The sequence below is a fragment of the uncultured Porphyromonas sp. genome (assembly GCF_938046015.1).
Lineage (GTDB): Bacteria > Bacteroidota > Bacteroidia > Bacteroidales > Porphyromonadaceae > Porphyromonas.
Window position 1 is genome coordinate 1 of record NZ_CALIXW010000035.1, and the last position, 57,671, is coordinate 57,671.

A 57,671-nucleotide genomic window follows, 5' to 3' on the forward strand; every position below is an offset into this window, starting at 1 on the left:
CGTAAGGAAGGAGGTCGCGGTCCACGTCCCGAGGGGGCGAAGGCCGAGGGGCAGCAGCCCCGCGAAGGTCAGCGTCCCAAGGGCGGCCACGGCAAGGGCCAGAAGCGCCGCAAGCCCCGGGAGGCTCAGTGTGGCGCCAGTGGAGGCGGTAGCGCCAGCTAGCCTCCAGCCCTCCTATCCCCTAGCAATGACACACACTACCCTATAGAGGCTGCTGCAGCGCAGAGCCTGCTCTGGCACGCTGCAGCAGCCTCGCTATACACTACCTATCTATCCCTATGACAGCAGAACTACTAGAGGAGCTCGCCCTAGGAGCTAAGCGCGGACAGCTGAAGCTCCATGTCATTAACTACCTACTGCGCCACCGCACAGCTACCATGTCGGACATCGCCAAGGAGCTCTCGGTGAGTGCACCTACCGCCTCGCGCATCCTGCAGGAGCTGATCGATGCGGGCTGCGTGCAGGAGGAGGGCAAGCTGGAGATCGAGGCCGGCCGCTTCCCCATGCTCTTCGGGCTCAAGCCCGAGGGTGGCTACTTCATCGGTGTGGACGTCAAGCGCTCCTACATCAACATCGGCCTGATCAATCTACAGAGCGAGCTCCTCGAGGTCGAGTATGATCTGCCCTTCGTGCTGGAGAATACTCCCGAGGCGGTGGAGGAGATCTGCCGCATCATCGACGAGTTCATCACCCGCACGGGACGCCAGCGCTCCGAGATCCTCAACATCAATATCAACATCCCTGGGCGCATCAACCCCGCTACGGGGCATAGCTACACGCTCTTCAACTTCTACTCCGACCAGGCCCTCGCCGAGGTGCTGGGTAAGCGCCTCGGCACGCGCGTCTCGATCGACAACGACACGCGTGGCATGGCCTTCGGGGAGTTCACCCAGGGCTGTGGTAAGGGTGCCGACGTGCATAATGCCCTCTACGTCAACGTCAGCTGGGGGCTCGGTCTCGGGATGATCATCGACCACGAGATCTACCTAGGGAAGTCGGGCTTCTCGGGTGAGCTAGGGCACATCTCGGTCTATGACAATCAGATCCTCTGCCACTGCGGGAAGAAGGGCTGCCTCGAGACCGAGGTCAGCGGGCAGGCCATGTGCCGCAAGCTCGAGGCACGCATCCGCGCTGGCGAGAGCTCGAGTCTCTCCGCAGTGCTAGCCGAGGGGCGCAGCATCACGCTCTCGGATCTCCTGCAGGCCTGCGCCCAGGAGGATATGCTCTGCCTGCAGGTGCTCAGCGAGATCGGGCTACAGCTAGGCAAGCAGATCGCCAATCTCATCAACGTCTTCAACCCCGAGCTGGTCATCGTCGGCGGCAGCCTCGCCGACGCAGGCGGCTACTTCACCCAGCAGATCGAGGCCTCGGTACGCACCTATTCGCTGAGCCTCGTCACGCGCGACACGCGCATCGCCACCGCTACGCTGGGCGACCGCGCTGGGCTCGTCGGGGCCTGTATGCTGGCACGTACGCGACGCTTCGCCGAGTAGCCCAGCATCCACCATACATTATATATAGGTATACGTGCGCATAGACATCATCACCGTCATCCCCGAGCTGCTGGAGAGCCCGCTGAGGCACTCCATCCTCGGGCGTGCCCAGGCCAAGGGGCTCGCTGAGCTCCATGTACACAATCTCCGCGACTACTCGACCAATAGATGGCGTCGGGTGGATGACTATCCCTTCGGGGGCGAGGCGGGTATGATCCTGCAGGTCGAGCCCATAGATAGGGCGATCAGCGAGCTCACCAGCCAGCGTGCCTACGACGAGATCATCTACACCTCACCCGATGGAGAGACCTTCGATCAGGGTATAGCCAACGAGCTGAGCCTCAAGGGGAACATCATCATCCTCTGCGGGCACTACAAGGGCATAGACCACCGCATCCGTGAGCACCTCATCACGCGTGAGATCTCGGTCGGCGACTACGTGCTGACGGGCGGCGAGCTACCCGCGGCGATCATCGCCGACGCCGTGGTACGCCTGCTGCCTGGGGTCATCGGTGACGCCGAGAGCGCCCTCTCAGATACCTTCCAGGACGACCTCCTGGCGCCACCCATCTACACTCGCCCCGCCGAGTACAAGGGCTGGACGGTGCCCGAGGTGCTGCTGAGCGGCCATGCCGCCCGCATCGAGAGCTGGAAGATGGAGCAGGCGCTTGAGCGTACGCGCCGCCTGCGGCCCGACCTCCTAGACAAGGGGGACAGCCGCCGATAGCGAGTATTTCCTTACATTTGCCAGTACAAACAAATATCCACACTCATACAGCAATCATGGCTTTGAAGTTCATCACAGCAGACGAAGCAGCTGCCCTCGTGCAGCACAATGACAATGTGGGCTTTAGCGGCTTTACCCCTGCAGGGTGCCCTAAGGTCATCCCCGGCGCTATCGCTAAGCGTGCCGAAGTAGAGCACGCCGCTGGTCGTCTCTTCAAGATTGGTATGTTCACCGGCGCCAGCACGGGCGACCGCCTCGATGGCGCACTCGCACGTGCCGAGGCTGTCAAGTTCCGCACGCCCTACCAGTCCAATAAGGACATGCGTACCGGCATCAACGCCGGGACGAACCCTTACTTCGATATGCACCTCTCGATGGTCGCTCAGGAGCTGCGCTACGGCTTCCTCGGTAAGGTAGACGTCGCCATTGTCGAGGCTGCAGACGTCACGGAGGACGGCGAGATCGTCCCCACCTCGGGCGTCGGCATCCTGCCTACCATCTGCCGCCTAGCGGACAAGATCATCGTCGAGCTCAATGATAAGCACCCCAAGGAAATCCGCGGTATCCACGACATCGCCGAGCCGCTGGATCCTCCCCACCGCAAGGATATGCCCGTCTACCATCCCAGCGATCGTGTCGGTCAGCCCTTCGTCAAGGTAGACCCCGCCAAGATCGTCGGTGTCGTACGCACCAGTGAGCCCAATGATGAGGGCGGCTTCGCTCCTCTGGACGAGGTCACGCAGGCCATCGGGAACAACGTGGCTAAGTTCCTCATCGCTGAGATGGAGGCCGGCCGCCTGCCCAAGGAGTTCCTCCCCCTGCAGAGTGGGGTGGGTAATGTCGCCAACGCCGTCCTCGGTGCCCTCGGGGACAACGAGCAGATCCCTGCCTTCGAGGTCTACACGGAGGTCATCCAGGACGCTGTCATCGCGCTGATGAAGAAGGGCCGCGTCAAGTTCGCCAGCGGCTGCTCGCTCTCCGTCTCGCGCTCGGTGATCCAGGAGATCTACGGCAACCTCGACTTCTTCAAGGACAAGCTGCTGTTGCGCCCCCAGGAGTACTCCAATAACCCTGAGATCGTACGCCGCCTCGGGATCATCACCATCAACACGGCACTGGAGGCCGACATCTTCGGCAACGTCAACTCCACGCACGTCAATGGTACGCGCATGATGAACGGCCTCGGAGGCTCGGGTGACTTCGCCCGTAACGGCTACCTCTCCATCTTCACCACGCCCTCGACGGCTAAGGATGGTAAGATCTCGGCCTTCGTCCCCATGGTCTCGCACCTTGACCACAGCGAGCACTCCGTTAAGGTCATCATCACCGAGTACGGGGTGGCTGATCTGCGCGGCAAGGATCCTCGCCAGCGTGCCGAGGAGATCATCAACAACTGCGTACACCCCGACTACCGCGATCTGCTGCGTCAGTACCTCGAGCTCGGCGTCAAGGGCCACACACCTCAGGCGCTGGACTGCTGCTTCGCCTTCCACCAGGAGGCTGCAGCCTCGGGCGATATGCGTAATGTAGACTGGTCGAAGTACCACCAGGCTAAGTAGCCCGCAGCTCGCGCTAGCGGCACGGCGCCTTGCCCTGCTGCTCCCCAAATGCACCGCGCTCCACTCCCTCGCTTGAGGGGGCGGAGCGCGGATGCTTTATATAGAGCGGCTTGGATGGGAGGGGGCGAGCGATAGCGGGCATTCCCGTATCTTTGTATCCCGCAGCGGCGAGATGGCCGCAGCCCTCCTTCCCCTTACTCACGTGATAATGGACAATCAGCCCTTCGTACACCTACATGTGCACTCCCAGTTCTCGCTCCTCGATGGTCAGGCCTCTGTCAAGGGGCTGGTAGATAAGGCTATCAAGGATGGCATGAGTGGCATCGCCCTGACCGACCACGGGGCGATGTTCGGCATCAAGGAGTTCTACGACTACGTCAGCAAGAAGAACGCCCCGCTGCTCGGGGAGCGCAAGGACCTCGCCAAGCAGATCTCCGCCCTCGAGGCCCAGGAGGCACGTACCGCTGAGGAGGAGGCACGGCTCGAGGAGCTACGTACGCAGCTGGCTGCGGCGGAGGCTCGGCCGCTCTTCAAGCCCATCCTCGGCTGCGAGGTCTACTGCGCTCGCCGCTCCCGCTTCAAGAAGGAGGCCAACGTCCCCAACCCCTACCGCCCTACCCAGTCCATAGATAACAGCGGCTGGCACCTCGTGCTGCTGGCCAAGAACCTCACGGGCTACAAGAACCTCATCAAGATGGTTTCCCGCGCCTGGATTGATGGCTACTACTACCGCCCCCGCATCGACAAGGAGCTACTGGAGGAGTACCATGAGGGCATCATCGTATCCTCGGCTTGCCTCGGCGGAGAGATCCCGCAACACATCCTCAATGGGAACATCGAGGAGGCCGAGCGCAGCATCAAGTGGTTTCAGGGGATCTTCGGGGAGGACTTCTACCTCGAGCTGCAGCGTCACAAGACGACCAACCCGCTGGGCAACCAAGAGACCTACGAGCTGCAGCAGCGCGTCAATGCGGTGCTGCTAGAGCTAGGACAGAAGCACGGGGTGAAGGTCATCGCGACCAACGATATACACTTCCTCGACGAGGAGGATGCCGAGGCGCACGACCGCCTCATCTGCCTCAGCACGGGCAAGGACCTCAATGACCCCAAGCGCATGCGCTACAGCAAGCAGGAGTGGATGAAGACGCGGAGCGAGATGTACGAGCTCTTCGCCGACGTCCCCCAGGTGCTGGCGGCGACCCAGGAGATCTGTGACAAGGTCGAGCTCTATAGCATCGACCACGGCCCCTTGATGCCCGACTTCCCCATCCCCGAGGGCTATGAAGACGATGACGACTATCTGCGCCACCTGACCTACGAGGGCGCTCGGCGCAAGTACGGTGAGGAGGGACTGACGGAGGAGGTGCGGGAGCGCATCGACTTCGAGCTGGCGACGATCAAGGGCATGGGCTTCCCTGGCTACTTCCTCATCGTGCAGGACTTCATCGCCGCGGCGCGTGATATGGGGGTCTTCGTAGGCCCAGGGCGCGGCTCGGCCGCGGGCTCGGCTGTGGCCTACTGCCTAGGCATCACGGACATTGACCCGATACGCTACGACCTGCTCTTCGAGCGCTTCCTCAACCCCGACCGTATCTCCATGCCCGATATCGATGTGGACTTCGACGACGATGGTCGCGCCGATGTCCTACGCTGGGTCACGGATAAGTACGGCTACGAGCGCGTGGCGCACATCGTTACCTATGGCACGATGGCCGCCAAGAGCGCCATCAAGGACGTGGCCCGTGTGCAGAAGCTCCCCCTGAGCGAGAGCGATCGCCTCACCAAGCTCATCCCCGACAAGATCCCCGACAAGAAGGGCGTCAGCATCGCCGACTCCATCGAGTACGTCGAGGAGCTCAAGAAGGCTTCGCTTAGCCCCGACCCCCTGCTGCACGATACGCTGAAGTACGCCCAGATGCTGGAGGGCAACATCCGCAGCACGGGTGTCCACGCCTGCGGAATTATCATCGGCAAGATGGACATTAGTGACGTCGTGCCCCTCAGCACGGCCGAGGACAAGGCTACGGGTGAGAGCATGCTTGTGACGCAGTACGAGGGCTCGGTCATCGAGTCCACGGGGCTGATCAAGATGGACTTCCTCGGGCTGAAGACGCTCTCGGTCATCAAGGAGGCGCTGCTCAATATCAAGAAGAGCCGTGGCCTAGAGATCGACATCGACCGCATCCCCATTGACGACGCCAAGACCTACCAGCTCTACGCCGAGGGCAAGACGGTGGGGACCTTCCAGTTCGAGTCCGCCGGCATGCAGAAGTACCTGCGCGAGCTGGAGCCCTCGACCTTCGAGGACCTCATCGCGATGAATGCCCTCTACCGCCCGGGGCCTATGGACTATATCCCTGACTTCATCGACCGCAAGCACGGACGTAAGGAGATCACCTACGACCTGCCCTGCATGGAGCGCTACCTCAAGGATACCTACGGCATCACCGTCTATCAGGAGCAGGTGATGCTCCTCTCGCGTGAGATCGCCGACTTCACCCGAGGGCAGAGCGACGAGCTCCGTAAGGCGATGGGGAAGAAGCTCGCGGACAAGATGGCCGCGCTCAAGGTGAAGTTCCTCGAGGGTGGAACCAAGAACGGCCACGACAAGGCGACGCTCGAGAAGATATGGGCCGACTGGGCCAAGTTCGCCTCCTACGCCTTCAACAAGAGCCATGCCACCTGCTACAGCTGGGTCGCCTACCAGACGGCCTACCTCAAGGCGAACTATCCCGCCGAGTACATGGCCGGGGCGCTGAGCCGCAATCTCAGCAACATCACCGAGATCATCAAGCTGATGGACGAGTGTCGCGCCATGGGCATCAAGGTGCTGAGCCCCGATGTCAATGAGTCAGACTTCAAGTTCGCCGTCAACCAGGAGGGCAACATCCGCTTCGGGCTCAACGCCATCAAGGGCGTGGGTAGCTCGGCTGTCGAGGCTATCATCCGCGAGCGTGAGGAGCACGGGCCCTTCCGCGACGTCTATGACTTCTTCGAGCGCGTGCCTATCTCGGTGATCAATAAGAAGACGCTCGAGAGCCTCATCTTCGCGGGCGGCTTCGACAGCTTCGGCTACCAGCGCGAGCTCTACACGGCGCCGCTGGAGAGCAACTTCAGGGACGACAACTTCCTCTCCGCCCTCGTGCGCTATGCCCAGACGCTGCAGTCCGAGCAGAGCCGCAATGAGTCCTCACTCTTCGGCGAAGATGAGGAGGCCATGCAGCTGCCGCGTCCCACGCCGCCCGAGCACTATGTCGAGTTAAGCGATCTGGAGCGTCTCAACCGCGAGCGTGAGCTCGTCGGGCTCTACCTCTCGGGCAATCCGCTCGACCCCTACCGCGTGCTGCTGGAGTGCTACTGCCCCGTCAATGCCCTCGAGCTGAACGACCTCGAGGCGGTGGGCGAAGGGCGTACGGTCTCCTTCGGCGGTATGGTCTCCAAGGTGTATAATGGCTTCACCAAGCGCGGCGACCCCTATGCCCGCATCACGATAGAGGATACCTTCGGCTCCTTTGACCTGGCGCTCTTCAGCAGTAACTACGTCAACTTCCAGCAGTACTGCCACAAGGGGCTCTTCATCTTCGTGCAGGGCACGGTACAGCGTCGCCGCTATGGCGACGAGCTGGAGCTCTCGGTCAGTCGCATCTCCCTGCTCTCTGAGGTCATCGATACGACGATGAGCGCTGTGCACCTCGAGATCGATGTGCGCGCCGTCAGCCAAGAGGTCATTGAGGAGCTTAGTCAGTTCATTACGAACAATCCAGGCGAGGCTATGTTATCTATTCGTATCACCGATGGGACGGGTCGCCACGACGTACAGCTCAGCTACGACCGCAATCCCATCAAGCCGACGCCACAGCTGCTGGACTTCTGCCGCGCCAGTGGTATCGTGATGTCGGTACGCTAGAGAGCATAGACCAACATAATAGTAACACTAAGTAAGAAAGGAAAGAATCATGGCACTAGAAATCAACAGCCAGAACTTCGAGCAGCTCGCTACGAGCGGCCAGCTAGTCGTCGTAGACTTTTGGGCAACGTGGTGCGGCCCCTGCCAGCTGGTAGGTCCCCACATCGAGAAGCTCGCCCATGAGTACGAGGGTAAGGCCGTCATCGGCAAGTGCGATGTAGACCGTGACCAGGAGCTGCCCAGCCGCTTCGGTGTCCGCAACATCCCCACCATCCTCTTCATCAAGAACGGTGAGCTCGTCAACAAGATCGTCGGCGCCCAGGACTACGATACGCTCAAGAAGGCTGTAGACGCAGCCCTCTAGTCCTCCGCCTAAGGCTAAGTAAAGAAGCCGCCCCCAGGTCACCTCGTGTGACCTGGGGGCGGCTCTTTGTTTGGGGGCTAGCCTCAGCGCCTAGAAGCTGTAGGCGAGACCGAGGCCGAGGACCTCGCGGAACTGTACCTTGGCACCGCGGGGATTGCCTGCACCGTCGACCGTCTTGACATTGTCATCGTAGATGAGGTTGGTCGTCAGCGTCGTGGTGAGGAACTTATTGATCTTGAAGGCCAGCATCATATCCCAGTTGACGTCGACGTTACCGAAGTCCTTGTCGTAGGGCGTGAAGAGGGTCAGCTTGGTGACGAGCTTGATGTTGGACGCCAGATCCTGCTTGTAGTTGGCCACGGCCAGGGCACCGAGCTGCGCCAGGTGCTTCTTGCCGGGCTCTACGCCGAAGGCACCTGCGTCGGAGAGCTTCTTGTCCAGGACGAAGGTCATCTTACCCGTGGCGGGGGAGAGCAGCAGGGAGAAGTTGTCGTTGGGCTTGTAGTCAAGACCGGCAGCGACCGTCAGGTAGGCAGGGGCGAAGAACTTGGAGATGTACTTGTCCTTATTCCCCGCGATGTTGGGGTTGGTGGAGGCGTCGTAGCCGAGGTCGAACTGCGAGAGGAAGTCCCCGAGCAGCGAAGCGTTCCAGTGCTGCGAGATGGAGCGGCCGAGCTTGCTGGTCAGGTTGATCTTGTCCATGCTCTTGAGCCACTTGTTGCTCGAGGTGAAGGTCTTCCCGAAGTCGGTGATCAGGGCGTTGTCCCAGCTCCACTTGTCGTGCTTGTAGTTAGCCGTAGCGTTGAGGTAGAGGTTCCAGGTCATGGAGTTCTCACCCCCGGCGGACCAGTTGGTCAGCGAGGTCTGGGCGAGGTTGAGGCCCGTGATACCACCGACCTTCCACTTGGATTCCGTAGCAGCAGGAGTGTCCTGCGCCATAGCCACTCCCGAGGAAAGCAGGAGGAGGGCAGAGAGAAAGAGTTGCTTCATCTTGTTGTCGTTTTTGTGGTTACTGTCTGAGTGATTATCCGCCAGCCTAGCGGCGGCGATCGGCCGCAAAGATAAGTCTTTTACAGTATTTAATAGGGAGCGCCCCCGCCTATGAGGCTGCGAAGGCGAACGTCCCCGCGTCGTAGCCCTAGCCATTAGCTGCGGACGAATAGTCTCGGAAGCCCCAGCGGGGCGCACCCTAGAGCGGACAAGCGGGAGAGTGCATCGTGCTACGGCTCTGCGGACGCTTTAAGGATCGCCCCTGCAGGGCTTTGTTTTTTCTTTACCTAGGCTACCCAGGGTTTGGTCGCCCTTTCAGGGCTACGCACCCTGGGCTTTGGAGGGATCGCCCCTATAGGGGCTGGGCTCCGCCTGAGCTAGCTGAGTGCGGGGTGGAGGGTAATCTGACGGTTTAGAACTCTGAGGGCTGAGCTCCTTTTGCACGAGCTGCGAGCGGGGTAGGGGGCGGGCTGATGGTCTAGAACTCTGAGGGCTGAGCTCCTCCTGCGCAAGCTGAGTACGGGGCTGACAAGCTCATTATGCTTTGCTCTAGGCTAATGGTGCGATTGCGAGCAGCTCTCCCTGCACCTCGTCCCTCCTATGTTGCCTAGTCTGGTGCTCCTTTCGCCGCCCGCTGCTGTCCCTCCGAGTGGAGCGGGTCAAGCGTGTTGCTTCGTGTGCCTTGCCATTAGCTTTGGACGAGCGGCCTCGGAAGCCCTAGCGGGGCGACCCTTTCAGAGCCCAGGGTGCGTAGCCCTGCAAGGGCGACCAAACCCTGGGTTAGTCATACCTATTCCAAAGGTAGCCCTATAGGGGCGACCCCTAGAGCTGACAAGAGTAGAGGCGCATCGTGCTACTGCCCTGCGGACGCTTTAAGGATCGCCCCTGCAGGGCTTTGTTTTTTCTTTATCCAGGCTACCCAGGGTTTGGTCGCCCTTGCAGGGCTACGCACCCTGGGCTTTGGATGGATCGCCCCTATAGGGGCTGGACTCCTTTTGCACGAGGTGCGAGCGGGGTAGGGGGTAAGCTGACGGTCTAGAACTCTGAGGGCTGAGCTCCTTTTGCACGAGCTGCGAGTGAGGTGGAGGGTAATCTGACGGTCTACACCCCTATAGGACTGAGCTCCGCTGAGGGATATGGGTCAGCGCCGTGAGGGGCGGCAGTCGTGGGCGTGAGGGGTATCCCTCAGCGTGCTGAGGGATAGGGGGCAGCGAGGCTAGGGGGCGGGGCGCAGCGCGCTCCGCAGCAGGACAGGTGGGTGTGCTGGCTCGGGGCGAGGGTGCCTTAAGGGGGGATTTACCCGTTTCGTAAGATCGAGCTAGGGGCGGGCTAGGCTCCCCTTAGAAGCATCAGAGGGAGGTGCCTAAGGAGGCCCTCCCTCTGATGATGAGGTATGCGGATGTAGCGAAGACTACTTGTCTAGATAGGTGATGACGTAGGCCATACCTCTATCCCAGAAGTTGTGAAAGAATAAGCTCATCTCGAGGTCGATGGGTCTCCCCTTAGCATCTAATTTGTAGGCCCATCGACTCTCCATCGGCCCTCGGGGAGTGCCATCATTCTCGTAGAGCGGTAGTGCTTGGGAGGAGATGAGCTTGGCAGAGCGTAGCCCTTGAATGTGAGACCAAAGGTACGGCTGCGGCTCCCCAGACCAGCCCACGAAGCGTTTTATGATAAAGTTGAGGTCGGGAAAGGAACGATTAGGTATGGAGCTATACTCATGAGTCAATACCTGGGGTATACGAATAGGTGTCTCAGTTGAATTGGTATAGGTGCGCTTTACCAAGTTGCCGTCCTGCCATTCTGCGCTGGAGTCGTATCGTGGCGAGGTATGGGATAGGTAGTATCCCTTGCTGTCATAGGTGTAATCCTTCTCGACCTCTGACTCCCCCTGGACTAAGACCCCCTCCTTGTTCTTTTTGTAATAGATGTTTTCGTGCTTTGATACTCTACCCTGAGGGTCGAGTGTCAAGATCTGTGAGGGCATTCCATTCTCATCACGTAAGGTGATCGTGCGGTCACCGTAGAAGATCGTCCGCGTATATTTCCATTTAGGAGAAGAATCAGAGCTCTTGGAGAAGGAAATCAAACGCTTTTGGTCGTCATATTCGAAGGTGTATGTATGGACAAGAGTCCTCCCGCGGTCATATCCATGTACTACATACTCCTCGATCTTGCTGATGTAGTCTATCTGCTGTGCGGGCACGAGGGACGTCTGGGACGTGGAGGGCGCTGGTGGCGCTGGTGGCGTAGGGCTGTCCGTATTCCCCTTGGAGCAGGAGCCGAGGGCTGCTACGAGTAGTATGCTGGCTAGTTTCTTCATATGGGCATGAGTTGTTAAGTTAGGTATGATGAACTGTAACAAAAGTATAAAATCTTTCGAGGATAACAAGCGTGTCCCGCCCAGCCTACCGAGAGGGGTATCGTCTCGTCCTTGGACAGCTATTCCGCCCCAGGGCTGAGAACTGGGGCGAAGAGCTTCGCATCGCGGCTGGGGGATAAGGGGAGGGGGTGCTGAGGGATATCAGTCAGCTCCGTGAGGGGCGTCCGTGGCGGGCGTGATGGGTATCCCTCAGCGCGCTGAGGGATAGGGGTCAGCGAGGCTCGGAGGCGGGGCGCAGCACACGCCGCAGCGGGGTGGGGGACGGGCGGCCTGGTGTGCGGATGCGGCTTAGCTTGGGCTGAGGGGACGTGCGGCCTTGGAGGGGAGGGGCGGGCGCGCTGAGGGCTGGGGGCGGGATTCCTTGGCTGTGGGAAATGTTTTTCCTGGGGTGGGGGCGGGCGGAGAGGTCCGAGGGGAGGCTGCTCTGAGCCGCTCGGGAGGTAGGGGCACAGAGATTTATGTATCTTTGTGCGACAACAATAGAGGGGTACGCCCACTTTAATACGATTGGACTGAATCATCATTGCACTATGATCGCAAGCAAGCGCGCGAATGATCCTGTATGGACCAGTATCTACGCTTATGCCCAGCTCCCCGCTGAGCTGGCACGACTAGAAGAACTAGCACACAACCTCTGGTGGGTCTGGAACCCACGTGCCCACCGCCTCTACAAGGCTCTTTCCCCCGAGCTGTGGGAGTCCACGGAGGGGAATCCCGTCATGCTGCTCCGCCAGCTCTCCAGCGAGGATATCCAGCGCATCACCACCAATGCCGCACTGATGGCCGAGCTCGAGGCTGTCTATGCCGATTATAAGGCCTATATCGACGAACCCGCCGACACCGAGCGCCCCAGCATCGCCTACTTCAGCATGGAGTACGGGCTGACCAATGTCCTCAAGATCTACTCGGGTGGTCTCGGCGTCCTGGCTGGGGACTACCTCAAGGAGGCCAGCGATAGCAACGTCCGTATGACGGCTGTGGGCTTCCTCTACCGCTATGGCTACTTCACGCAGACGCTGAGCCCCGAGGGTCAGCAGCTGGCCAGCTACGAGGCGCAGGACTTCGCCCAGCTCCCCCTCGAGCAGGTCTTCCAGCAGGACGGGCAGACGCCCTTCGTCCTCGAGGTACCTTACTCCAGCCATACCGTCTACTGCCATGTGTGGAAGGTCAAGGTAGGCCGTATCTCCCTCTACCTCCTCGATACCGACATCGCCCAGAATAGCGAATGGGACCGCTCCATCACCCACCAGCTCTACGGCGGGGACTGGGAGAACCGTATGAAGCAGGAGTACCTCCTCGGGATGGGCGGTGTACAGCTGCTCACCAAGCTCGGCATCAAGAAGGACGTCTACCATATGAACGAGGGCCACGCGGCCTTCATGAACGCCCAGCGCCTGCTGGACTACGTCGAGGGCGAGGGTCGTAGCTTCGATGAGGCTCTCGAGCTGGTACGCGCCTCCTCACTCTACACCGTCCACACGCCTGTACCTGCAGGGCACGACTACTTCGCAGAGGATCTGCTGGGCAAGTACCTCGGCCATCTGCCCCAGCGCCTCGGGATCTCCTGGGGCGAGTTCGTCGACCTCGGTCGTGAGCATCCCGGGAGCGATGAGAAGTTCTCCATGAGCGTCTTCGCCCTCAATACCTGCCAGGAGGCCAACGGGGTGAGCCTACTCCACGGCCGCGTGTCGCAGCAGATGTTCGCCCCCGTCTGGCGAGGCTTCTTCCCCGAGGAGCTGCACGTGGGCTACGTCACCAACGGCGTCCACCTGCCCACCTGGGCAGCGCCCGAGTGGCAGGCCTTCTACCGCAAGCACCTCGGTGAGGACTTCATCAAGCAGCAGACGAGCGAGGATACCTGGTCGCGCGTGCAGTCCGTCCCCAGCGAGGAGCTCTGGGATACGCACCTGACGATCAAGCACCGCCTCATCGAGCATATCCGTACCTTCTACGGGGAGAAGTGGCTGCGCGGCAGTGCTTCGCCCGAGACGACGATGAGTGTACTGGAGGGCATCAACCCCAATGCGCTGCTCATCGGCTTCGGCCGCCGCTTCGCTACCTACAAGCGTGCACACCTGCTCTTCACCGATCTGGAGCGTCTGGAGCGTATCGTCAACAATCCTAAGTACCCCGTACAGTTCCTCTTCACCGGTAAGGCGCACCCTGCCGACGGCGGGGGTCAGGGGCTCATCAAGTACATCCTAGAGATCAGCCGCCGCCCTGAGTTCCTCGGCAAGATCATCTTCCTGGAGAACTACGACATGCGTCTGGCGAGCAAGCTGATCGCGGGCGTCGACATCTGGATGAATACGCCTACGCGTCCGCTGGAGGCCTCGGGTACCTCGGGCGAGAAGGCCGAGATGAACGGCGTGCTCAACCTCTCCGTCCTCGACGGCTGGTGGTATGAGGGCTATCGCGAGGGGGCTGGCTGGGCCCTGACGGACAAGCGCACCTTCACCGACCAGAGCCTGCAGGACAAGCTCGACGCTACGACCATCTACGACCTGCTGGAGAAGGAGATCGTACCCCTGTACTTCAACCGCGAGGGCAAGGCCTTCTCTGAGGGCTGGGTCCAGGCTATGAAGAACTCGATGAACTACATCGCGCCGCACTACACGATGCGCCGTATGATGGACGACTACTTCGAGCGCTTCTACTGCAAGCTGGCCGCTCGCTCGGCACGCCTGCATGCGGATAACAACGCTATCGCCCGCGAGCTGGTGAACTGGAAGCACGGCGTCCTGGCGCACTGGGATGACCTGCAGGTCGTCAGCGTCAGCAACGATGGCCACAGCATCGGTAGCTCGGGTCAGCGCCACACGGGCAGTACCGAGACGATCCAGCTCGTCCTCGACAAGGGTGCCCTCAGCTGCGACCTGCTGGTCGAGCTCGTCGATGCCGCCGAGGACGACAAGGGTCAGCTCAAGCTGGTCGAGAAGACGCCGCTGCGGCTGGTCGACAGCCAGGGTAGCCGCTGCACCTACGAGCTGAACTTCGTCCAGAGCAAGCCCGGGCACTTCAAGCGCGCCCTGCGCATCCTGCCCACACACCCCGAGCTGCCCCACCGTATGGACTTCGCGCTCGTACGCTGGGTAGCCCTCGGCTAGTCTCTCTCCGATCGTGGGCGCGCCCGCGATCACCTATAGTATAGCTCCTCGCGGGGCGACGGCTTGCCTCAGGGTAGGGCTGTCGCCCCGCTGGCCTTTGGGGGGTGGTAGGGCATGGCACTCCTTATATATATAGGAGTGCTCGCAGCGGGGCTCGGGGAGGCTGGAGGTCTTCCCCAGCGCAGACCTTCGGCGGGGCTGCTCGGCTGGGGCTTGCGCCTGCTCCCCTAGCCTCGGGAGGGCAGCAGCGCACTGCGGGCGGCACCGTGTCGCCCGAGCGTGGCTAGTGCCTTGGCTATATGGGGGGAAATGATTAAAATTGTAGGACAAGTAGCCCGCACCCAGCTAGCCCCTCGAGAAGAGCCCTAGCCGAGCGGACACAAGCTAGATATCTCAGGACAATCATGATGGAAGTCAAGTACGAGGCCGTAGTCCTCGGAGCAGGCGAGAGTGGTGTAGGAGCAGCGCTCCTCTATAAGAGCCGTGGCCTCACGGTCTTCGTGTCGGACTATGGCACGATAGCAGATAAGTATAAGGCAGAGCTCGAGGCAGCTGCCATCCCCTACGAGGAGGGCGTACACAGCACCGAGCTGATCCTGCGCGCTCACGAGATCGTCAAGAGCCCCGGCATCCCCGAGAAGGCGCCGATCATGCAGGCCATACGCGCTGCAGGCATCCCCGTGATCTCGGAGATCGAGCTGGCGGGTCGCTACCTGCGCCCCACCACCAAGGTCATCGGTATCACGGGGAGCAATGGCAAGACCACGACCACGATGTGGCTGCATCACATCCTCTCCGAGGCAGGCTTCTCCGTAGGGCTGGCGGGTAACGTAGGCTTCAGCCTCGCCCGTCAGGTCATGACCGACGAGCAGCCCGACTACTTCGTCATCGAGCTCAGCAGCTTCCAGCTGGATGATATGCACCAGTTCCGCGTGCACGTCGCCCTCTTGATGAACATCACGCCCGACCACCTCGACCGCTACCACTACAACTTCGAAGAGTACGCCCTGTCCAAGATGCGCATCCTGCAGAATCAGACCAGCGACGACGCCTTCATCTACTGGGGCGAGGACGAGTTCGTCTCCCGCTATGTGATGACGCACCAGCCTATGCCTATGCAGTGCTTACCCTTCCTGACCTATCCGCAGGTAGGCTCGGCGGCGGACAAGAGCGACGAGGGCACGATGCGCATCTACTTCGAGGGGCACGACTTCTCCTTCCCGCTGGATCAGCTTGCCCTCCAGGGGCCGCACAACCTGCAGAACGCTATGGCCGCCTCCATCGCCGCCCTGCGGCTCGGTGTCAGTGAGGAGGTGCTGCGTGGCGCGCTGACGGACTTCGTCAACGTCCCGCACCGCCTCGAGAAGGTCGGCGTGCTGGACGGCGTCCGCTACATCAATGACTCCAAGGCGACCAACGTTAGCAGTACCTACTACGCCCTACGCACCATGACCACACCCTACGTCCTTATCTTAGGAGGTCAGGACAAGGGCAACGACTACATGGACATCAGCGACCTGGTGAAGGCCGGGGCGCGTGGCCTGGTCTTCCTCACGACCGACGTGCTGAAGCTCTACCAGACCTTCCACGGCGAGGTCCCCCAGATCGCCTCCGCCCTCAGCATGGAGGAGGCCATCGACCATGCCCGTGCTATGGCGCAGCCCGGCGATACGGTGCTGCTCTCGCCAGCCTGCGCTAGCTTCGACCTCTTCAAGAGCTACATCCACCGCGGGGATAGCTTCCGCAGCGTCGTACAGCGCCTCATCCAGGACGCCGAGGCCCATGGATAGCCTGCACGAGGTAGTCGATAGGCGCAGCCTAGTGCAGCGTCTGCTGGATGGCAACGGGGCTCTGTGGGCGCTCTACATCGCCTTCATGATCCTCTCGACGCTCATCGTCTCGAGCGCCATCAGCAGCGAGGTGTACAAGGCAGGCAGTGGTATGCCTATCTTCAAGCATATCCTCTTCCTCTTCGGAGGCTTCGTCCTCTGTGCCATCGTCAGCCAGTTCTCCTCGCGCTTCATGAGGAACTGGGCGCCCCGTATCATGATGCTCGCCATGCCGCTGCTCATCGCCTGGCTGCTCGTGGCGGGCTCGGGCAAGAACGGCGCCGAGCGCTGGATCTACATCGCTGGTATCTCGGTGCAGCCCTCCGAGCTCATGCGTATCGCCCTCGTCCTGTGGGGCGCCGTAGCGGCGGGCAACAGCTGGAAGCGCAACCCCAAGCGCTGGAAGCAGTTCACCGCCTACTACGTCCTCTCGGGCATCCTGATCGCTATCCTAGCGAGCAGCAACCTCTCTACGGGGATCATCTTCGTCCTCTTCATCGGTATCTACAGCATTGTGCTACGTGCGCCGTGGCGCTCCTTCCGCTGGTTCGTCCGTGTCACCGTGGGGCTGGCGCTACTGGGTGGGATCGCCCTGATGACGCTGCCGCCCTCGTGGCTGCCTGGCCGTGCCTCCACCTGGCGCGCCCGTATCGAGCGTAAGGTCGACGAGCATAGCGTCGCCAAGGGCGAGGTGCGCGAGATCAACATGGGCGGTCAGGAGGACATGGGACGTATGGCCATCGCCTCGTCGAAGAACCTGCTGCCCGTCGGCCCAGGGCAGAGCAAGTTCCGCAGCGCCCTAGCGCTAGCCTACTCCGACTACATCTACGCCATCGCCATCGAGGAATACGGCTGGCTTGGCCTCCTCGTCTTGCCGGGGCTCTACGTCCTATGGATGTGGCTCATCCTACGCGAGGCGCGGCGTCAGTCCAGCGCCTATAGGGCGAACGTGCTGCGCGGCTTCGCCATCATCTACCCCCTGCAGGCGCTGGTCAATCTAGCCGTCGGCGCGGGGCTCTTCAATACGGGTCAGACGCTGCCGATGTTCAGCTTCGGGGGCTCCTCCATCTTTGCCACCAGCATCGCCTTCGGCATCATGATCGGTATGAGCCGCTCCGAGCGCGCCTACAAGCTCTGGGCCGAGGAGCAGCGCCAGCTCGAGGCGCGACGACTAGCGGAGGCAGAGGCCGCGGAGGCACTGGAGCGTGCCGAGGCTCCCGACGAGCAGGCCCTGGCCTATCACCCCTCTCTATCCAGCACTGAGTATGATACAGCGAGCCATCATTAGTGGCGGCGGTACGGGTGGGCACATCTTCCCCGCCATCTCGATCGCCGAGGCGCTGCAGCGCCGCTATCCCCAGATCGACATCCTCTTCATCGGCGCCGAAGGCCGCATGGAGATGCAGCGCGTGCCTCAGGCGGGCTTCCGCATCAAGGGGCTACACATACGTGGGCTGGATCGCAAGCGCATCTGGCGAAACGTAGGGGTGCTGAAGGACTTCCTGCGTGCGCTGGTAGCAGCACGCGACATCATCCGCGAATTCCAGCCCCAGGTCGTCATCGGCGTGGGGGGCTATGCCAGTGCCCCGACGCTCAAGGCGGCCCAGAGCCTCGGCATACCGACGCTCATCCAGGAGCAGAACTCCTATGCGGGCGTGACGAATAAGTTCCTCGCGCGGCGGGCGACGAAGATCTGCGTCGCCTATCCCGAGATGGAGCGCTTCTTCCCCAAGGATAAGATCGTCCTGACGGGCAACCCCATTCGCCCCGCCATCGAGCAGCTCAGCGCGTCGCGTGCTGAGGCGCTGGAGTACTTCCGCCTGCCTGCCGACACCGAGCGGGTGGTGCTCGTCGTAGGCGGTAGCCTCGGTGCGCGCAGCATCAACGAGGCCATCGGCGCACGGCTCCAGGAATGGGAGCAGTCGGGTGCAGCCCTCATCTGGCAGACGGGGACAGGCTTTGCCGACAAGGCGCAGCAGCTACTCGCAGGCTATCGCTTCCCCGTCTACTGCGCGCCCTTCATCCAGCGCATGGATCTAGCCTACACGCTGGCGGACGTCGTCGTCTCGCGTGCTGGGGCGAGCGCCATCTCCGAGCTCTGCCACCTCGGCAAGCCTACGATCCTTGTCCCCTCGCCCAATGTAGCGGAGGACCATCAGACGAAGAACGCGCTGGCACTCTCTACGCGCGGTGCGGCCATCCTCGTCACCGACGCCGAGGCGCACGATGTCTTGACGCCCAAGGCCCTTGCCCTGCTGGCCGACGCTCCACAGCGTCAGAGCCTCTCCACCGAGATCAAGAAGCTCGCCCTCACGGAGGCTGCCGATCGTATCGTGGATGAGCTGGAGAAGCTCGTCCCCTAGCGCAGCGAACTCACACTACTCCCCAACTAAGCAGCCAGGGCGTAGACGTCATCCGTGACGTCTGCGCCCTGGCTTTGTTTTGTCCTAGGAGAAAGGAGCTTCGGCTAAGGGTGTCCGTAGGCTGAGGTGGGCAACAGAGCGCGTTGACTGCTTGCTCTCGGCCTCCTACGGGCTATCCCTTAGCCTCCTGACTGACACCCCTCACGGCGTTGACTGCCGTCCCTCAGCCTTCCCACCGACGACCCTCAGCTCCTTGACTGATATCCCTCAAGGAAGCCTCCACCTAAAGAAGCGCCCCGCTGTAGCTTATTGGCTGCAGCGGGGTGCTTTTACTTAGATTAGGGGCGGAGGCTAATCGGTCCTTCCCCTAGGATGAGGCGCAAGCGTGCTAGAAGGGGGGTGGACCTGGAGGGCCCTGACGGTTGGTCTTCATGTCGCTCTTGCTGCCGCCGCCCGCGAAGCTATCGAAGCGGTAAATAAAGTGCAGCATGGCGTAGCGCCCGAGGGTATTGGTCTCCTCGGTGGAGATGCTGGAGGCGGTGATGTTGCGCCAGATGCTTCGGCGGCTGTCTAGGAGGTCGTAGCCCTTGAGTCGGATCGTCGCCTTGCGCCCAGTGAGGAAGCTGTAGGAGATCCCCGCATTCAGCAGCGTCTGCTCCTGATCATAGCCACTGCTGTAGCCCGTGGTCTTGGTGTAGGTCGCGTCGCCCTCGATGGTGAAGCCCAGCGGCAGGGTGAAGGTGCTGGTCCAGCCGAGGCTGTAGTCCTTGGTCGCAGGCGTCGAGACGTTGCCGAGACTATTGGAGGCATTGTAGTAGCCCCAGCCCCCGCGTAGGCTGAGGTCGACCCAGCTGTGGCGGTAGCTGAGGGTCATATTCTCGTTGAGGCGCAGGGCGAGGCTGGTATTGGCCTCACCGTTGATGAAGGTCTTGCTACGGATGAGGTTGTTCATCGAGCCTAGGCGTAGGGAGAACTTCTTTCCTGGGAGCGTCTGGGTGAAGAAGCCCCCGAGGCCCAGCATCCCATTACCGTTGACATTGGTGTAGTCTACGGTGCGCACCCCCGTGTTGAGGTCGTAGACGGAGCGCGAGATGATGGCGTCCTGTACCAGCTGCGCGTGGCCGAAGAGCGCCAGCGAGGTCTGCGTGCTCGTCCAGAAGTTGTTGTAGCGCATGAAGAGGTTGTGCTGGAAGCTCGGGCTCAGGTCCTGATTCCCGCGATAGACGACCAGCGGATTGGTGACGTCCTGCACGGGAGAGAGCTGCTCGGTCGTGGGCTGCGTGCTGCGGCCGTGGTAGTCGAGGTGCAGCTCGGTGGTGCGCTGCGGCTTGTAGCTCAGGCGGAGCTGCGGGGCGAAGTTGGTCACCGCGCGGCTGATGGTCGGGGCGGCTGTGCCTGCGACCAGCGAGTAGCTGCTGCTCCTAGCATGCTCGACGGTGAGCCCAGCCGTCACGTCGTAGGTCTTACCCTTCTTCTTGAGGGCGAGGCCGGCCTGCTGGGTGAAGTAGTCGGAGCGGAACTCATTGCTGTAGGCAGCGTTGGGCTGCGTGTACTGCCCCGTGGCGTCGGTGTCGAAGGCCTCACGCTGGCTCTCGGAGTGGCTACCGCGTAGCTGATAGGTCAGCTGGGTGAAGAAGCCCTTACCGAGGGGCTCGACCCAGCCCAGACGTGCGCGGTAGCTCTGGCTGCGCTTGGTGGTGGCGATGCGCTGGTCGAGGGACTCGATCCGCGCCAGGCTATGCAGCAGAGAGCGGTACATACCCTCGCCGAGCGTCTGGTCGAAGGAGCCCTCGGCCGAGAGCGTCAGCGTACGCCCACTCTGGGAGAGGCGGCGGCTGGCGTCGAGGTGGAGCTCGCCGCTGGTCTGGCGCTGCTCGCTCTGCTGGCTCTGCGTGGTGCTAGAGATGGACTGCTGGGTGGCATCGTCGTTGCGCGTCTCATAGGCTGAGCTGTAGGTGCTCTCGCCGCGGCCGTAGCGCAGCTGGGGGGAGATGATGAACTGGGTGAGGCTGTCGGGCTTCCACTCGATGCGGAAGTTCCCCGCGTAGGAGTCATTCGTCGAGAGCTCCTTGGTGCCGCCTCGCTCGGTCGTGGAGCCCGTGCCGAGGATGTTCTGCACGGTGCTCTCGAGCTGCTTGTCCCGGGAGTTGCGGCCGATGAGGGCATTCCCGCCGAAGGTCAGCTTCGGGCTGAAGGTATGGCTGATGTTGCCCCCGAGGACGCGTGAGGTGAGGATACCGTTGTTCTGGCCGAAGTTGCCTCCGCCGCCTGGGCCAGGGCGGCTGCCGCGTGCGGAGGTCGCCATGCTGAGCATCATATTGGCGGAGGCAAGCTCGGAGGAGACGTCGCTGAAGCCCGCGCTATTGGTGTTGTTGAGGCTGCCGAGGAGGGTCATCTGATTGTCCCCCGTGAAGCGGCTGAGCATGGCGCTACCCTCGTAGCGCTTGTCCGTACCGAGGCCAGCGAAGGCTGTGCCGAAGGTGCCACGCTTCTTCCCCGCCTTGATGGTGAGGTTGAGGATGGTCTCTTCGTTGCCGTCCGAGAAGCCTGAGAGACGTGCGGCCTCGCTGTCGCGGTCTACGACCTGGATCTTGTCGACGAGCTCGGCAGGGAGATTCTTGAGCGCCACCTTGGGGTCGCCCTCGAAGAAGCACTTGCCGTCGACCATGATCTGCGAGACGGTCTTACCGTTGATGGTGACCTGTCCCTGCTCGTTGATCGTGGCGCCGGGGAGCTTCTTGACCAACTCCTCGACGGCGTCGCCCTGCTGCGTGGTGTAGCTGCCGGCGTTGAACTCGAGGGTGTCGCCCTTGACGACGACCTCGGCGGCCTTGCCGATGACCTTGACCTCGGAGAGGAGGGCACCGTCCTCGGCGAGCTGGATTTTGCCGAGCTGGAGGTTCTTGCCTGCGACCTTGAGGGCCTTGCTGTAGGCCTTGTAGCCGACGAAGGTGATGCGGAGGGTATAGCTGCCACTGGCGACGGAGCGCAGGTGGAAGGAGCCGTCACGGCTGGTCGTTACGCCCGTCTTGAGCTTGCCGTCGGGCAGCAGGAGGCTGACGCTGGCCCCCGTCAGGGGCTTCTGCTCCTCATCGAGGACCTGCCCCTGCACGCTGTGCGTCGTCGCCGTGGTCTGCGCTGAGAGGGGCGCGAGGGCGAGGAGCCAGAGGAGGCATAGGCCGAGGAGATGATACACTGTCTTTGTCATAGAGCTTATCCTTACGTTATACAGCTATGACTGCAGCAGCGGCCTAAGGTTTAATCTAGCTATGGACGCGCCGCGCCTTCGCTCCGCCGCGGCGGCCCTTCGTCCTGAGCAGAAGCAGCAGGGGCGACCCCAGGGAGTCTATCCCCGAGGCCGCCCCTGATGGCGTGTAGCTGTGGCGCTAGCTGACGTAGGCTAGAGGCGCTCGATGTCCTTGAAGTAGTTGTAGGTGCCGACCTTCAGCTCGATGCAGGCAGCCTCGTCGCAGACGATGATGCCCTTGGGGTGGAGCTGCAGCGCGGTGATGGTCCACATCTGGTTGACCGAGCCTTCGACAGCCTGCTGTAGGGCGCGTGCCTTGCCGTGGCCATTGACGAGGATGAGGACCTCACGGGCGGACATGACGGTGCCGACACCGACGGTGAGGGCCGTCTTGGGTACCTTGTTGACGTCACCCTCGAAGAAGCGGCTGTTGGCGATGATCGTGTCCGTCGTCAGCGTCTTCATGCGGGTACGCGAGCTGAGCGAGGATCCGGGTTCGTTGAAGGCAATATGCCCGTCAGGCCCGATACCGCCGAGGAAGAGGTCGATGCCGCCTGCGGCCTCGATCGCAGCCTCGTAGGCGGCGCACTCGGCCTCGAGGTCAGCGGCGTTGCCGTTGAGGATGTGGACGTTCTCCTTCTTGATGTCGATGTGGCGGAAGAAGTTGTCCCACATGAAGCTGTGGTAGCTCTGAGGATGGTTCTCAGGGATACCTACGTACTCGTCCATGTTGAAGGTGACGACGTGCTGGAAGGACACGCGTCCGGCCTGATGAGCAGCTACCAGCGCCCGGTACATGCCCAGGGGCGAGGAGCCGGTGGGGAGGCCGAGGACGAAGGGCTTAGTCGCGCTGGGCTGAGCAGCATTGATCTTGGCGACGACATAGTCTGCCGCCCACTGAGAGATGCCTGCGTAGTCAGGCTGGATGATAAGACGCATTACTTGATCTTTATTAGTAGAGTGAGTATTCTTGGCTGATGTGAAAGGGGGTGGGGGCTAGGGGTGGCTAGTCCTTGGGGGCAAGGAGGCGCGCGGCCATAGCCTGCCCGAGGGCCCAGCTGAGGTCGAGCACGGAGCTGAGGTCGGACATCTTGAGCTCGACGGCCTCACCGACGAACTCCCACTTCATCTCCTCGGCGAAGGGGATCAGCTTCTTGAGGGCAGCGGGCGCCCAGGTGTAGGAGCCGAAGGCCGTGTAGAGTCTGTCCTTGACGTCACGGATGCGGATGAGGTTCATCAGATGGGCTATGGGCGTGAAGAGCTCCCCGCAGTAGGTCGGGCTGCCGATGATGAGGCCGCGGTAGCGGAAGACGTCGGCGAGGATGGCTGAGGGGTCGGACTTGCTCACGTTGTGGCAGACGATGCGCTTGATGCCCGCTGCCGAGAGGCTCTGGGCGATGACGTCGGCCAGCTGCTCCGTATTGCCATACATCGAGCCGTAGAGGATGACCACGCCGTCCTCCGCCTCGAAGCGCGACAGACGGTCGTAGAGGCGGCGCGCCTCCCCGAAGCCCTCGGGCGTCCAGACCACACCGTGCGCGGGGCAGAGGTGGTCGATCGTGAGGCCCTGCTTGTCCATGTTGGCCAGCGCCTTCTGTACGAAGGGGCCGTACTTACCGATGACGCAGGCGTAGTAGCGCTCCATCTCGCGGAGGTAGGCCGAGCGGTCGCCGAGCTCGCTGTCGCGCAGGATGCCGTCCAGCGCGCCGAAGGAGCCGAAGGCGTCGGCCGTGAAGAGCACCCTATTGCGCTGCTCGTAGGTGAACATCACCTCGGGCCAGTGCACCATGGGCGCCATGAGGAAGAAGAACTCGTGCCCGCCTATGCTCAGCGCGTCCCCATTCTTGACCTCGTGCAGCCCCTCGGTGATCCCGTGGAAGCCGCGCAGCATCTCGAAGGTCTTCTTATTGCCCACGATCTTGAGCTCGGGGTAGCGCTTGCGCAGCAGCCCGATGGAGCCGCCGTGGTCGGGCTCCATGTGGTTGATGATGAGGTAGTCGAGGGGACGGCCCTGGAGGATAAGGTCGAGCTTGTGGAAGAAGATGTCGCTGTAGCAGACGTCCACCGTGTCGATGAGCGTGGTCTGCTCGTCGACGATCAGGTAGGCATTGTAGGCAACGCCCTGCGGGAGGCTCCACATGTTCTCGAAGAGCGCCTTCATCCTGTCGTTGACCCCTACGTAGTAGATCGAGTCGGTGATCTGTGGTACTTGGTACATAGTCGTGTGTAGTTAGTGTTCCTCCTTTGCTGGAGTGCGGCGCTAGCGGCTGGGAAGCGGGGCTCCCACAGCCGCTAGCGCCTATCCTATTTTGCTTGGTCTGCGATTGGGTGGCGGTAGGCGTAGACGATGAGGGCCAGCCCCGCCAGGATGAAGGGGATGCTGAGGAGCTGCCCCATATTGACGCCCCACTGGGCGATGAGGTCGTACTCCCAGCGCTCCTGCACGTTCTTGATCCCCTCGACGAGGAAGCGGAAGCCGAAGACGAGCACGAAGAACCAGCCCACGATGAGCCCCGAGTAGCGCCGTGCGGCATCGCGCTGCCAGTAGAGATACATACAGACGCCGAAGGTCACCAGGTAGGCCAGCGCCTCGTAGAGCTGTGTCGGGTGGCAGGCGGGGATAGCCTCGGGATCTAGTCCTCGGTACTCGATGGCGCGCAGGAAGCGGAAGCCCCAGGGTAGGTCCGTAGGGCGGCCGAAGATCTCGCTATTCATCAGATTGCCCAGGCGAATGAGCGCTGCCGCCAGACCCGTAGGCACGGCCAGACGGTCGAGCGTCCAGAGGATGGAGCGCTTCGTCACGCGCCGCGAGTAGAGCCATACCGCGAGGATGATCCCCAGCGTGCCGCCGTGGCTAGCGAGCCCACCCTCCCAGATGGCGAAGATCTTCGCGGGGTGCGCTAGGTAGTAGCCTGGGTCGTAGAAGAGGACGTGCCCTAGGCGCGCCCCGACGACGGTGCCCACCACTACATATATATATAGGGAGTTCATCCACTCGGGGTCGAGGCGCTCGCGGCGCCACATGCGCTCCTCGATCATAGGCCCGAGGATGAGCAGCCCGAGGGCGAAGAGTAGACCGTACCAGCGTATGTCGCGGCCGAGGATCTCGAAGATCACGGGATCGACGTCCCATGTAATGGCTCCTAGCATCGTGATCTATAGGGTGTCTATGCGTATGCGTTCGTATCGGGCTGAGCCCGTGAGGAAGGGTCGGGGGCTAGCAGAGCTTGGCGATCCACTGCTCGCGCTCGCCGGGCAGCAGGTCGATGACGGGGAGCTCCTGCATGGTGTAGCAGCCGGGCTGCTGGCGGGAGGCGGCGCGGGCCGCAGCGACGAGGATCTGCGCCGTGAGGGCGGGGTTATTGATCTTCATGTTGAACTCCAGCAGCTGGTTCTGCGTCGTGCCCGAGACGCCCTTGCGCGTCATGTGCACGCCGTGCCCCATGTCGATCAGCTGATCCACGTCGTCGACGACGCTGACGTGCGTCTCGTCGTGGGCGAAGTAGTCATCTCGCTTGATGGCGGCGATGACTTCGTCGGCCTTATAGCCCGGCTCGAGCTCGATATAGACCATGCGGCGGTGGATGCCCGTGCCCGTGGGGATGGTCATCGAGAGCGCCTTGTGTACGCCTGCGATGGCCTTGACGGCTACGGTGTGCCCCATGCTCATCCCAGGGCCGAAGTTGGTATAGGTAATCCCCTTGGGGACGATGGCCTCCATCAGCGTACGTACGACAGAGTCGCTACCGGGGTCCCAGCCTGCAGCGATGACGCTGACGACGCCAGCGGCGCGAGCTGCAGCGCCCAGTGAGCGGCGTAGGGCGAGGATGTCGCCGTGGATGTCGAAGCTATCGACGGTATTGATCCCTAGGGGAAGCAGCTCTAGGGCGGTCTGCTCCACCAGACGCGTCGGCGTCGCGAGGATGGCTACATCGACCTGCCCCAGCTCCTGAATGGAGCCGACGATGCGGTAGGGCTCTAGCTCGTGGGGGATCTGTGTGGGGTCGCGGCGGACGACGCCCGCGATCTCGAAGTCGGGAGCAGCGCTGAGGGCTTCGATGGTGTAGCGGCCGATGTTGCCGTAGCCGACGACGGCTGCTCTGATCTTCTTTGTCTCTGACATAGGGTTTCTTATTCTTCTTGTTGGCTTGTGTCTATGATCTTAACTAGACAAAGATACTGAAAAGCCCGCAGAGCCTAGGGGGTGCAAGTGGCCTCCTGGTCTAGGGCGGGCGAAGCTGTCCTCTGGGACGGGGGACGGGGCGCAGCGGGCTGCCCCGCGGTGAGGGGCGGCTCGGACTGCGCCCGCCCTTAGCTCGCAGCGCGCTGCGAGCAAGGTGGAGCCGAGATTTCTTATATAACTTTTCGCCCTCCCCCTTATCCCTCAGCGTGCTGACTGGCGTCCCTCAGCGCTGGATATTATATTACTTTTCCCGGCTTGAGTTAGCGCGCAGCTCGCTCCGACTGGGGTCGCAGTGCGTCCCGTCTAGGCTGTCCGATCGCTTATCCTTGATGCTGAGCGTCTTGGCGCGCTGCTTGCCTCCTAGTCTCCTTGCCCTCGGCAGGCCTTGAGTGCCCAGTCTGTGCGGGGCTTGGAGGCCTGTGTGGGGCGCCTTGCTCGGAGTGGCCGCGCGCTCGGACGGCGGGGGAGGTGTCAGCCGTCATAGAGGAGGGCTTAGGCTGCAGGCTTGGGCTGAGGACTCGGGATGGCTCGGGGAACTGGGGTCAGCCCCGTGCTCGGGCTGGGAGCTGGCTTGTGATTGTGCACCCTTTTCCGTATCTTTGTGGCGATTTTTATAAATAGCTGAAGGAGCCTCACATGCATACCGATCTATATAAAGTGAACCTCAGGAGCCTCTCCGAGGGGGATCACGAGCTACACTGGGTGCTAGGGGATGACTATTTCCAGCACCTGGGTGCCGAGGACTTCACCTCGGGAGAGGTGTATGTCGATGTGTACATTCATCACATCGGAGGGGTCTTCAGCCTGGAGCTAGAGTACGATGGCTACGTGGGGACGACCTGCGATCGCTGCCTCGATCCGCTGGAGCTGGACGTGTACACCGAGCGCGAGCTGGTGGTGAAGTTCGGCGACGAGCATCGCGAGGAGAGTGAGAAGCTCCTGATCATCCCCGAGCAAGACGGCGTCCTCGACCTGACGTGGACGATGTACGAGGATATCGTGCTGAGCCTACCTATGCAGCGTATGCATGAGGAGGGTGAGTGCAATGAGGACATGATGCGCGCCTACAGCAAGGTGGCGGCAGACGAGCCTCAGCCCCAGCAGCAGGAGATCGTCCGCGATGAGGACGGCATCGATGAGCGCTGGGCGGCACTGAAGCAACTGAAGCAAGAGTAGTAATTCAAAACAAAAATAGACTTATGGCACATCCTAAGAGAAGACAGTCCAAGACCCGTACCGCCAAGCGTCGTACGCATGACAAGGCAGCAATGCCTACGCTAGCTAAGTGCGCTAACTGCGGTGAGTGGCACGTGTACCACACCGTATGTGGCGCCTGCGGCTACTACCGTGGCAAGCTCGCTATCGAGCAGGACTAGGCTAAGACCCCACTTGCGAAAGAAGCCCCAAGGACTCCTTTGGGGCTTTTTTCGTATCTTCGTGCTACATTGCATCTGCTAGGATCATAACTCTAAGAACTATCATAACTGACTATGAGCATAATCAACGCAGCCATCACAGCCGTCGGCGGCTACCTGCCAGAGGACAAGCTGACCAATGCCGACCTGGAGAAGCTGGTCGATACCAATGATGAATGGATCACTACGCGCGTGGGGATCAAGGAGCGTCGCGTCCTCAAGGACCCGACTAAGGGCGCCGCTTACCTCGGGGTGCAGGCCGTCCAGGACCTCCTCTCCCGAAGCGGCATCGATCCTAAGACCATCGATGGGCTCATCCTGACGACTAATACAGGCGACCATACCTTCCCGACGACGGCCTCCATCGTGGCGCACGATACGGGCTGTGTCAATGCCTTTACCTTCGACCTCGTCTCCGCCTGCCCAGGCTTTATCTACGCGCTGGAGACGGGGGCTAACTACATCCGCTCGGGCCGCTACAAGCGTGTCCTCGTCGTCGCAGCGGAGAAGATGACGGCCTTCGTCGACTACACCGACCGCGCTACCTGCCCCCTCTTCGGCGACGGCGCGGGCTGCGTGCTCCTCGAGCCTACCGAGGAGGCCTGCGGGGTGATGGACGCTAGCTTCCACACCGATGGCATCGGGCGTAACAACCTCATCCTCCGTGCTGGGGGCTCGGTCAACCCTGCTTCGCACGAGACCGTCGAGGCACGTCAGCACTACATCTATCAGGAGGGCGCTGCGGTCTTCAAGCACGCCGTCAAGGGCATGTCCTCCAGCTGCCGCGACATCATGCAGCGCAATGGCCTGAGCTACGAAGACGTAGCCTGGGTCGTACCGCACCAGGCCAACCTCCGCATCATCGACGCCGTGGCGCGTGAGATGAAGGTGCCTATGGAGCGCGTGATGGTCAATATCGAGTACCGTGGCAATACGAGCTCGGCGACGATCCCCCTATGCCTCTGGGAGTTCGAGAAGAAGCTCCACAAGGGCGACAACCTGATCCTGACCTCCTTCGGCGCAGGCTTCACCTGGGGTGCCGTCTACGTCAAGTGGGCCTACGAGCCTAAGCACTAAGGGCGTCAATCACCACTGAAGAACCTTACCAGCCTTCGTGCCGCCTCCCGCGGTGCGGAGCTTGGTAAGGCTCTTATCATTATAATAAGGCTACAAGACCGATGAGCGAAGTAGTACAAGAGTCCATCCACCGCTCGGGCTTCGTCAATATCGTGGGTAACCCCAACGTAGGGAAGTCCACCCTGATGAACCTGCTGGTAGGGGAGCGCGTCTCCATCATCACCGCCAAGGCACAGACCACCCGCCACCGCATCATGGGCATCGTCAATACGCCCGAGCTGCAGATCGTCTACAGCGATACGCCCGGTGTGCTGCGGCCCAACTACAAGCTGCAGGAGAGCATGCTCGAGTTCAGCGAGTCCGCCTTGGGGGATGCCGACGTGCTGCTCTACGTGACGGACACGGTCGAGACGGCGGACAAGAACGAGTTCTTCCTCGAGCGTGTGCGCGGCCTCCAGTGCCCCGTGCTCCTCGTCATCAATAAGGTAGACCTCACCACACAGAGCGGGCTGGAGGAGCTGGTCGAGCGCTGGCACCGCGAGCTGCCCCAGGCGGAGATCATCCCCATATCGGCGCTGAATAACTTCAACGTCCAGCCGCTGCGCCGCCGTATCGAGAGCCTCATCCCGCCCTCACCCCCTTACTTCGACAAGGATGCGCTGACGGACAAGCCCGCCCGCTTCTTCGTCACCGAGATCATCCGCGAGAAGGTGCTGCTCTACTACCAGAAGGAGATCCCCTACTCGGTAGAGGTCGTCGTAGAGTCCTTCAAGGAGGAGGACGAGCGCATCCACATCCAGGCACTGATCATCGTCGAGCGCGATAGCCAGAAGGGCATTATCATTGGGCACAAGGGCGCAGCGCTCAAGAAGGTCGGCATGATGGCCCGCAAGGACATGGAGCGCTTCTTCGACAAGCGTATCTTCCTTGAGATCTTCGTCAAGGTAGAGAAGGACTGGCGCAGCCGCGACAATATGCTGCGCGCCTATGGCTACCGCCTCGACTAGCTTCAGGCTAGCCCACATTAACAGCAAAGACAGGAATCAATGAGTCATCTAGTAGCAATAGTAGGGCGCCCCAACGTCGGGAAGTCCACCCTCTTCAACCGCCTGACGCAGTCGCGCGGCGCCATCGTCAGCGAGGAGGCCGGTACGACGCGCGACCGTCAGTACGGCAAGGTCACCTGGCTCGACCACGAGTTCTCCATCGTAGACACCGGTGGCTGGGTCGTCGGCAGCGAGGACGTCTTCGAGGGCGAGATCAATAAGCAGGTGCAGGTAGCCATGGACGAGGCCGACGTCATCCTCTTCGTCGTCGACGTGGAGAACGGCATCACCGACCTCGACGACGAGGTCGCGCACAAGCTCCGCCGCACCAAGAAGCCCGTGCTGCTGGTGGCGAACAAGGCGGACAACTTCGCCCAGCACTACGCCGCCGCCGAGTTCTACGCCTTCGGCCTCGGGGATCCCATGCCCATCTCCGCCATCAGCGGCAGCGGTACGGGGGATCTGCTGGACGCCATCGTCAAGGAGCTGCCCGAGGGCACGACAGAGGATGAGGTGCTGGATGCCCCACGTATCGCCATCGTCGGCCGTCCCAACGCAGGGAAGTCCTCCCTCATCAACGCCTTCATCGGTGAGGAGCGCAACATCGTCACCAACGTGGCGGGCACGACGCGCGACTCCATCTACACGCACTACACGAAGTTCGGCATGAACTTCTACCTCGTAGATACGGCCGGCATCCGCAAGCGCGGTAAGGTCAACGAAGACCTAGAGTACTACTCGGTCATCCGCTCCATCCGCGCGATCGAGAACTCGGACGTCTGCGTGCTGATGCTGGACGCCACGCGCGGCATCGAGGCACAGGACCTCAACATCTTCTCGCTCATACAGAAGAACAGTAAGGGCCTCATCGTCTGCGTCAACAAGTGGGACCTCGTCGAGGACAAGAGCCAGGTCGTGATCAAGACCTTCGAGAACGCTATCCGTCAGCGCCTAGCGCCCTTCACCGACTTCCCCATCATCTTCATCTCGGCGCTGACGAAGCAGCGTATCTTCAAGGTGCTGGAGGAGGTGCAGGCCGTCTACGAGCGTCGCAGCAAGCGTATCCCGACCTCCAAGCTCAATGAGGTGATGCTGCCTATCATCGAGGCCACGCCGCCTCCCGCCACCAAGGGTAAGTATATCAAGATCAAGTACGTGATGCAGCTGCCCACGGCTGTGCCGAGCTTCGCCTTCTTCGCTAACCTCCCGCAGTGGGTCAAGGAGCCCTACCGCCGCTTCCTCGAGAATCAGATCCGCGCCCACTGGGACTTCTCCGGTACGCCCATCAATATCTTCATCCGCGAGAAGTAGCGCCGCCCCCAGCTACGGCCGCGAGCTAGCTCTCTCCGCGGCAAATCCTTAGCTTCCGCCCTAACGACGGGGCAATAAGTAAAGCCCCCTAGCGTCACTCGGACGCTAGGGGGCTTTCTGTTTTGCTTAGCTCAGCGAGGGGCTTATTCCTCGATAGCAGCGATACCGGGGAGCTTCTTGCCCTCGATGGCCTCGAGGAGGGCACCGCCACCGGTGGAGACGTAGGATACCTTGTCGGCGTAGCCGAACTTGTTGACGCAGGCTACGCTGTCGCCACCACCCACGAGGGAGAAGGCACCCTTAGCCGTAGCCTCAGCGATGGCAGCAGCCACAGCACGCGAGCCGTCGGCGAAGTTGTCCATCTCGAAGACACCCGTAGGACCGTTCCAGAGGATGGTCTTGGACTCGAGGATGACCTTACGGTAGGCCTCGATGCTGTCGGGGCCGATGTCCATACCGATCCAGCCTGCGGGGATGTTGTCGTTCTGCGCGAAGGCGGTCTTAGCGTCGTTGCTGAAGGCGTCGGCGATCTTGGAGTCCGTGGAGAGGACGAGGTTCACGCCGTTGGCCTTGGCCTTAGCGACGATCTCGCGTGCCAGGTCGAGCTTATCCTCTTCGCAGAGCGAGGCACCGATGTTGCCGCCGTTGGCCTTGAAGAAGGTGTAGGTCATAGCACCGGTGAGGATGAGGTTGTCGACCTTACCCAGCAGGTTCTCGATGATGTCGATCTTGGACGATACCTTGGATCCACCCATGATGGCGGTGAAGGGGCGCTTGATGTCCTGCAGCACCTTGTTGACGGCGTCGACCTCCTTACCCATGAGGTAGCCGAAGAGCTTGTGGTCGGCGTCGAAGTAAGCAGCGATGAGGGCCGTGGAGGCGTGTGCGCGGTGTGCCGTACCGAAGGCGTCGTTGACATAGACGTCAGCCAGAGCAGCGAGCTTCTTGGTGAACTCCTTCTGGCTCTCCTTAATGGCCTTCTTGGCAGCGGCCTTCTCTTCGTCCGTAGCGTCCTCAGCCAGGCCGCGGGGCTTGCCTTCCTCCTCAGCGTAGAAGCGGAGGTTCTCCAGCAGGAGGGCCTCACCGGGCTTGAGGTTGGCTGCGAGTTCGCGCGCCTCCTCGCCTACGCAGTCGGGGGCGAACTTGACGTCTACACCAAGGCACTTGGAGACGTGGGCGAGGATGTGGCGGAGAGAGAACTTATCCTCGACCTTCTTGGGACGGCCGAGGTGCGAACCGATGATGACGGAGCCACCGTCGGCAAGGATCTTCTTGAGCGTAGGCATGGCAGCACGGATACGCGTATCGTCCGTGATGTTGAAGTCTGCGTCCAGGGGCACGTTGAAGTCCACGCGGACGAAAGCCTTCTTGCCTGCGAAATTGAACTGGTCAATGTTCATGTGCAATCTTGTTTAACGTTAATTGTAAAAGCTTTTACCAGCGCAAAAATACGGAATTGCGGTGACTTAGCCCGCGTGTCGCGCCTAGGCTCGAAACCGATGGATATCAGGCCGAAGGATCGACTGGGTGCGCTCTGATATTTACCACAGAATATGGCTGAGTGGAATTGCTAGGCCTTGCCTATATCTTGCTGGGTCTAGGGTATGCGTCGCGGGCTGATCGGTGTGGGGCGTGGCGAAGGACTAAGGCGGGGGTAGTGCTGGGGTGGGTAGGATAAGCCCCAGCGGGGCGACCCGATCAAAGCCCAGGGTGAGCAGCCCTGGAAGGGCGACCAAACCCTGGGTAGCCCGAGGTAAAAAGGATAGAGCCCTACAGGGGCGATCCATAAAGCAGTTATAGCGCTGTCGCTAGTTTCACTCCGCTTTTGCTTTCGTTTGTTTTGAGGGTCGCCCCTGTAGGGCTCTTTAAGTATGGAGCTGCTTGCCCCAGGGTTCCGTCACACCTGCAGCGTTCCCTCACCCTGGGCTTTGGAAGGGAGCACCCCGCAGGGGCTTGCGCGGCCGCTCGTACTTAGCTTGGTTTAGGGTATGCGTCGCGGGCTGATTGGTGTGGTGCGTGGCGAAGGACTAAGGCGGGGCAGTGCTGGGGTGGGTAGGATAAGCCCCAGCGTGGCCACCCGATCAAAGCCCAGGGTGAGCAGCCCTGGAAGGGCGACCAAACCCTGGGTAGCCCGAGGTAAAAAGGATAGAGCCCTACAGGGGCGATCCATAAAGCAGTTATAGCGCTGTCGCTAGTTTCACTCCGCTTTTGCTTTCGTTTGTTTTGAGGGTCGCCCCTGTAGGGCTCTTTAAGTATGGAGCTGCTTGCCCCAGGGTTCCGTCACACCTGCAGCGTTCCCTCACCCTGGGCTTTGGAAGGGAGCACCCCGCAGGGGCTTGCGCGGCCGCTCGTACTTAGCTTGGTGTAGGGTATGCGTCGCGGACTGCTTGATGTGGTGCGTGGTGAAGGGCTAAAGCGGGGGCGGTGCTGGGGCGGGTAGGATAAGCCCCAGCGGGGCGACCCGATCAAAGCCCAGGGTGCGCAGCCCTGCAAGGGCGACCAAACCCTGGGTAGCCCGAGGCAAGAAGGATAGAGCCCTACAGGGGCGATCCTTAAAGTAGCTGTAGTGCTGTAGGTAGTTTCACTCCGACTTTGCTTTTGTTCGCTTGACGGGTCGCCCCTGTAGGGCTCGTTAAGTATGGGCGGTTTGACCCAGGGTTCCGTCACGCCTGCAGCGTTCCCTCACCCTGGGCTTTGGAAGGGGTCGCCCCGCAGGGGCTTGCGCGGCCGTTCGTACTTAGCTTGGTTTAGGGTATGCGTCGCGGGCTGCTTGATGTGGTGCGTGGTGAAGGGCTAAGGCGGGCTCGGCCGAGGGATAGTAGTCTGGACGCTGAGGGATAGCAGCCAGCAGGCTGAGAGACCGAAGAGGGGCGGTTAAGGGGTATTGGTCAGGACGCTGAGGGATAGCAGTTAGGGTGCTGAGGGACGTCAGTGGCGCGCGTGAGGGCTATCGGTTACGGTGCTGAGGGCTATCAGTCAAGGTGGTTGGGGGCAGGTGGGGAGGTCGCCCTGGCTCCTTCGAGGCGTCCCTGCGTCCCTTGGGACAGAGGGCGGACGAGGTACACTTACTCCGCACCCAAGCAAATGAAGAGCAGCGCCCCCTACCGACCGAGCCTAGGCTGGGGCGATAGGGGGCGCTGCTGTGGCGAGGGGATGAAGCCTGCGCTATCCTAGGGCTAGAGCTCGTCCTTGATATCCTCGAGCTCCACGAGCTTGTTCATGATGGCGTAGATCGTCAGGCCGCTGGGGCTGTGGATCTGTAGCTTCTTGGAGATGTTGCGCCTATGGGTGATGACGGTGTGGGTGGAGAGGTAGAGCTGTCCCGCGATCTCCTTATTGGTCATCCCCTTGACGACGCAGATGATGATCTCACGCTCGCGGGGCGTCAGCATCTGTGCCTCGAGATTGGCCGAGGCAGCAGCCTGCTCGTTCTGCAGCAGGATGTCGATGGCCTCGGAGATCTGGGCTGGGCTGTCGATGAGGCGGATCACACCGTCGTACTCACGGAGGATCAGGGGGTCGCAGCTGCCGTAGTCGATGGCCATGAGCTTGGTCTCGAAGGCTAGATCGGGGAGCTGTGCGCGCGGGTTGGCCCCGGTGAGCATGGGGTTGATGAGGTAGATGTCTGCCGAGATGACGGCGGCCACGTCCTGCCACTCACGGCGCTGCTCGTCCATGAGGTAGATGATCTGCGCCTTGTAGTGCTGCAGCTTGCGTAGCTGCGCCTCGAGTCCCGCGCGTACGATAGCGGAGGGCTCGGCGATGGCTATTTTGACCGAGGTGAGCATAGGAGGCAAGGATAAGGAGCTATGCGAAGTGTGGGGCTAGTCGGCGAACTGCTGCTCCAGATAGCTGATGTGTGGGGTGAAGATCTCGTCCTCGATATAGTTGTGCGAGGCTAGCTCCATCTCGATACTGAAGATATCGTATAGGACGGTCGTCAGCTCGTAGCCGCTCTGGATGGGGTAGTACTTGATGAGCAGGTTCTTCAGCTCGGTGATCTTGAGCTCGATCTGGTCATGGCGGCGGCTGAAGATGGCGATACTGTAGTGGCTGTCGCGCTCCCCAGCGGCGAGCTTGCGGGCATAGGGGAAGACGACGCGATCCTCGTAACCCATGTGCTTGCGTACCTCCTCGGCATACTCGTCGAAGAAGCGACGGATCACGTAGGCCAGCTCCTGTGGACAGTCCGAGATCGCCGAGAGAAGGCGCTGACGGATCGAGGGCAGGCGGTAGTCGAGGAAGTAGGAGTGGGACTTCGACAGGTAGCTGATTAGGCTGTCGAGGTGCACGCTGCGGATCTGCTCCTGGGAGGGACGATAGTTCTCCACGACCGCGCTATTGAGCAGCAGCAGTAGCGTCTTGAGGTCTACGCCGTGCTCCTGGCAGAGCTGCTTGATGGTCTTCTCCCCGAAGCCCAGCGGTATGCCCATACGTGTGATGATCAGGAGGGCTACGGCGCTGCTGGTGATGAGGTCGCTCATCTTGGTCAGGGCACCGATGGGGCTGGTCAGGGTCTGTCCCTGGAGTTGCTTGTATGAGTTCATGTCGTCGCGTGGTGAATGTCTGCGCGTGAGGGCTGAGGCCTCACGAAGATGCTAGGACAAAGGTAGGTCTAAGGCGGCGTGCGTGCAATCCTCTCTTATAGGTAGCACTTAGTCCCCGAATCATCACATATAGGTATTGTGCTATCTCGGCCGAGGCTCTACCTTTGTGCTGTGAGAGTGATAAGGCTTCTGACCGCGTAACTCTTGTAAATAGTAAACCGTTTAAGTGATAAATCGAAGGACAGGATCAGCTCGGGAGAGTTGGTCCTGTTCGCTTTATATGCCCTCACTCGGGGCAGGATGTGGCGCTGGGCTCTCGCAGCCTGGAGACGGTCTGCTCTAGGCTGGAGCCCGTGGCGGTAGCCCTAGCTTAGCGCAGCTCCTCGGGGAGCTGGGGCATCGCCCCGCGGCAGGTGCAGACGTAGGCCGCTAGGTGCGAGGCGTTGTGCACCGCCTCGGCGCGGCCACGGCCCATGAGGGTGGCGCAGAGGTAGGCTGCGGCAAAGGAGTCGCCCGCACCGACCGTATCGACGACCTCGATGGGTAGGGCAGGGTGGTAGCAGCTACCCGTGACGTAGTAGACATTGACCCCTAGGGCGCCGCGCGTCAGCAGCAGGCTGTCCAGCGCATAGCGCTCCAGCAGCGTGTGGCATATCTCCTGCTCGGTGCCGTGGATATTCAGGAGCTGAGCCACGACGGGCAGCTCCTCATCATTGAGCTTGAGGATGGTAGCGTGTGCCAGGGACTGCTCGACGATCTCACGGCTGTAGTAGTGCAGGCGTAGGTTGATGTCGAAGACCTTAATACTACCTGCGGGCATCTCCTGGATGAAGCGCTGGATGGTGGCGGCACTGATGGGCGAGCGCTGCGCCAGCGAGCCGAAGCATACCGCATCGCAGCGGCGGGCAAGCTCCGCCAGCTCCTCCGTATAGGCGATATGATCCCAGGCGACGTCCTCCTTGATCTCATAGCTGGGGAGCCCCTCGCGGAGCTGCACGAGTACCCGACCTGTGGGGTAGTCTACGCGCTGTACGTAGCGGCCGAGGCCACGGGCGTCGAGCTCAGCGGCCAGTTCGTCCCCGAGGGCATCGCGCCCTAGGGCTGTGACGGCGTAGGCCTCTTGGCCGAGGCTACGGCAGTGGTAGGCGAAGTTGGCGGGCGCGCCGCCGATGGCCTTGCGGTCAGGGAAGATATCCCAGAGGCTTTCTCCTATTCCGACGATGGTGTGCATAGTGGCTGGTGCGTAGGTAAGGTGCTGTGTCTAGACGGAGGGCTAAGAGGGGGAGGGCTAGCGACGCTTGCGGCGGGTGAAGAGGCGGTGCAGGCCGTGCTGCAGCTGCCCTATGGCGATACTCATCAGCGTCGGACGTACGAAGTCCCAGGCGATGAGTGCATAGGGGGCATACTTGACCAGGCCCGCGGCATGCGTCTCGAGGACCTTGGTAAGGCGGGAGCTGGGCTTACTGGCGGCTGGGCGACTGGGGCGGCTGGGGCGCGTGAGGCTCCCCTTGTAGCCGAAGAAGCGCAGGACGGAGCTCACACCTGGCAGCTGTGTGGCGTAGTTGATGGCCTCACGCTGTGCGGTCTGCGCTAGGATTCCCTTGTAGTTCTCCTTGATGTAGCGTACGTCGCGTGCCATCTCCTCGGTAGAGCGGCTTCGCTCGACGAGGCTACGCCCGAGGCCGCGCTGCAAGGCCGTGTAGGGGACTTCGCCCTCGGGTCGGTCGAGGCTCGACTGATAGCTGATCTCGGGCGTCATACGATCCAGCTGGTCGTTGATCTTGCGGGCACGCGCCAGCACACGCCGCGCTACGGCCTGCCGTACGCAGTGTTGCAGCCAGGAGCGTAGGAGGAGCGTCAGGAGGATAAGCCCCACGTAGCCCAGAGCGAGGTAGAGGAAGCCCCAGGCGGGGGACTCATCGAAGGAGGAGGCTAGGGCGAAGCCTGCTGCGATATTGAGCGCGAGGAAGAGGAAGAAGGCGAAGAAGCCGATGATCACCCAGAAGAGGAGCCTCCCGGCACTGCGCGCCATCTGGGTGCCGATGCTGAGCACCGACACGTCGAGCTGTCGCCGACCTAGGCGATAGAGCTTGATGAGGAAGCTGTCTAACTGTAGGGTAGCCATAGGGGTGGGTAGCATAGATAGCGCTACCAGGGTGCTCAGCGTACTCGAGGTACCCTGAGTACTCTGGTAGCGCTACTCGTGGTTAATACTGCTGGGTGTGCTTTGGGGCGAGGGCTATTCCTCGTCCTTCAGCTCATCGATGAGCTCCTGCGTCTCATCGGTCAGGCGATTGCGATAGCGCTGATAGCGTTCCTTGGCTTCGTAGTAGCCCTCGACGATGCTGTCACGGGCGCGCTCTACAGAGCTGGATACATTATCTGCGAAGAGCTCGCGCTTACGACGGTCAGAGAAGTAAGCGGCGGCTGCACCTGCTGCGGCTCCAATGAGCACACCGAGGAAGAAATTCCCCTTCGAACAATTAGCCATATCCGTAATCCTTAGTAAATGGGTGAATGTGTCTAGCGTCTTTCGCTGCTGTAAAGATAGCGTAATTCTCTCAATTCCTCCTAGTGCCCCTGATCCGCCTCGCGGCTGGCTGCTCCTCTAGGCTGCCAGTGCCCGCCGCGCCTTGCTCCTGGCTGGAGGGCGCAGGGCGCGCCGTGGGGCCCGCTCCTAGGGAGGGCGCTCTGATGGGTATCCGTCAGAGCCTTGAGGGACGTCCCTCAGAGGAGTGAGGGGTATCCCTCGGACGGCTGAGGACTATCGGTCAGTGAGCCGAGGGCTATTGCTTCGCCGCGCGAGCTCTATCCATGAGCCTTGCTTGTCCTCCCAGTCGATTGCGTACGTCCAACCAATCAGCCCAGCGCAGTCTATCAACCAGCCAGTGCAGCCTGCTAACTAACCCAGTGAGCTCCATCCCTCGGGCAGCCCAGCAGCCGTCTCCTGCCGCGTGCCCCTCGGGCGCTGCCTTCCTTTACCCGCTGCGAGCGAGGAGGGGAGCGCGAAGCTATAGAGTAAGCCTCCTTTGATCCCTGCTATTCGCTAAGGTCAAGCGGCTGAGTAAGCCCTAGTGGGACGATCTGTGTCACTCGCTAAGGTCAAGCGGCTTGCTAAGCCCCAGCGGGGCGATCCGTGCAAAGCCCAGGGTGAGGGAACGCTGTAGGTGTGACGGAACCCTGGGTTAAGTTCCCCAAACATAAAGAGCCCTACAGGGGCGACCCTTAGACGGAGCAGCTGTGAAGTCGGAGCAGCATTCCTCGGCGCTGCGAGCGTTTTAAGGGTCGCCCCTGTAGGGCTTCATAGCTATTTATCTAGCCTACCCAGGGTTTGGTCGCCCTGGCAGGGCTACGCACCCTGGGCTTTGTATGGGTCGCCCCGTTGGGGCTTGTCCTCCCCGTTTGAGCAAGCTAGAGGGGAGAATACTTATTCCTCGAGGGGCTACGTCTAGGTAAAGCTCGAAGTGCTCTTCCTCTATACCCAGTTCGACGTATACATTAGCTCTGAGAGGAGGCGTGCGTAGGCGGGGCTTAGGCTAGGGACAAAAAAAGCGCGTCCCGAGACCAGACGCCTGGGGCGTGGTCTCGGGACGCTCGTGATAGCGGGGTGTCGGGCGATTAGCCGTTTACCTTGGCCATGACAGCGATCAGGTCGAGCACCTTGTTGGAGTAACCGATCTCGTTGTCGTACCAGCTGACGAGCTTGACGAACTTGTCCGTCAGAGCGATACCAGCCTTGGCGTCGAAGATAGACGTACGCGTGTCACCGAGGAAGTCGCTGGATACAACGTCTTCGTCCGTGTAGCCGAGGATACCCTTCAGCTCGCCTTCAGAAGCCTTCTTGATGACTTCGCAGATCTCTGCGTAGCTAGCAGGCTTAGCGAGGTTGACCGTGAGGTCTACGACAGAGACGTCGAGGGTAGGCACGCGGAAGCTCATACCCGTCAGCTTACCGTTGAGCTCGGGGATAACCTTACCTACAGCCTTAGCAGCACCCGTGGAGGAGGGGATGATGTTGCCGGCAGCAGCGCGGCCACCACGCCAGTCCTTAGCGCTAGGACCGTCTACCGTCTTCTGCGTAGCCGTCGTAGCGTGTACCGTCGTCATCAGACCGTCGGTGATGCCGAAGTTGTCGTGCAGCACCTTAGCCAGGGGAGCGAGACAGTTCGTCGTGCACGAAGCGTTGGATACGAACTGCGTGCCCTTGACGTACTTGTCGGTGTTGACCCCTACGACGAACATAGGCGTGTCGTCCTTGGAGGGAGCAGACATTACGACATACTTAGCACCAGCGTCGATGTGACCCTGAGCCTTGTCCTTGGAGAGGAAGAGGCCGGTAGACTCGACGACGTACTCAGCACCGATAGCGTCCCACTTCAGGTCAGCGGGGTTGCGCTCAGCGGTGATGCGGATCGTCTTGCCGTTGACTACGAGGTTACCATCCTTGACCTCGACCGTGCCATCGAAGCGACCGTGCATCGTGTCGTACTTCAGCATGTATGCCATGTACTCTGCATCGAGGAGGTCATTGATACCTACGATCTCGATGTCCGTACGCTTCTGAGCTGCACGGAAGACGAAACGGCCGATACGTCCGAAGCCGTTAATACCTACTTTAATCATCTTACTTATTACTTATACGTGAATACTATTTATACTGCTTTGGTGCGCTGGTCGAGGCAGCCCGTAGGGCATACCCGCCTTTTGCTCCGCAAATTTACGGAAATTTATCCACATCACCTAAGCGCTGCTAGGTCTCGGTGCATAATCTCCTCCCGCCTCGCTCAGCTGGGGGCGAGACTCGCGGTCGAAGGCGCGTCAGAGGGGCTCTAAGCCAAGGGGAAAAGGGCTCCTGAGGGATATCCGTCAGACGCCCGACGGACGGCAGTCAGCGCCGTGAGGGACGGCAGTCAGCGGGCTGAGGGCTATCCCTCGCGGCGTGAGCAGCGGACTCTTGCCGCGCTGAGCTGCCTAAGCGGCCTTGCTTGAGGCCGCTTGGACAGCTGTCGTGGTGCTTATGGGGAGGGGAAATCGCCCTTGGTCGGGGAGGAGGGGGCGCTTACGCAGCGCTTAGGCCAAGGGGGCTGTGGGGGCCTCGAGGAGGGCCAGGGCGGACTCGAGGAGGTCGGGGGCGCTGGCGTCGAGCCAATGGATGGAGGGGTCGCGCTGCCACCAGCTGAGCTGCTTGCGGGCATAGTGGCGGCTGTTGCGCTGGATGAGGCGGATGGCCTCGGCGCGGTCGATGGTGCCATCGAAGTAGGCGAAGAGCTCCTTGTAGCCTACGGTGTTCAGCGCGTTGAGCTCGCGGTAGGGGTAGACGGCGCGCGCCTCGGCCTCCAGCCCCACCTCGAGCATCAGCTCCACACGCCGATCTATGCGGGCGTAGAGCTCGGGGCGTGGGCGCTGGAGCCCGACCCTCAGGATGCGGAAGGGGCGCTGCTTGGGCTCCCCTCGGTGGTAGCTGGTGAAGGGGCGGCCCGTGGCGAGGTAGACCTCCCAGGCATGGAGGAGGCGCTTGTAGTTGGCTGGGTCGACCTGGCTCAGATAGTCGGGGTCGACCCGCTCCAGCTCCTGGCGTATGCCCTCTAGCCCCTCGGCCTCGTAGCGCTGCCAGACGGCACGGCGCAGCTCCTCGGGCACGCTGGGCACGGCGTCGAGCCCGCGGCAGAGCGCATCGACGTACATCATCGAGCCGCCCGAGACGAGGACGACGGGATGCTCCGCGAAGAGTCCCGCGAGCGTCTCCAGCGCCTCCTGCTCGTAGTCGGAGGCGCTGTAGTAGTCGTGGATGCTGTGTGTGCCTACGAAGTAATGAGGTACAGCCGCTCGCTCCTCTAGGGAGGGGGCAGCTGTGCCTATAGGGAGCTCGCGGTAGATCTGCCGCGAGTCAGCCGAGAGGATGCTCGTGGAGAGGCGCTGCGCCAGGCGGATACTTAGCTCCGTCTTGCCTACCCCCGTGGCCCCCACGAGGACTAGGAGCAGCGGGCTGCTAGTAGAGGCTCTCGGCATCCGCGATATCGAAGCCCTCGAGGTCAAGCTCATCCTCGCTGAAGGACTCATCCCCGAAGTCCTCGCCCTCGAAGGGCGTCCCAGAGATGGCCGCAGCGCGTGTCAGCGACTCCTCGAAGGAGGCGATCTGCTTCGGCGCCTTGCCCTCACTGAGGATCATCTGGGGGGTCTCGAGGCTCTTGCCTGGCTGCAGCTCCTCGACCTCGATGAAGAGGCCGCGCTCACTGAGCATGTCGAAGACGAAGAAGAGGTGGTCGCCACGGCGCTCGAGCTTGTCCTCCAGCAGCGTGTCGGCCATCAGCAGGCTGTCCTCGTCGGGGCGTGAGCCCATGTCCATGCGGGTGATCTCCTCCTCCTTCTGCCAGTCCTCGTCGCAGACGTAGAAGCTCGTCAGCTCGTCGGGACGGTAGCCCAGGCTGTCGAGGATGAAGTCATTGAGCTGCAGGAAGCTCGCCTCGGAGTCGATGAGTAGCTCGCGGCGGAAGAAGTCGTTCTCGTCCGAGAGCAGGGATAGACGGTATACCATAATATAGGTGGATCTAGGTGCGGGCGCGCCCCAGCAGCAGCGCCCCCGTGCTGGGTGCTAGGCGCTGCTACGGGTGCGCTACTTGGGCTGCGTGAGGGAGAGGCAGAGCTCGTCGAGCTGCTCCTGGTCGATGAGCGAGGGCGCATCGATCATCACGTCGCGGCCAGAGTTATTCTTGGGGAAGGCGATACAGTCACGGATGCTGTCCAGCCCAGCGAAGAGCGAGACGAAGCGATCCAGCCCGTAGGCCAGCCCGCCGTGGGGAGGAGCCCCGTACTTGAAGGCATTCATCAGGAAGCCGAACTGCTCCTGAGCCTTCTCTGGGGTGAAGCCGAGGAGGTCGAACATCTGTGCCTGCAGCCCGCTGTCGTGGATACGGATCGAGCCACCGCCGACCTCGACGCCGTTGATGACCATGTCGTAGGCATTGGCACGCACGGCTCCTGGGTCGGTCGCCAGTAGGGGGATGTCCTCGGGCTTGGGTGAGGTGAAGGGGTGGTGCATGGCGTAGAAGCGCTGCGTCTCCTCATCCCACTCGAAGAGCGGGAAGTCCACCACCCAGAGGCAGGAGAACTGGCGCTTGTCTCTGAGCCCGAGCTGCGAGCCCAGCTCAAGCCGGAGCTCGCAGAGCTGCTTGCGTACCTTCATCGGCTCGTCCCCCGAGAGGATGAGGATGAGGTCGCCGGGTACGGCCTGCATCTTGGAGGCCAGTGCCTGCAGCGTCTCCTGGCTGTAGAACTTGTCCACGCTGCTCTTGACCGTGCCGTCGGCCTCGACGCGTGCGTAGACCATCCCCTTAGCACCGATCTGCGGGCGCTTGACGAAGTCCGTCAGGGCATCCAGCTGCTTACGCGTGTAGCTGGCGGTACCCTGGGCACAGATGCCCCCGATGTAGGCGGCATCGTCGAAGACCCCGAAGCCGAAGCCCGAGAGCGTATCCTTGAGCTCTACAAACTCCATGCCAAAGCGCGTGTCGGGCTTGTCCGACCCGTAGCGGCTCATCGCCTCCTGCCAGCTCATGCGGGGGAAGGGAGTGGTGACCTCCACGCCCAGCAGCTCCTGGAAGAGGTACTTCGTCATGCCCTCGAAGATGGTCAGCACGTCCTCCTGCTCCACGAAGCTCATCTCGCAGTCGATCTGCGTGAACTCGGGCTGGCGGTCGGCGCGCAGGTCTTCGTCGCGGAAGCACTTGACGATCTGGAAGTAGCGGTCGAAGCCGCTGACCATCAGCAGCTGCTTGAAGGTCTGCGGTGACTGCGGCAGGGCGTAGAACTGATTGGGGTTCATGCGCGAGGGCACGACGAAGTCGCGGGCGCCCTCAGGGGTAGACTTGATCAGTACGGGCGTCTCGACCTCGAGGAAGCCCTGGGCGTCGAGGTAGCGACGTACGGCTAGGGCGAAGCGGTGACGCAGCTCGAGGTTGGAGCGCACGCAGCTGCGGCGTAGGTCGAGGTAGCGGTACTTCATACGCAGGTCATCACCGCCGTCGGTCTCGTCCTCGATGGTGAAGGGGGGGACCTCCGAGGCGTTGAGCACGCTGAGGCGCTCGACGAGGATCTCGATGTCGCCCGTGTCGAGCTTGGGGTTCTTGTTCTCACGCTCGGCGACCTTGCCCGAGACCTGGATGACGTATTCGCGTCCCAGCTTCTCAGCCTGGGCGATGAGGTCGGGGCCGACGAGGCTCTCGTTGAAGACCAGCTGCGTGATGCCGTAGCGGTCACGCAGATCGACGAAGATCATGCCGCCCATGCGACGTGCCTTCTGTACCCAGCCGGCGAGCGTGACCTGCTCCCCGACCTGGCTGAGGCGCAGCGCGCCGCAGGTAGTAGTGCGATACATAGCTATATCTATTGTATGGTGTTGTCTCTAGCGCAAAAGTACGAAGAATTGACCGACCGCGCCCTGCCGTGCGCCTTCGGCCCTGAGCTGCTTAGGCTGTAGACTCAGCCCGCCTAGCGCTGAGGCGCCCTGAGCCCCTCGGGGCTGGATAGCGAGGAGGCCACCGAGCAGGGTCGCTCGGTGGCCTCTATAGGGCGCTTAGGCCTTGTCTGTCTCCCGCCGCTGCTTACTCTAGGAGGGAGGTAGCGGCGCGGGAGCTAGAGCTCTAGAGCCTAATCCCGTACTGCAGCTCCAGGAGGATGGGGGTCTCGCCTCTCTGGCTGCTCGAGGACCAAAACTTCGTGCCATCATACATGTGTATGCGGTTACGAACGTAGCCCAGCCCTAGGGCGGTGCGCAGGTAGCTCTTTTGGCTCAGCCCGAAGGTCCATCCGAAGCTCAGGGCTCGGCCAAGGCTATAGTCTGTCCACATATACTCGCTTGGCTTGGGGCCGAAGAGGGAGAGCTTGTTTCCTCCCTCGATTGCTAGGCGGAAGCTCAGATAGCCCCCCTTCTGATAGTAGGGGCTGGTGGAGGCCTTGGAGAAGTACCAGCGTGGGGCGAACTCTAGGTAAGGGGCTAGACCGCTGAAGTTCAGCTCTCCCTTCCCGCTAGCCCCTTTGCTATAGCCTAGCCCGATAGCCAAGCCTGTCCGAGCGGTGAGGGAGAAGCGGCGAGAGAGTCGGAACTCGTAGCTGAGCCCATTATGGGAGCCGAGCTCGAAGCCGTACTGGTGGCGCTGCAGGGGAGCCTCAGCCTCCTGCGCTAGGAGTGTGCCTGTCCCAAGGGCTAGGGTGAGCCCTAGCTGTAGGATCGTTTTCTTCATATTGATCTTAATATGTAGTGTAGCTGACAGCCTCCCTGCGGGTGCAGGGGGCACCCGTCGCTTCGCCTCCTAGGCGAGTGGCGGGGTGTAGCAGAGGCAAAGATATAGGAATTATCCGCACAGCGCAAGGCGCTGGTGTCACGAAGGGCGCAGGAGGCTAAGACGGATGCTCTTAGCCCCCTGCGCTTGGGGAGAGAGGAGGGTCGTGCTAGGCTTGGCGGCGGGCTTCGGGATGGGGGCGGCTCGGGCTAGTTCGCCTGGGGACGAAGGGTGATGACGGCGTATTCGCTCTGGGTGCCTATGCGGTACTTGCCGCCCCAGATGCCTATGCCGCTCGAGACGTAGTACTGCGTGGCGCCGCGGCGGTGGTAGCCGTGTGCCCGCTCGTAGAGCTGGTCCACGACGAGGTTGAGGGGGAAGACCTGCCCGCGGTGCGTATGCCCCGAGAGCTGGAGGTCTATGCCCGCCTGCTCGGCCTCCTCGAGGTGGTGGGGCTGGTGGTCGAGCAGGAGGATGGGCTTCGTGCGGTCGAGCCCTGCCGTCAGCTCCTGCAGCGAGCGGCGACGGCGATTGGTCGCATCATCGCGCCCGATGATGTAGAGCTTGTCCTCGAATGTGGCTACCGAGTCCTGCAGCAGCTGGATCTTCGTCTGACGGATGAAGCTCTTCTCTCGCGCCTCGCCGCCGATGTACTCATGATTGCCGAGACAGGCGTAGACGGGGGCCTCGAGCTGATTCACCAGTTCGGCCAGGCGATCCTCCAGCACGGGGCGCACGTCGCCATCCACGAGGTCGCCCGCGATGAGGATGAGGTCGGGGCGCTCGGCATTGATGAGCTGTACCCAGCGGCTCAGCTCCTCGCGGCCTATGGTGTAGCCTAGGTGCAGGTCACTGATGCCGACGATCTTGATCGGGCGCTCCAGCTGCTTGGCCACGGTGAGCTCCAGCGGTACGCGCTCTTTGTGCTGGTAGCGGTAGCTGCCCCAGGCGAAGATGCCGACGATGAGGAGCCCCAGCGCGCCCGCCAGCGGCCAGCTCGGGGCGAGGAGCGGTCGTAGCTGTGGGATGAGGCGCAGCAGGTCGAGCGCGAGGAAGAGGAGGACGAGGTAGAGCAGCCAGAAGATCCAGGACGTGCTGAAGGGGTAGGTATAGCGCGTCACGGCTACCGACAGACTGCCCCTGAGGAGCAGGCTGATGAGGCTGAGAGCGAAGGCCCCGAGCCACAGCCCTAGGACGATCCAGCGCAGGGCAGGCGTCATGGGGGCGATGGTCACGAGGCGCCAGCTAGAGTAGCCGAGGCCGAGGAGGAGGACGGAGATGGCCGTCACGATCATCGCTATAGGAGGCATAGGGGAGCAAGCGCTTAGTGACGGAGGTCGCGCGGCTCGACGGGGATATTGCGCTTGAGGATCAGGCGCAGCGAGCGGTCGTAGGTGATGTAGTTCCAGACCCAGTTCAGCAGGACGATGATCTTATTGCGCACCGAGAGAATGGAGCGTAGGTGCACGACCAGCCAGAGCAGCCAGGCGGAGAAGCCGCCCCACTTCAGACGGCCGATCTCGGCCACGGCCTTATTACGCCCTATGGTGGCCATAGAGCCCAGGTCGCGGTAGGCGAAGGGACGCTGAGGACGGCCCTCGAGGCGTGCCTTGAGGTTAGAGGCCAGGAGCTTCGCCTGCTGTAGGGCTACCTGCGCCTGCTGTGGATGTCCCTGCGGGTAGTTGGGGTCCGTGGTCATGAGGCTCTGGTCGCCGAGGGCGAAGATGTCGGGGTAGCCGAGGACCTCGCTATGGGCGTCGACGAGGATGCGGCGGCCACGGCCGAGGGTCTCTGCCGCGAGGCCCGCCACCTCGTTGGCGGTGATACCGCTCACCCAGATGACGGTGCGGGAGCGCATGACCTCGCCGTCGGCGAAGGAGAGCGTCAGCCCGTCGTAGTCGGTGACCATCTTGCCGAAGTGCAGCTCCACCCCTAGGCTCCTCAGCCCACGGGCTGCGGCCTCGGAGCTCTTCTCACTCATCGCCCCCAAGAGGCGTGGTGCGGCATCCACCAGATGGATCTCGAAGGCGTCGATATCCAGCCCCGGGTAGTCCTTGGGCAGGACGTAGCGCTTCATCTCCGCCAGCGCCCCAGCGATCTCGACCCCTGAGGGGCCGCCGCCGACGATGATGACGCGCAGCAGGGCGGCCTGCTCCTCGGGATGGTCTGCCACCAGTGCCTGCTCGATATGCTGAAGTAGGATGTTACGTAGGTTTATCGACTCGTAGAGCGTCTTCATCGGTAGGGCGTGGCGCGCCACCTGCTCCTTGCCGAAGAAGTTCGTCGTCCCGCCGCAGGCCAGCACGAGGTAGTCGTAGCTGACGGGCCCCACGGAGGTGAGGAGCTGCTTCTGCTCGGCGTCGACCGCCTCCACCGAGGCTAGGCGGAAGAGGAAGTTATCCTTGCGGCGGAAGGCCGAGCGGAAGGGGAAGGCGATGCTGCTGGGCTCGAGGCCCGAGGAGGCCACCTGGTAGATCAGCGGGGGGAACTGGTGGTAGTTGTTCTGATCGATCAGGACGATCTGGAAGCGACTACTATCGAGCTCCTGGGCGAGCTTGAGCCCGCCGAAGCCTCCGCCTGCGATGACCACGCGGGGCAGCGAGGAGCTGGGGATATTGATGCTCATAGATTGGAATAGCTAAATACGTCTTTATTCGTCTGCAGGGATAGAACCGCCCTTGTGGGCAAAAGGTTACGAGCCCTGTGCCCTACCTGTCGCACGGCTGCTTCCCCTAGGCTTACCGCCCGAGCGCGGCTGTGGGGGAGGCTTCTTGAGGGATATCAGTCAGCGCCGTGAGGGACGTCTGTCAGGTGCGTCAGGGACGTCCGTCAGCGCCGTGAGAGATATCCCTCAGCGCAGCCCCCTGGAAGCTGGGCGCTCGCTACCCCCTTGCCGCTGGCGGCAGTCGTAGACCACCCGTGGGGGCTCCCCGTAGCGCGGCTGTGGGGCTTCGTTCGCTTGGTGGCGAGCTAGCTCTAGGCTGAGCCGAGCTGATGGGGCTCCCCCCTTAGGCAGGGGCTGTCGCTCCCTTAGCGGGGGGGCGCCGCGGCTAGCTCGCCGAATGGGAATAGATGTGTACATTTGCTCCTAGTACAATGACTACAAATAAGCTGACAAGTATGAAGCCCAAGCAACTGCTATCCCCCACCGTCGTACGCACGATACTCCTCGTCGTCTACTGCCTCATCGGCTGGTGGCTCTTCTACTATCACGAGGGGATGAGCCTCCGGGAGGCCTATCGGAGCCTCCTGCCGCTGCTCCTCTTCGTGCTCTGCCTGCCTGCGGCAGCTGCACGGACGCAGCGCTTCCTCGCCCGACTGCGTCGCGAGTCCCAGCAGCAGGCCTAGCCCTCCGATAGACACTCCTACATCTAAGTACGACAGCGCCCGCCTCCCCAGCTAGGGAAGGCGGGCGCTGTCTGTAGTAGGTGTGCTGAGCAGCGGCGCTAGTCGGCGATGATGCTCATCTCGGCACCGCTGGCGTAGTCGCCACCGTTCTGCGCCGAGAGGGCCGTGAAGCGGAGGTAGCGGGCGCGCTGAGGCTGGCTGAGGTCGACGCGCTTGAGCTTCTTGTCCTTGACGAAGCTCCCCTTCTGCACCTCCGTCCAGGTCTTGCCGTCCTGACTGATGGAGATGGCGTAGTCCTTGACGTCGCCCGTCCAGCTCTCATCCTGACGTGGCAGGTAGGTGAAGGCTCGGATGAGCTTGGGCTGAAGGATGTCAAAGTCGACCCAGTGGGGGTACTTGGCTACCGTCACGGAGTACATGCTGTGCCAGATCGAGGCGGGGTCGAAGTCGAGGAGGTTCGCTGCCTCGTCGCCGTAGGGCACCTCCTCGCTGCTGGCAGAGAGGATGGTCGCCTGCACCGTCTCTACGCGGGTGAAGTGCTCGACGCTCACCAGCTCGGGGTGACGCCTATCCCAGGCCTTGACCTCGACGGGCTCGCGCATCAGCACGGGGCCCGTGTAGCGCTGCGCCTTAGTCTTGCCGATCTGGATCATCAGCTCGGCGCCAGGGCGTGCCTTCAGGCTGAGCATGCCATCCAGCCCGCGGGCGATGATGGGAGCAGCGGCTGCCTGGGGGACGGTCGTGCTGTGCGTCTGCTGAGGCTTGATACCACGCAGCGGGCGGATTGTCAGGCCGAAGTAGTGGGGCTCGGCCTTCGTCTGGTACTGCTCGGTGGGAGGGCCCTGACCGCAGCTGAAGCCGCCGAGACCCGTGGAGCTGATCCCCAGCACGAGGTGCGTATCCCCAGCAGGGGGCAGCTCCGTGGGGTGTGGGGCGAACAGCAGATCCAGGGCCGAGTAGGGCAGGGCGGAGCTCGTCATCACGCTGTCGGAGATGAAGAGGAGGCCATTGCCTGCGGCGTTCGTCAGGCTCGTCCAGCGTACGTCCTCGCGGTTGGCCATCGTCTGGGGCTTGGGGAAGGAGATGAACTGGCCTGCGACGGTGCTCTGGTGGAGCTGGACGAACTGGCCGCTCTTGCGGTCGCCGTAGTTATTGATCGGGCCACGGCCGTAGTAGCGGTACTGGTCGTAGCTCTTGGGCAGGACGAACTCATAGCCGAGACGCGCCAGGACGAGGTTCGGCTTATTGGAGCTGATGCCCGAGTTCAGCTGGATCGTCCCGTCGGGGCGTACCGTCCAGACGACCTGTGAGGTGAAGTGGAAGTCCTCGGGACCGAAGCGCTGCGTCGTGTCCTCGATGATCTCGTAGCGGCCCGAGGCGCGCTCCATCTTGAGGACGGCAGCGTTCGGCGCCTGTGAGCGCACGGTGAAGAAGAGCTGTAGCGAGCCGTCGGCGAGGTGCTGCACCTTGTACTGCTGTACCTGATGGCGGAGGTTGTGCAGGCCGTTGGCTACCCAGCGTCTGCGTGCCCAGATATCATTGTCGGCAGGGGCGCGGAAGGCGTCGAGGCGGGGACCCTGACCAGGGCGCAGCAGCGTATCGCCTGCGTAGACGAGGCTGGAGAGCGTACCCTCCTTGAGGTCGAAGGCAGCGGAGAAGTCCCTACCCGTGACGCTGTAGCTATCCCCCTCCTTAGTGACCTTCGCCAGGCGCAGTCCGCCCGTAGGCTGGGCGACCTCAGGGCGCTTGCTCTGGTAGGGGAGCTGCTCGTCGGCCTGCACGTAGCCAGCCTTAGCCCAGGGCTTGTCTACCTTGAGGGCGAGCCCGAGGGTGAGGAAGTACTCCTTCTCGGGCGAGGCCACCCCCAGCTGGCTGGGATCTAGGCTCAGCTCGGCCGACTGGCGAGGCCCGATGGCGGGGAGCTGCTGCGTGCCGCTCTTGGTGACCACGCCGTCCTCGATGAGGCGCCAGCGTAGCTCGTAGTCGGAGAGGTCGGTGAAGTAGTTCTTATTGCTGATGCGCAGGCGGTGCGCTGCACGGTCAGCCCAGGCGAAGCCTACATTCTGATACACCTTCTTGACCTCGTAGTACTGAGGCTTGGGCTCGAGGTCAGCGAAGACCAGGCCGTTCATGACGAACATCCCGCTATTGGGCTTGTCGCCGAAGTCACCGCCGTAGGCTAGGTAGCGCGTGCCGTCGGGCTTATAGTTGTAGAGCGCCTGGTCGACCCAGTCCCAGATGGCACCGCCGCAGATGAAGTTGGTGCTCTCGATGGCCTGCCACATGTCGCTGAGGCCGCCACAGGCATTGCCCATGGAGTGGGCGTACTCCGAGATGTGGAAGGGATACTTGATCTTGTAGCCACCCTTCGCCGCACCCTGCACCCAGGAGACGGAGGGGTACTGGTTGGAGCCCATGTCGACGATCTCGTTGTTGCGCTCGTACTGGATGGGGCGCGAGGTGTCGAGCTTCTTGGTAGCCTGGTAGCTCTTGACGAAGTTCACGCCTGGGCCCGCCTCGTTACCCAGCGACCAGATGACGATGGAGGGGTGGTTATAGTTGGCATGCACCATCTCCAGCATGCGCGCCACGTGCTGCGTCTCCCACTCGGGGACGTGCGAGAGCGAGGCCTCGCCGTAGTAGTACTCGTGCGACTCGATGTTGGCCTCGTCCTCGAGGTAGATACCGTACTTGTCGCAGAGGTAGTACCAGTAGGGGCTGGGGGGGTAGTGCGAGTTGCGCACGTGGTTGATATTGGCGCGCTTCATCATCATGACCTCGCGCTCCATCTGCTCCTTGGTGATGGCGTGGCCTAGGGCGGGGTTGGTCTCGTGGCGGTTCGTGCCCTTGAGCTTGACGGGCTTGCCATTGACATAGTAGTAGCGCCCAGCGATGCCGAACTCATCCTCCGAGGCAGGCGTGTCCTTGATCTCCACCGTGCGGAAGCCCGTGTAGGTCGAGGCCTTATCTAGGAGCGTCTTGCCCGCAGCGTCGTAGAGCTCGGCCACGAGGACATAGCGCCAAGGTGCTTCGGCAGACCACATTCGGGGCTGCGAGAGCGTCAGCTGCGCCTCCGTCGTGCCGAAGGCGCTTACCTTCGCTGTGGCCGTAGCTACGGGACGTGCTTCGGCTTCGTCCGAGTAGAGGGGCAGGCCGTAGAGGCTGTAGCGGAGCTGCTGCCCAGGCTTAGCCTTTTTGCTCAGGGAGCTCACCTCGGCGGTGATGCTCAGCGTGCCCGTCTGGTAGTCCTTCGTGAGGCCGGGCAGTACACGCAGGTCACGCAGCTGCGTCTGGGGCTTGGCCGTCAGGTAGACGGAGCGGAAGATCCCCGGCAGGCGGAACATGTCCTGCGACTCGAGGAAGGAGCCATCGCTGCTACGGTAGACCTCGACGGCCACGGTATGCTCCTTGAGCTTGGGGTCGAGGTAGGGGGAGATGTCGAAGGAGGCGAGGTTGCGCGAGTTCTTCGAGAAGCCCACGTAGCGCCCGTCGATCCAGAGATAGAAGAAGGAGTCTACGCCGTCGAAGTTGAGGTAGACGGCCTTGCCCGCCCACTCACTGGGGACACTGAACTGGCGCAGGTAGGAGCCCACCTCGTTTCGATCGCGGTAGGTCGTCCAGTCCTTGGGGGGCGTACGCATGACGCCCTTCTTCCAGTCGCCGACCTTGACCTCGTGGTAGAAGATCACGGGCTGATTGACGTAGATAGGTGTGCCGTAGCGCTGCGTGCCGTCCTTCTGCAGGCCGTAGACGTTCCAGCTCATCGGGACATTGACCTCATCCCAGCGGGAGGCGTCGTAGCCCAGGCGGTAGAAGTCCTGGGGACGCTCCTCAGGGGTGCGTACCCAGTGGAAGCGCCAGCGGCCGTCGAGGCTGCGGTAGAGGCTACTGTGCTCGGGCAGCACACGCTCGGCACGGTCGCCCGCGGCGAAGGAGAAGAAATAGCTGTGGGGGAGCTGCTTGTTGCGTGCGTAGTCCTCGGGGCTCTGCCACTCCTGCCCTGTGGGGGCGGCCTCCGTACGGAAGGAGTAGCCAGGCAGCAGGGCCTGAGCGCCGAGGTCTACTCCACGGCCTAGGAGCAGCGCGGCTGCGGCGAGCAGCACGAGGCGCTTCTTGGTGTAGCGATTCATGTCGGTGTAGTAGACGTTTTGGATGGTATATCTATTGTGTACTCTTGCGGTGGGGGACTAGAGGAGTCCTTGGGCTCGGGCTACCTCTAAGGTATCTCTGAGGCCTTCCTCGAGGTCGTAGCGCGGCCGCCAGCCGAGGGCGATGAGCGGGGAGGGATCGCAGCGCCAGTTGCGCTGGGCGAGGATCGGGTACTTATCTCTATTGAGTGGCGTGACCTTCCCGCTGAGCCGCGCCCAGAGCGAGCCGAGCTGACAGACGCCCCACAGCAGCGGTAGCGGGACGCGTAGGTGCAGCACGCGGCGGCGCCCCAGCAGGCGCTGGACGAGCCGCCCGTACTCTATATCCGTATAGGTAGCGCCGTCGGAGACGATGTAGCGCTCGCCCTCAGCCTCGGGCCGAGAGAGGACGTGCAGCGCGGCACGAGCCACATCGGCGCCGTGGACGAAGGTCAGGTACTGCGTCTGACAGCCCGCCATAGCGTTGATGCCGCCAGCGATCCCGCGCAGCGACATTAGGTAGTCCTTATCCCCTGGGCCGTAGACGCCCGTAGGCAGGAGGATGGTGAAGGGGAGGCCCGACTGCTCGGTGTAGTGCTCCGCCAGGCACTTGCTGCGGCCGTAGCGCGTCGTCGGGCGCTGCGGATCGTCGGCGCGCAGTGGGGTATCGTCGCGGTGGATGTCGCCGTAGCTGCTGAGGCTACTCATCAGGACGAAGCGCTCAGGCGGCTGCGGCAGGTCGATGAGGGCCGACAGCAGGCGTAGCGTGTGCTCGGCATTGACCTCCTGGAACTCCTCGAGTCGCGCCGTCTTAGTGATGCCCGCGTTGTGGATGACGTAGTGCCATAGGGGCTCGCCGGGATACTGGGCGCTGAGGACATGGAAGGCCGAGCGCATCTGCTCGGCATCGTAGTAGTTGACTTCCACGTAGCGTATGCCCTCACGCTCGAGGCGCTCCAGCTGGGCGCCAGCGCGTACGGCTACCCAGAGCTCGTAGCCAGCTGCCCGAGCCTCGCGCAGCATGTGGCTGCCGATGAAGCCCGAGGAGCCCGTGATCAGTAGGCGGGGTGTGGTGCTCATGGTCTAGCTGGATCGCGTGGGTAGCGTCTAGGCGCGGGCTAGAAGACGGAGAAGTGCACGTAGCGCTTGGGATTCTCCTTGAGGTCGCGCATCAGGCGGTCGGCATTGTTCACCAGGCTATCCAGACGGTTGTAGAGGCTGGGGTCACTGAGCAGGAGCCCTGCCGTGTTGTCCTTGCTGCGGAGCTGTGCCGTGACCTGCTGCAGCTGGCGCGTCGTCTCGTTGAGATGCTGCATCATGGAGTCGAGCTTGAGCTGGGTGAGCTGTGCGCTGAAGGCGTTGAGGTTGCCCGTCATGCCATGCACGTTATCCATCACGGGCTTGAGGCTCTGGCTGGATTGGTTGAGGGCAGCCATCATCGCATGCAGCTGCATAGAGGATCCCTTGAGGGCCAGCAGCACGCTGTCGATACTCTTGTCGTGTAGCAGGGTGTCCAGGCGAACGAGGGTCTGCGTGATGGTGGGCATCATGTTGTTGACCGCGGGGAGGATCTGCTCGGTCGCGACTGAGAGCAGGTCGCCAGCGGGGGAGACGCTGGGGATGGTGTCGCCGTCGGAGAGGGCACGTGCGTCCTGGCCGTTGATGGTAAGGATGAGCTCCGAGCCGCTCAGCGGGTTCATCTTGATCTTGACGATACTCGTGGGGCTGACGCGTATGTGGGGATCGAGCGCTAGCTCGACGGTCGCGCCGTAGCCTCGGTTGTAGTCGAAGCGCACGTCACGCACCGAGCCGACCTTGAAGCCACTGACGATAACGGGTGTGGCGACGGTGACGCTGTTGAGGTTGTCGAAGTGCGCGTAGTAGGTCGTGGTCTTCTTGAAGATCTCGATCCCCTTGAGGTAGTTGATCCCGATGTAGCCGAGGACGAGGGCTAGGACGGTGAGGAGACCTATCTGTACTTCTTTCTTGAACTTCATATAGAGCGGGCTGAGCAGTAGTGATGAATCGGATGAATGGGAGTGAGGGGGCTAGCGCAGGCGCTGTGAGCCCTTGTAGGGGACGATGTAGGCATCCTGGTAGGCCTTAGGTAGCGCTTTGATCTGAGCTTGGGCTTCGGCCTTGGTCTTGCAGGCGGGTAGTAGGTAGATATAAGCCTTACCCGCCTGCTGTCGTTCGATGGGCTGGGGGAGGCGGCGGAAGCGCGCGTCCTTGGTGTCGATCTTCTCGGGGGAGGAGAGGAACTGCACGCGGTAGTGTAGCCCTTCGGTGAGCTTGGTCTCGGGTTGCTGCTTGAAGGCCTCCTTGACCTTCGTGGCGACGCTGGAGTTGGCTGAGGAGCTGGAGCTGCTGCGCTCGCTACGTGTGGGGCTCGAGCTGCTGGACTTGGCGGGGCTAGCCGTGATGCTGTCGGCCGTGTTCTCGACCTGAGCACTGGGCTCGGCCTCGGGCTCGGGGGCGGTCGTCGCGCTGTCGCGTCGGGTACTGCGGGGGCTGGCCTTGCCGCGCCAGGCGGCGTAGTAGCTGGAGAAGGCTCCCGCTATGGAGCTGGCGAGTTCCTCCTGACCCTGGGTGGAGAGCATGTAGGCGGCCTCGCTGGCGTTGGAGAGGAAGCCGATCTCGGTAAGCACGCTGGGCATAGCGGACTGACTGAGTACCCAGAGGATGTCCTGACGTACGCCGCGGCTGTAGCGGCCTGAGCGGTGGTAGTGACGCTGTATGTGGTTCGCCAGGTCAATACTCTTGTTGAAGTAGGCGTCCTGCATGAGGTCAAACATGATGTAGCTCTCCGTCGAGGTCGGGTCGAAGCCTCGGTAGGTCGTCTTATAGTCGCTCTCCAGGAGCATGGCCTTGTTCTCGCGCATCGCTACGCTGAGGTTGTTGGCCAGCTTGGCAACGCCGAGGACGTAGGTCTCGGTGCCGTAGACGCTCTTGGACGGGGCGCTATTGACGTGGATGCTGAGCATCATCGAGGCCTTGTTGCGGTTGGCGAAGTCCGCACGCTCCTGCAGCCCGACGAAGACGTCGGTACGGCGCGTGTAGAGGACGCGTACCTCGGGGTGCGAGGCCTGGATCTTCGCCCCGACGAGCTTGGCCACGGCGAGCGTGATGTCCTTCTCCTTACCTCCATTGCCTACGGTACCCGAGTCCTTACCCCCGTGTCCTGCATCCAGGACGACGGTGAATAGGCGCTGCGCCTCCACCCACTGGGGGCAGAGCAGACCGAGGAGGAGGATGAAGAGCCCCATACGGAGCGTGTGCGATGCTGACCTAGAGCGAGGACACATAGCTGAGCTATACCTGGTGATGACGATGGGTGCTATCGTAGACGCGTCCAGAGGGCTCGCGCGCAGGATAGCTTATATATATATTACAATGCAACAAAGATACGGCTTTTCCCAAAGGGAAGACGTGCCCAGAGCTCAGGTGACAGCCCGTACTGGAGGAATTTAGTTCAAGGGGTGAGCTCCTACCCTGCCTTCGGTGGCTCCCCCACGGCCTCTTAGGGGTGGGCGAAGCTCCTCATAAGGCACGCCGCTCGTCCCCCTAGGCTCGGGCGGTCGGCACTGCCGTCCCTGAGCCGCGCGACTGATAGCAGTCGGCGCCGTGACGGATAGCTCGGAAGGTGTGCTTGCTTACCTTACTCAGCTCGCTGAGCGCCTGCTATAAAGGACTTCGCCCCTGCCTCCCTCGACGAAGGGAGACAGGGGCGAAGCTATTTAGGGGGCTTGAGGCAGCGGGCTAGCGCTCTTCAGCAGCGAGGAGCTCGCTACACAGCTGGTAGCCCTTGATCATCATGCGGGGGATGTGGAAGGGCCCCTTGAAGAGGTTGCCCTTGGCGGGCTGCGCCACCGAGCCATCGCGGTGCAGGTAGCCGTACCACTCGCCGTACTCGTGGTCGGGCAGGTGGGCGTACATCCAGTCGCTGATCTGTCGGTGCATCTTCAGGTAGCGCTCCTCGCCCGTCATCTGATAGGCGTAGAGCGTGGCGATGACGGCCTCGGTCTGTGGCCACCAGAACTTCATGTCCTGCGCATAGTCCTGACAGGGCAGGCCCTTGCAGTCACGGAAGTTGATGATCCCACCGTAGAGCTCGTCCCAGCCCCAGTCCCAGGACCAGTCTAGGATCTTGCAGCCGAGCTCGATGAGGTGCTTGTCACCACCGCGGTACTTAGCCTCCTCGAGGATGAACCAAGCCGTCTCGATGCAGTGCCCTGGGTTGATGAGGCGACCGCTGAGGCTGTCGATGAACTCCCCATTGGGGCCGACCATCTCCAGCAGCGCCTTGTACTCGGGGTGGAGGAAGTAGCGCTCCAGCTTGTCCAGCGACTCGGCGATCTGCGCGTCCAGCACAGGGTCGGGTAGAGCCTCACGGATACGGCTAGCCGTGTTGATCAGGATCATCACGATGGAGTGACCCTGCGCCTGCAGCTCCTCGGTGTACTTAGGCTCGAGGATGCCGGGCGTGGTGAGGAAGCGCTGGATGTCCTTGAAGAGCTGGACGGCCTTCTCTGCATAGCGCTTGTCTCCCGAGGCTATGGCGTACTCGCTGAAGGCGATGGCAGCGAAGCTCTCACTGAAGACATAGCGGCGTCTGCGCAGGCCGCGGCCGTCCTCCGTCACCTCGAAGAACATACGCCCATCCGTGTCGAAGCAGTGGCGCTCGATGAACTCGATGGTCGTGCGTGCGGCCTCGAGCCACTCGGGGCGCTGCTCGATCTGATTGTAGGCGAAGGAGGCGACGAAGGCGAAGCGACCTTGGAACCATACGCTCTTGGTCGTGTCCATGAGCGTACCGTCACGATCTACGCAGGTGTAGATGCCGCCGTGCTTGCGGTCGAGACCGTGCTGGAGCCAGAAGGGGAGGATATTCTCCACCAGGTCCTCACGGTAGCGGTCACGCGTGGCCCGGAGGTAGTTGCTGATCTGTCCCACGTGACGCTAGAGCTTGTTGCCCTTGTTGAAGAAGTCGATCGCCTCGAGCTCTGCCTTGATCTGTGCCTCCTCCTCGTCGGTGATGTTGCGGAAGGGCGTGCGGTTGCCCCCGAGGTCGAGGCCCATGAGCTTCATGATGCGCTTGCCGGCGACGATATTGCCGCGGTAGCGCGCGATGACGTTGATGACGTCCTGATTGTAGTTCTGCAGCTCACGTGCCTGCTTGAGGTCACCTGCGCGGAAGGCCTCGATGACGCCTACCAGCACATTACCGCAGTAGTTGGCCGTACCGCTGATACCGCCCTGTACGTCGCAGGCAGCGAGCCCTGCCAGCAGCGTCTCGTCGAGGCCGTGGAGCAGGTCGTACTTCCCGTCCTTGTAGAGCTTGCACTGGTTGAACTCATAGAGGTTCTCATT

The 57,671-nt window shown here is 61.9% G+C and carries 41 protein-coding genes (1 of these 41 running past the window's edge); 15 read left to right on the forward strand and 26 right to left on the reverse strand.

All coding sequences use genetic code 11. From position 1 onward, the window contains the following. The first annotated feature begins 278 nt into the window (after positions 1 to 278). The 5 genes from Q0248_RS03465 to trxA all read left to right on the forward strand — a co-directional run bounded on the left by Q0248_RS03465 (position 279) and on the right by trxA (position 8,050). Positions 279 to 1,493 (forward strand): ROK family transcriptional regulator, encoded by a 1,215-nt coding sequence (locus tag Q0248_RS03465; RefSeq protein ID WP_299319774.1) that lies wholly within the window; start codon positions 279 to 281, stop codon positions 1,491 to 1,493. Positions 1,494 to 1,527: 34 nt separating this feature from the next. Then, complete coding sequence (gene trmD, locus Q0248_RS03470; protein ID WP_299319776.1) at positions 1,528 to 2,220, forward strand: tRNA (guanosine(37)-N1)-methyltransferase TrmD; 693 nt, start codon at positions 1,528 to 1,530, stop codon at positions 2,218 to 2,220. A 56-nt stretch (positions 2,221 to 2,276) separates the two neighbouring features. Continuing rightward, the gene (locus Q0248_RS03475) at positions 2,277 to 3,779 is read left to right on the forward strand and encodes an acetyl-CoA hydrolase/transferase family protein (RefSeq protein ID WP_299319777.1); all 1,503 of its coding nucleotides are present in this window, start codon (positions 2,277 to 2,279) and stop codon (positions 3,777 to 3,779) included. 208 nt (positions 3,780 to 3,987) lie between these two features. Continuing rightward, entirely contained in the window at positions 3,988 to 7,686 is a 3,699-nt protein-coding gene (gene dnaE, locus Q0248_RS03480; protein WP_299319779.1) for a DNA polymerase III subunit alpha, read from the forward strand. Positions 7,687 to 7,735: 49 nt separating this feature from the next. Beyond that, complete coding sequence (gene trxA, locus Q0248_RS03485; RefSeq protein ID WP_299319780.1) at positions 7,736 to 8,050, forward strand: thioredoxin; 315 nt, start codon at positions 7,736 to 7,738, stop codon at positions 8,048 to 8,050. 90 nt (positions 8,051 to 8,140) lie between these two features. On the opposite strand, the gene Q0248_RS03490 is transcribed toward trxA, so the two are convergent. Both Q0248_RS03490 and Q0248_RS03495 read right to left on the reverse strand, forming a co-directional pair. Beyond that, the gene (locus tag Q0248_RS03490) at positions 8,141 to 9,040 is read right to left on the reverse strand and encodes a DUF3078 domain-containing protein (RefSeq protein ID WP_299319783.1); all 900 of its coding nucleotides are present in this window, start codon (positions 9,038 to 9,040) and stop codon (positions 8,141 to 8,143) included. A 1,411-nt stretch (positions 9,041 to 10,451) separates the two neighbouring features. Further along, complete coding sequence (locus Q0248_RS03495) at positions 10,452 to 11,363, reverse strand: hypothetical protein (RefSeq protein ID WP_299319786.1); 912 nt, start codon at positions 11,361 to 11,363, stop codon at positions 10,452 to 10,454. A 590-nt stretch (positions 11,364 to 11,953) separates the two neighbouring features. Between Q0248_RS03495 and glgP the strand changes: the two genes are divergently transcribed. From glgP to murG, 4 genes are all read left to right on the forward strand, one after another. Then, positions 11,954 to 14,530: an alpha-glucan family phosphorylase gene (gene glgP / locus Q0248_RS03500; protein ID WP_299319788.1), complete on the forward strand. Its 2,577-nt coding sequence runs from the start codon at positions 11,954 to 11,956 to the stop codon at positions 14,528 to 14,530. A gap of 404 nt (positions 14,531 to 14,934) precedes the next feature. Further along, the gene (gene murD / locus Q0248_RS03505) at positions 14,935 to 16,320 is read left to right on the forward strand and encodes a UDP-N-acetylmuramoyl-L-alanine--D-glutamate ligase (protein WP_299319791.1); all 1,386 of its coding nucleotides are present in this window, start codon (positions 14,935 to 14,937) and stop codon (positions 16,318 to 16,320) included. Further along, positions 16,313 to 17,647, forward strand: coding sequence for an FtsW/RodA/SpoVE family cell cycle protein (locus Q0248_RS03510; RefSeq protein ID WP_299319794.1), 1,335 nt, complete (start codon positions 16,313 to 16,315; stop codon positions 17,645 to 17,647). The genes murD and Q0248_RS03510 overlap by 8 nt, the downstream gene beginning before the upstream one ends. Further along, a complete protein-coding gene (murG, locus tag Q0248_RS03515) occupies positions 17,625 to 18,722 on the forward strand; it encodes an undecaprenyldiphospho-muramoylpentapeptide beta-N-acetylglucosaminyltransferase (protein WP_299319796.1) in 1,098 nt (365 codons plus the stop codon). The genes Q0248_RS03510 and murG overlap by 23 nt, the downstream gene beginning before the upstream one ends. Positions 18,723 to 19,110: 388 nt before the next feature. Here murG and Q0248_RS03520 read toward each other — a convergent pair whose 3' ends face one another. From Q0248_RS03520 to Q0248_RS03540, 5 genes are all read right to left on the reverse strand, one after another. After that, complete coding sequence (locus Q0248_RS03520) at positions 19,111 to 21,930, reverse strand: TonB-dependent receptor (protein ID WP_299319798.1); 2,820 nt, start codon at positions 21,928 to 21,930, stop codon at positions 19,111 to 19,113. 192 nt (positions 21,931 to 22,122) lie between these two features. Further along, the gene (gene nagB / locus Q0248_RS03525) at positions 22,123 to 22,908 is read right to left on the reverse strand and encodes a glucosamine-6-phosphate deaminase (RefSeq protein WP_299319799.1); all 786 of its coding nucleotides are present in this window, start codon (positions 22,906 to 22,908) and stop codon (positions 22,123 to 22,125) included. A gap of 67 nt (positions 22,909 to 22,975) precedes the next feature. Further along, on the reverse strand, positions 22,976 to 24,187 hold the full coding sequence (locus Q0248_RS03530; RefSeq protein ID WP_299319800.1) for an FprA family A-type flavoprotein: 1,212 nt from the start codon (positions 24,185 to 24,187) through the stop codon (positions 22,976 to 22,978). A gap of 86 nt (positions 24,188 to 24,273) precedes the next feature. Further along, positions 24,274 to 25,119, reverse strand: a complete 846-nt coding sequence (gene lgt / locus Q0248_RS03535) for a prolipoprotein diacylglyceryl transferase (RefSeq protein ID WP_299319801.1) — start codon at positions 25,117 to 25,119, stop codon at positions 24,274 to 24,276. A 67-nt stretch (positions 25,120 to 25,186) separates the two neighbouring features. Continuing rightward, on the reverse strand, positions 25,187 to 26,092 hold the full coding sequence (locus Q0248_RS03540; protein WP_299319803.1) for a diaminopimelate dehydrogenase: 906 nt from the start codon (positions 26,090 to 26,092) through the stop codon (positions 25,187 to 25,189). A 696-nt stretch (positions 26,093 to 26,788) separates the two neighbouring features. Here Q0248_RS03540 and Q0248_RS03545 point away from each other — a divergent pair. The 5 genes from Q0248_RS03545 (at position 26,789) to der (ending at position 31,001) form a co-directional block, all read left to right on the forward strand. Beyond that, positions 26,789 to 27,328 carry a DUF177 domain-containing protein gene (locus Q0248_RS03545; protein ID WP_299319804.1) on the forward strand — a complete coding sequence of 180 codons (540 nt, stop codon included), beginning with the start codon at positions 26,789 to 26,791 and terminating at the stop codon, positions 27,326 to 27,328. A 23-nt stretch (positions 27,329 to 27,351) separates the two neighbouring features. Next, complete coding sequence (rpmF, locus tag Q0248_RS03550; protein WP_211788334.1) at positions 27,352 to 27,528, forward strand: 50S ribosomal protein L32; 177 nt, start codon at positions 27,352 to 27,354, stop codon at positions 27,526 to 27,528. A 114-nt stretch (positions 27,529 to 27,642) separates the two neighbouring features. Further along, on the forward strand, positions 27,643 to 28,644 hold the full coding sequence (locus Q0248_RS03555; protein ID WP_299319807.1) for a beta-ketoacyl-ACP synthase III: 1,002 nt from the start codon (positions 27,643 to 27,645) through the stop codon (positions 28,642 to 28,644). A 101-nt stretch (positions 28,645 to 28,745) separates the two neighbouring features. Next, the gene (gene era, locus Q0248_RS03560; protein WP_299319809.1) at positions 28,746 to 29,651 is read left to right on the forward strand and encodes a GTPase Era; all 906 of its coding nucleotides are present in this window, start codon (positions 28,746 to 28,748) and stop codon (positions 29,649 to 29,651) included. Positions 29,652 to 29,690: 39 nt separating this feature from the next. Continuing rightward, the gene (der, locus tag Q0248_RS03565; RefSeq protein WP_299319810.1) at positions 29,691 to 31,001 is read left to right on the forward strand and encodes a ribosome biogenesis GTPase Der; all 1,311 of its coding nucleotides are present in this window, start codon (positions 29,691 to 29,693) and stop codon (positions 30,999 to 31,001) included. 143 nt (positions 31,002 to 31,144) lie between these two features. Here der and Q0248_RS03570 read toward each other — a convergent pair whose 3' ends face one another. The 13 genes from Q0248_RS03570 to Q0248_RS03630 form a co-directional block, all read right to left on the reverse strand. After that, the gene (locus Q0248_RS03570) at positions 31,145 to 32,401 is read right to left on the reverse strand and encodes a phosphoglycerate kinase (RefSeq protein ID WP_299319812.1); all 1,257 of its coding nucleotides are present in this window, start codon (positions 32,399 to 32,401) and stop codon (positions 31,145 to 31,147) included. Positions 32,402 to 34,177: 1,776 nt separating this feature from the next. After that, positions 34,178 to 34,789, reverse strand: a complete 612-nt coding sequence (locus Q0248_RS03575) for a LuxR C-terminal-related transcriptional regulator (protein WP_299319814.1) — start codon at positions 34,787 to 34,789, stop codon at positions 34,178 to 34,180. 36 nt (positions 34,790 to 34,825) lie between these two features. Next, complete coding sequence (locus Q0248_RS03580) at positions 34,826 to 35,548, reverse strand: hemerythrin domain-containing protein (RefSeq protein WP_299319816.1); 723 nt, start codon at positions 35,546 to 35,548, stop codon at positions 34,826 to 34,828. A gap of 370 nt (positions 35,549 to 35,918) precedes the next feature. Continuing rightward, positions 35,919 to 36,779 (reverse strand): carbohydrate kinase, encoded by an 861-nt coding sequence (locus tag Q0248_RS03585; RefSeq protein WP_299319818.1) that lies wholly within the window; start codon positions 36,777 to 36,779, stop codon positions 35,919 to 35,921. Positions 36,780 to 36,836: 57 nt separating this feature from the next. Continuing rightward, entirely contained in the window at positions 36,837 to 37,673 is an 837-nt protein-coding gene (locus tag Q0248_RS03590) for a hypothetical protein (RefSeq protein ID WP_299319820.1), read from the reverse strand. 114 nt (positions 37,674 to 37,787) lie between these two features. Next, entirely contained in the window at positions 37,788 to 38,039 is a 252-nt protein-coding gene (locus Q0248_RS03595) for a YtxH domain-containing protein (RefSeq protein WP_211788325.1), read from the reverse strand. Between the two features lie 1,127 nt (positions 38,040 to 39,166). Next, positions 39,167 to 40,171 (reverse strand): type I glyceraldehyde-3-phosphate dehydrogenase, encoded by a 1,005-nt coding sequence (gene gap / locus Q0248_RS03600; RefSeq protein ID WP_211788324.1) that lies wholly within the window; start codon positions 40,169 to 40,171, stop codon positions 39,167 to 39,169. A 447-nt stretch (positions 40,172 to 40,618) separates the two neighbouring features. Further along, on the reverse strand, positions 40,619 to 41,557 hold the full coding sequence (gene miaA / locus Q0248_RS03605; RefSeq protein ID WP_299319824.1) for a tRNA (adenosine(37)-N6)-dimethylallyltransferase MiaA: 939 nt from the start codon (positions 41,555 to 41,557) through the stop codon (positions 40,619 to 40,621). Then, positions 41,538 to 42,083: a hypothetical protein gene (locus Q0248_RS03610; protein WP_299319826.1), complete on the reverse strand. Its 546-nt coding sequence runs from the start codon at positions 42,081 to 42,083 to the stop codon at positions 41,538 to 41,540. Before Q0248_RS03610 ends, miaA begins: the two co-directional genes overlap by 20 nt. A gap of 78 nt (positions 42,084 to 42,161) precedes the next feature. Then, positions 42,162 to 43,922, reverse strand: a complete 1,761-nt coding sequence (aspS, locus tag Q0248_RS03615; RefSeq protein WP_299319828.1) for an aspartate--tRNA ligase — start codon at positions 43,920 to 43,922, stop codon at positions 42,162 to 42,164. 265 nt (positions 43,923 to 44,187) lie between these two features. Continuing rightward, positions 44,188 to 44,787 carry a hypothetical protein gene (locus Q0248_RS03620; protein WP_299319830.1) on the reverse strand — a complete coding sequence of 200 codons (600 nt, stop codon included), beginning with the start codon at positions 44,785 to 44,787 and terminating at the stop codon, positions 44,188 to 44,190. Between the two features lie 248 nt (positions 44,788 to 45,035). Continuing rightward, positions 45,036 to 46,136 (reverse strand): metallophosphoesterase, encoded by a 1,101-nt coding sequence (locus tag Q0248_RS03625; protein WP_299319832.1) that lies wholly within the window; start codon positions 46,134 to 46,136, stop codon positions 45,036 to 45,038. A 14-nt stretch (positions 46,137 to 46,150) separates the two neighbouring features. Further along, the gene (locus tag Q0248_RS03630) at positions 46,151 to 47,452 is read right to left on the reverse strand and encodes an NAD(P)/FAD-dependent oxidoreductase (RefSeq protein ID WP_299319833.1); all 1,302 of its coding nucleotides are present in this window, start codon (positions 47,450 to 47,452) and stop codon (positions 46,151 to 46,153) included. A 494-nt stretch (positions 47,453 to 47,946) separates the two neighbouring features. Here Q0248_RS03630 and Q0248_RS03635 point away from each other — a divergent pair, with 494 nt between their 5' ends. Then, positions 47,947 to 48,174 (forward strand): hypothetical protein, encoded by a 228-nt coding sequence (locus Q0248_RS03635; protein WP_299319834.1) that lies wholly within the window; start codon positions 47,947 to 47,949, stop codon positions 48,172 to 48,174. Positions 48,175 to 48,272: 98 nt separating this feature from the next. Here the strand turns inward: Q0248_RS03635 and Q0248_RS03640 are convergent, their stop codons facing one another. The 6 genes from Q0248_RS03640 to Q0248_RS03665 all read right to left on the reverse strand — a co-directional run. Continuing rightward, positions 48,273 to 52,304, reverse strand: a complete 4,032-nt coding sequence (locus Q0248_RS03640; protein ID WP_299319836.1) for a glycoside hydrolase family 2 TIM barrel-domain containing protein — start codon at positions 52,302 to 52,304, stop codon at positions 48,273 to 48,275. 57 nt (positions 52,305 to 52,361) lie between these two features. Further along, positions 52,362 to 53,381 carry an NAD(P)-dependent oxidoreductase gene (locus tag Q0248_RS03645; protein ID WP_299319837.1) on the reverse strand — a complete coding sequence of 340 codons (1,020 nt, stop codon included), beginning with the start codon at positions 53,379 to 53,381 and terminating at the stop codon, positions 52,362 to 52,364. Positions 53,382 to 53,419: 38 nt separating this feature from the next. Next, positions 53,420 to 54,298: an MlaD family protein gene (locus Q0248_RS03650; protein ID WP_299319838.1), complete on the reverse strand. Its 879-nt coding sequence runs from the start codon at positions 54,296 to 54,298 to the stop codon at positions 53,420 to 53,422. A 51-nt stretch (positions 54,299 to 54,349) separates the two neighbouring features. Further along, positions 54,350 to 55,567 carry an N-acetylmuramoyl-L-alanine amidase gene (locus Q0248_RS03655; RefSeq protein ID WP_299319839.1) on the reverse strand — a complete coding sequence of 406 codons (1,218 nt, stop codon included), beginning with the start codon at positions 55,565 to 55,567 and terminating at the stop codon, positions 54,350 to 54,352. A 493-nt stretch (positions 55,568 to 56,060) separates the two neighbouring features. Continuing rightward, complete coding sequence (locus tag Q0248_RS03660) at positions 56,061 to 57,254, reverse strand: AGE family epimerase/isomerase (protein WP_299319840.1); 1,194 nt, start codon at positions 57,252 to 57,254, stop codon at positions 56,061 to 56,063. A gap of 6 nt (positions 57,255 to 57,260) precedes the next feature. Continuing rightward, positions 57,261 to 57,671, reverse strand: the 3' end of a protein-coding gene (locus Q0248_RS03665) for a dihydrodipicolinate synthase family protein (protein ID WP_299319841.1). It continues 507 nt past the right edge of the window; the window shows 411 of its 918 coding nt (coding positions 508-918); its start codon lies beyond the right edge, outside the window; the stop codon is at positions 57,261 to 57,263.

Excerpts from the sequence above, each read along its gene's own strand:
- Q0248_RS03595 (WP_211788325.1), bottom strand. The coding sequence starts at position 38,039 with ATGGCTAATTGTTCGAAGGGGAATTTCTTCCTCGGTGTGCTCATTGGA.
- glgP (WP_299319788.1), top strand. The coding sequence starts at position 11,954 with ATGATCGCAAGCAAGCGCGCGAATGATCCTGTATGGACCAGTATCTAC.
- Q0248_RS03620 (WP_299319830.1), bottom strand. The coding sequence starts at position 44,787 with ATGAAGAAAACGATCCTACAGCTAGGGCTCACCCTAGCCCTTGGGACA.
- Q0248_RS03495 (WP_299319786.1), bottom strand. The coding sequence starts at position 11,363 with ATGAAGAAACTAGCCAGCATACTACTCGTAGCAGCCCTCGGCTCCTGC.
- murD (WP_299319791.1), top strand. The coding sequence starts at position 14,935 with ATGATGGAAGTCAAGTACGAGGCCGTAGTCCTCGGAGCAGGCGAGAGT.
- Q0248_RS03640 (WP_299319836.1), bottom strand. The coding sequence starts at position 52,304 with ATGAATCGCTACACCAAGAAGCGCCTCGTGCTGCTCGCCGCAGCCGCG.
- Q0248_RS03490 (WP_299319783.1), bottom strand. The coding sequence starts at position 9,040 with ATGAAGCAACTCTTTCTCTCTGCCCTCCTCCTGCTTTCCTCGGGAGTG.
- murG (WP_299319796.1), top strand. The coding sequence starts at position 17,625 with ATGATACAGCGAGCCATCATTAGTGGCGGCGGTACGGGTGGGCACATC.
- lgt (WP_299319801.1), bottom strand. The coding sequence starts at position 25,119 with ATGCTAGGAGCCATTACATGGGACGTCGATCCCGTGATCTTCGAGATC.
- Q0248_RS03655 (WP_299319839.1), bottom strand. The coding sequence starts at position 55,567 with ATGGGGCTCTTCATCCTCCTCCTCGGTCTGCTCTGCCCCCAGTGGGTG.
- Q0248_RS03575 (WP_299319814.1), bottom strand. The coding sequence starts at position 34,789 with ATGCTCACCTCGGTCAAAATAGCCATCGCCGAGCCCTCCGCTATCGTA.
- Q0248_RS03570 (WP_299319812.1), bottom strand. The coding sequence starts at position 32,401 with ATGAACATTGACCAGTTCAATTTCGCAGGCAAGAAGGCTTTCGTCCGC.
- Q0248_RS03555 (WP_299319807.1), top strand. The coding sequence starts at position 27,643 with ATGAGCATAATCAACGCAGCCATCACAGCCGTCGGCGGCTACCTGCCA.
- gap (WP_211788324.1), bottom strand. The coding sequence starts at position 40,171 with ATGATTAAAGTAGGTATTAACGGCTTCGGACGTATCGGCCGTTTCGTC.
- nagB (WP_299319799.1), bottom strand. The coding sequence starts at position 22,908 with ATGCGTCTTATCATCCAGCCTGACTACGCAGGCATCTCTCAGTGGGCG.
- Q0248_RS03610 (WP_299319826.1), bottom strand. The coding sequence starts at position 42,083 with ATGGTATACCGTCTATCCCTGCTCTCGGACGAGAACGACTTCTTCCGC.
- trxA (WP_299319780.1), top strand. The coding sequence starts at position 7,736 with ATGGCACTAGAAATCAACAGCCAGAACTTCGAGCAGCTCGCTACGAGC.
- Q0248_RS03625 (WP_299319832.1), bottom strand. The coding sequence starts at position 46,136 with ATGCCTCCTATAGCGATGATCGTGACGGCCATCTCCGTCCTCCTCCTC.
- Q0248_RS03585 (WP_299319818.1), bottom strand. The coding sequence starts at position 36,779 with ATGCACACCATCGTCGGAATAGGAGAAAGCCTCTGGGATATCTTCCCT.
- Q0248_RS03590 (WP_299319820.1), bottom strand. The coding sequence starts at position 37,673 with ATGGCTACCCTACAGTTAGACAGCTTCCTCATCAAGCTCTATCGCCTA.
- Q0248_RS03510 (WP_299319794.1), top strand. The coding sequence starts at position 16,313 with ATGGATAGCCTGCACGAGGTAGTCGATAGGCGCAGCCTAGTGCAGCGT.
- aspS (WP_299319828.1), bottom strand. The coding sequence starts at position 43,922 with ATGTATCGCACTACTACCTGCGGCGCGCTGCGCCTCAGCCAGGTCGGG.
- Q0248_RS03630 (WP_299319833.1), bottom strand. The coding sequence starts at position 47,452 with ATGAGCATCAATATCCCCAGCTCCTCGCTGCCCCGCGTGGTCATCGCA.
- Q0248_RS03635 (WP_299319834.1), top strand. The coding sequence starts at position 47,947 with ATGAAGCCCAAGCAACTGCTATCCCCCACCGTCGTACGCACGATACTC.
- miaA (WP_299319824.1), bottom strand. The coding sequence starts at position 41,557 with ATGCCGAGAGCCTCTACTAGCAGCCCGCTGCTCCTAGTCCTCGTGGGG.
- der (WP_299319810.1), top strand. The coding sequence starts at position 29,691 with ATGAGTCATCTAGTAGCAATAGTAGGGCGCCCCAACGTCGGGAAGTCC.
- Q0248_RS03650 (WP_299319838.1), bottom strand. The coding sequence starts at position 54,298 with ATGAAGTTCAAGAAAGAAGTACAGATAGGTCTCCTCACCGTCCTAGCC.
- Q0248_RS03645 (WP_299319837.1), bottom strand. The coding sequence starts at position 53,381 with ATGAGCACCACACCCCGCCTACTGATCACGGGCTCCTCGGGCTTCATC.
- Q0248_RS03530 (WP_299319800.1), bottom strand. The coding sequence starts at position 24,187 with ATGTACCAAGTACCACAGATCACCGACTCGATCTACTACGTAGGGGTC.
- Q0248_RS03545 (WP_299319804.1), top strand. The coding sequence starts at position 26,789 with ATGCATACCGATCTATATAAAGTGAACCTCAGGAGCCTCTCCGAGGGG.
- Q0248_RS03465 (WP_299319774.1), top strand. The coding sequence starts at position 279 with ATGACAGCAGAACTACTAGAGGAGCTCGCCCTAGGAGCTAAGCGCGGA.
- rpmF (WP_211788334.1), top strand. The coding sequence starts at position 27,352 with ATGGCACATCCTAAGAGAAGACAGTCCAAGACCCGTACCGCCAAGCGT.
- dnaE (WP_299319779.1), top strand. The coding sequence starts at position 3,988 with ATGGACAATCAGCCCTTCGTACACCTACATGTGCACTCCCAGTTCTCG.
- Q0248_RS03540 (WP_299319803.1), bottom strand. The coding sequence starts at position 26,092 with ATGTCAGAGACAAAGAAGATCAGAGCAGCCGTCGTCGGCTACGGCAAC.
- Q0248_RS03520 (WP_299319798.1), bottom strand. The coding sequence starts at position 21,930 with ATGACAAAGACAGTGTATCATCTCCTCGGCCTATGCCTCCTCTGGCTC.
- Q0248_RS03580 (WP_299319816.1), bottom strand. The coding sequence starts at position 35,548 with ATGAACTCATACAAGCAACTCCAGGGACAGACCCTGACCAGCCCCATC.
- era (WP_299319809.1), top strand. The coding sequence starts at position 28,746 with ATGAGCGAAGTAGTACAAGAGTCCATCCACCGCTCGGGCTTCGTCAAT.
- Q0248_RS03475 (WP_299319777.1), top strand. The coding sequence starts at position 2,277 with ATGGCTTTGAAGTTCATCACAGCAGACGAAGCAGCTGCCCTCGTGCAG.